This window comes from Streptomyces sp. NBC_01261 (genome assembly GCF_036226385.1).
Classification (GTDB): domain Bacteria; phylum Actinomycetota; class Actinomycetes; order Streptomycetales; family Streptomycetaceae; genus Streptomyces.
The window spans coordinates 633,249-688,888 of the sequence record NZ_CP108463.1; the positions used below are offsets into that span (position 1 = coordinate 633,249).

General features: G+C 71.0%; 56 protein-coding genes (2 of these 56 cut by a window edge). 18 read left to right on the forward strand and 38 right to left on the reverse strand.

Annotated elements, in window-relative coordinates:
* The 6 genes from OG226_RS02660 to OG226_RS02685 form a co-directional block, all read right to left on the reverse strand.
* Window positions 1-546, reverse strand: partial view of an SAM-dependent methyltransferase gene (locus tag OG226_RS02660; protein WP_329347675.1) — the 5' portion only. The gene continues 270 nt to the left of window position 1, outside the view; 546 of the gene's 816 nt are visible here — the first part of the coding sequence; it begins with the start codon at window positions 544-546; its stop codon lies off the left edge, out of view.
* Window positions 547-710: 164 nt separating this feature from the next.
* Window positions 711-899 (reverse strand): hypothetical protein, encoded by a 189-nt coding sequence (locus OG226_RS02665; RefSeq protein WP_329347676.1) that lies wholly within the window; start codon window positions 897-899, stop codon window positions 711-713.
* A gap of 108 nt (window positions 900-1,007) precedes the next feature.
* A complete protein-coding gene (locus OG226_RS02670) occupies window positions 1,008-2,387 on the reverse strand; it encodes an acyl-CoA reductase (protein WP_329347677.1) in 1,380 nt (459 codons plus the stop codon).
* Entirely contained in the window at window positions 2,384-3,727 is a 1,344-nt protein-coding gene (locus OG226_RS02675) for a hypothetical protein (RefSeq protein ID WP_329347678.1), read from the reverse strand. Before OG226_RS02675 ends, OG226_RS02670 begins: the two co-directional genes overlap by 4 nt.
* Before the next feature lie 18 nt (window positions 3,728-3,745).
* Window positions 3,746-4,450, reverse strand: coding sequence for an ABC transporter ATP-binding protein (locus OG226_RS02680; protein WP_329347679.1), 705 nt, complete (start codon window positions 4,448-4,450; stop codon window positions 3,746-3,748).
* Window positions 4,451-4,525: 75 nt separating this feature from the next.
* Window positions 4,526-5,761, reverse strand: coding sequence for an ABC transporter substrate-binding protein (locus OG226_RS02685; RefSeq protein ID WP_329347680.1), 1,236 nt, complete (start codon window positions 5,759-5,761; stop codon window positions 4,526-4,528).
* 142 nt (window positions 5,762-5,903) lie between these two features.
* Here OG226_RS02685 and OG226_RS02690 point away from each other — a divergent pair, with 142 nt between their 5' ends.
* Window positions 5,904-8,600, forward strand: coding sequence for a branched-chain amino acid ABC transporter permease/ATP-binding protein (locus OG226_RS02690; RefSeq protein ID WP_329347681.1), 2,697 nt, complete (start codon window positions 5,904-5,906; stop codon window positions 8,598-8,600).
* Window positions 8,601-8,607: 7 nt separating this feature from the next.
* Here the strand turns inward: OG226_RS02690 and OG226_RS02695 are convergent, their stop codons facing one another.
* The 5 genes from OG226_RS02695 to fabG are packed head-to-tail and all read right to left on the reverse strand — an operon-like array spanning window position 8,608 to window position 14,079.
* The gene (locus OG226_RS02695; protein WP_329347682.1) at window positions 8,608-9,402 is read right to left on the reverse strand and encodes an SDR family NAD(P)-dependent oxidoreductase; all 795 of its coding nucleotides are present in this window, start codon (window positions 9,400-9,402) and stop codon (window positions 8,608-8,610) included.
* 16 nt (window positions 9,403-9,418) lie between these two features.
* A complete protein-coding gene (locus tag OG226_RS02700) occupies window positions 9,419-10,627 on the reverse strand; it encodes an acetyl-CoA acetyltransferase (RefSeq protein WP_329347683.1) in 1,209 nt (402 codons plus the stop codon).
* Entirely contained in the window at window positions 10,624-12,063 is a 1,440-nt protein-coding gene (locus OG226_RS02705) for an OB-fold domain-containing protein (RefSeq protein ID WP_329347684.1), read from the reverse strand. The genes OG226_RS02700 and OG226_RS02705 overlap by 4 nt, the downstream gene beginning before the upstream one ends.
* On the reverse strand, window positions 12,063-13,310 hold the full coding sequence (locus OG226_RS02710; RefSeq protein WP_329347685.1) for an acetyl-CoA C-acetyltransferase: 1,248 nt from the start codon (window positions 13,308-13,310) through the stop codon (window positions 12,063-12,065). The genes OG226_RS02705 and OG226_RS02710 overlap by 1 nt, the downstream gene beginning before the upstream one ends.
* 22 nt (window positions 13,311-13,332) lie before the next feature.
* Entirely contained in the window at window positions 13,333-14,079 is a 747-nt protein-coding gene (gene fabG, locus OG226_RS02715) for a 3-oxoacyl-ACP reductase FabG (protein ID WP_329347686.1), read from the reverse strand.
* Window positions 14,080-14,192: 113 nt separating this feature from the next.
* Here fabG and OG226_RS02720 point away from each other — a divergent pair, with 113 nt between their 5' ends.
* A complete protein-coding gene (locus OG226_RS02720) occupies window positions 14,193-15,419 on the forward strand; it encodes an acyl-CoA dehydrogenase family protein (RefSeq protein ID WP_329347687.1) in 1,227 nt (408 codons plus the stop codon).
* Window positions 15,420-15,737: 318 nt separating this feature from the next.
* Here the strand turns inward: OG226_RS02720 and OG226_RS02725 are convergent, their stop codons facing one another.
* Window positions 15,738-16,313 (reverse strand): DUF2889 domain-containing protein, encoded by a 576-nt coding sequence (locus tag OG226_RS02725; RefSeq protein ID WP_329347688.1) that lies wholly within the window; start codon window positions 16,311-16,313, stop codon window positions 15,738-15,740.
* On the reverse strand, window positions 16,310-17,137 hold the full coding sequence (locus tag OG226_RS02730) for an enoyl-CoA hydratase-related protein (RefSeq protein WP_329347689.1): 828 nt from the start codon (window positions 17,135-17,137) through the stop codon (window positions 16,310-16,312). Before OG226_RS02730 ends, OG226_RS02725 begins: the two co-directional genes overlap by 4 nt.
* A gap of 170 nt (window positions 17,138-17,307) precedes the next feature.
* Between OG226_RS02730 and OG226_RS02735 the strand changes: the two genes are divergently transcribed.
* Complete coding sequence (locus tag OG226_RS02735) at window positions 17,308-18,108, forward strand: FadR/GntR family transcriptional regulator (protein ID WP_329347690.1); 801 nt, start codon at window positions 17,308-17,310, stop codon at window positions 18,106-18,108.
* A 113-nt stretch (window positions 18,109-18,221) separates the two neighbouring features.
* Complete coding sequence (locus tag OG226_RS02740; protein ID WP_329347691.1) at window positions 18,222-19,403, forward strand: amidohydrolase family protein; 1,182 nt, start codon at window positions 18,222-18,224, stop codon at window positions 19,401-19,403.
* Window positions 19,404-19,437: 34 nt separating this feature from the next.
* Here the strand turns inward: OG226_RS02740 and OG226_RS02745 are convergent, their stop codons facing one another.
* The 6 genes from OG226_RS02745 to OG226_RS02770 are packed head-to-tail and all read right to left on the reverse strand — an operon-like array spanning window position 19,438 to window position 24,260.
* Window positions 19,438-20,565 (reverse strand): serine hydrolase domain-containing protein, encoded by a 1,128-nt coding sequence (locus OG226_RS02745; RefSeq protein WP_329347693.1) that lies wholly within the window; start codon window positions 20,563-20,565, stop codon window positions 19,438-19,440.
* On the reverse strand, window positions 20,558-22,009 hold the full coding sequence (locus OG226_RS02750) for a class I adenylate-forming enzyme family protein (protein WP_329347695.1): 1,452 nt from the start codon (window positions 22,007-22,009) through the stop codon (window positions 20,558-20,560). The genes OG226_RS02745 and OG226_RS02750 overlap by 8 nt, the downstream gene beginning before the upstream one ends.
* Before the next feature lie 4 nt (window positions 22,010-22,013).
* Entirely contained in the window at window positions 22,014-22,436 is a 423-nt protein-coding gene (locus tag OG226_RS02755; protein ID WP_329347696.1) for a MaoC/PaaZ C-terminal domain-containing protein, read from the reverse strand.
* Window positions 22,433-22,885, reverse strand: a complete 453-nt coding sequence (locus OG226_RS02760) for an FAS1-like dehydratase domain-containing protein (protein ID WP_329347697.1) — start codon at window positions 22,883-22,885, stop codon at window positions 22,433-22,435. The genes OG226_RS02755 and OG226_RS02760 overlap by 4 nt, the downstream gene beginning before the upstream one ends.
* Before the next feature lie 15 nt (window positions 22,886-22,900).
* Window positions 22,901-23,746, reverse strand: coding sequence for an enoyl-CoA hydratase-related protein (locus OG226_RS02765; protein WP_329347698.1), 846 nt, complete (start codon window positions 23,744-23,746; stop codon window positions 22,901-22,903).
* A 4-nt stretch (window positions 23,747-23,750) separates the two neighbouring features.
* Window positions 23,751-24,260: a PaaI family thioesterase gene (locus OG226_RS02770; protein ID WP_329347700.1), complete on the reverse strand. Its 510-nt coding sequence runs from the start codon at window positions 24,258-24,260 to the stop codon at window positions 23,751-23,753.
* A gap of 146 nt (window positions 24,261-24,406) precedes the next feature.
* Here OG226_RS02770 and OG226_RS02775 point away from each other — a divergent pair, with 146 nt between their 5' ends.
* Window positions 24,407-25,603: a CaiB/BaiF CoA transferase family protein gene (locus OG226_RS02775; RefSeq protein ID WP_329347701.1), complete on the forward strand. Its 1,197-nt coding sequence runs from the start codon at window positions 24,407-24,409 to the stop codon at window positions 25,601-25,603.
* Between the two features lie 157 nt (window positions 25,604-25,760).
* Window positions 25,761-26,078, forward strand: coding sequence for a zinc-binding dehydrogenase (locus OG226_RS02780; RefSeq protein ID WP_329353305.1), 318 nt, complete (start codon window positions 25,761-25,763; stop codon window positions 26,076-26,078).
* Window positions 26,079-26,155: 77 nt separating this feature from the next.
* Here OG226_RS02780 and OG226_RS02785 read toward each other — a convergent pair whose 3' ends face one another.
* From OG226_RS02785 to OG226_RS02800, 4 genes are read right to left on the reverse strand one after another with little or no spacing between them, the layout of a single operon-like run.
* Window positions 26,156-26,911 carry an SDR family NAD(P)-dependent oxidoreductase gene (locus OG226_RS02785; protein ID WP_329347702.1) on the reverse strand — a complete coding sequence of 252 codons (756 nt, stop codon included), beginning with the start codon at window positions 26,909-26,911 and terminating at the stop codon, window positions 26,156-26,158.
* Window positions 26,911-27,423, reverse strand: coding sequence for a nuclear transport factor 2 family protein (locus OG226_RS02790; RefSeq protein ID WP_329347704.1), 513 nt, complete (start codon window positions 27,421-27,423; stop codon window positions 26,911-26,913). The genes OG226_RS02785 and OG226_RS02790 overlap by 1 nt, the downstream gene beginning before the upstream one ends.
* Window positions 27,420-28,598: an acyl-CoA dehydrogenase family protein gene (locus OG226_RS02795; protein ID WP_329347707.1), complete on the reverse strand. Its 1,179-nt coding sequence runs from the start codon at window positions 28,596-28,598 to the stop codon at window positions 27,420-27,422. The genes OG226_RS02790 and OG226_RS02795 overlap by 4 nt, the downstream gene beginning before the upstream one ends.
* 18 nt (window positions 28,599-28,616) lie before the next feature.
* Window positions 28,617-29,738: an acyl-CoA dehydrogenase family protein gene (locus tag OG226_RS02800; RefSeq protein WP_329347708.1), complete on the reverse strand. Its 1,122-nt coding sequence runs from the start codon at window positions 29,736-29,738 to the stop codon at window positions 28,617-28,619.
* A gap of 107 nt (window positions 29,739-29,845) precedes the next feature.
* Here OG226_RS02800 and OG226_RS02805 point away from each other — a divergent pair, with 107 nt between their 5' ends.
* Entirely contained in the window at window positions 29,846-30,667 is an 822-nt protein-coding gene (locus OG226_RS02805) for an enoyl-CoA hydratase/isomerase family protein (RefSeq protein WP_329347709.1), read from the forward strand.
* A gap of 25 nt (window positions 30,668-30,692) precedes the next feature.
* The gene (locus tag OG226_RS02810) at window positions 30,693-31,190 is read left to right on the forward strand and encodes a MaoC family dehydratase (protein ID WP_329347711.1); all 498 of its coding nucleotides are present in this window, start codon (window positions 30,693-30,695) and stop codon (window positions 31,188-31,190) included.
* On the opposite strand, the gene OG226_RS02815 is transcribed toward OG226_RS02810, so the two are convergent.
* From OG226_RS02815 to OG226_RS02825, 3 genes are all read right to left on the reverse strand, one after another.
* The gene (locus OG226_RS02815; protein ID WP_329347712.1) at window positions 31,169-32,578 is read right to left on the reverse strand and encodes a family 1 glycosylhydrolase; all 1,410 of its coding nucleotides are present in this window, start codon (window positions 32,576-32,578) and stop codon (window positions 31,169-31,171) included. The genes OG226_RS02810 and OG226_RS02815 overlap by 22 nt on opposite strands.
* A 110-nt stretch (window positions 32,579-32,688) precedes the next feature.
* Window positions 32,689-33,126, reverse strand: a complete 438-nt coding sequence (locus OG226_RS02820; RefSeq protein WP_329353307.1) for a GMC oxidoreductase — start codon at window positions 33,124-33,126, stop codon at window positions 32,689-32,691.
* Window positions 33,127-33,231: 105 nt separating this feature from the next.
* Window positions 33,232-34,098, reverse strand: coding sequence for a crotonase/enoyl-CoA hydratase family protein (locus tag OG226_RS02825; protein ID WP_329347714.1), 867 nt, complete (start codon window positions 34,096-34,098; stop codon window positions 33,232-33,234).
* A gap of 98 nt (window positions 34,099-34,196) precedes the next feature.
* Here OG226_RS02825 and OG226_RS02830 point away from each other — a divergent pair, with 98 nt between their 5' ends.
* From OG226_RS02830 to OG226_RS02840, 3 genes are read left to right on the forward strand one after another with little or no spacing between them, the layout of a single operon-like run.
* On the forward strand, window positions 34,197-34,997 hold the full coding sequence (locus tag OG226_RS02830) for an enoyl-CoA hydratase/isomerase family protein (RefSeq protein WP_329347716.1): 801 nt from the start codon (window positions 34,197-34,199) through the stop codon (window positions 34,995-34,997).
* Window positions 34,998-35,002: 5 nt separating this feature from the next.
* Window positions 35,003-36,145 (forward strand): acyl-CoA dehydrogenase family protein, encoded by a 1,143-nt coding sequence (locus OG226_RS02835; protein ID WP_329347717.1) that lies wholly within the window; start codon window positions 35,003-35,005, stop codon window positions 36,143-36,145.
* Complete coding sequence (locus OG226_RS02840) at window positions 36,142-37,164, forward strand: LLM class F420-dependent oxidoreductase (RefSeq protein WP_329347718.1); 1,023 nt, start codon at window positions 36,142-36,144, stop codon at window positions 37,162-37,164. Before OG226_RS02835 ends, OG226_RS02840 begins: the two co-directional genes overlap by 4 nt.
* A 7-nt stretch (window positions 37,165-37,171) precedes the next feature.
* Here OG226_RS02840 and OG226_RS02845 read toward each other — a convergent pair whose 3' ends face one another.
* The 5 genes from OG226_RS02845 to OG226_RS02865 all read right to left on the reverse strand — a co-directional run bounded on the left by OG226_RS02845 (window position 37,172) and on the right by OG226_RS02865 (window position 42,320).
* Window positions 37,172-37,930, reverse strand: coding sequence for a FadR/GntR family transcriptional regulator (locus OG226_RS02845; RefSeq protein ID WP_329347720.1), 759 nt, complete (start codon window positions 37,928-37,930; stop codon window positions 37,172-37,174).
* A 5-nt stretch (window positions 37,931-37,935) separates the two neighbouring features.
* Window positions 37,936-38,337 carry a Zn-ribbon domain-containing OB-fold protein gene (locus OG226_RS02850; protein ID WP_329347721.1) on the reverse strand — a complete coding sequence of 134 codons (402 nt, stop codon included), beginning with the start codon at window positions 38,335-38,337 and terminating at the stop codon, window positions 37,936-37,938.
* Entirely contained in the window at window positions 38,334-39,485 is a 1,152-nt protein-coding gene (locus OG226_RS02855) for a thiolase family protein (protein ID WP_329347722.1), read from the reverse strand. Before OG226_RS02855 ends, OG226_RS02850 begins: the two co-directional genes overlap by 4 nt.
* A 4-nt stretch (window positions 39,486-39,489) precedes the next feature.
* Window positions 39,490-41,064: an AMP-binding protein gene (locus OG226_RS02860; RefSeq protein WP_329347723.1), complete on the reverse strand. Its 1,575-nt coding sequence runs from the start codon at window positions 41,062-41,064 to the stop codon at window positions 39,490-39,492.
* Window positions 41,065-41,177: 113 nt separating this feature from the next.
* Window positions 41,178-42,320, reverse strand: a complete 1,143-nt coding sequence (locus OG226_RS02865; protein ID WP_329347724.1) for an acyl-CoA dehydrogenase family protein — start codon at window positions 42,318-42,320, stop codon at window positions 41,178-41,180.
* Between the two features lie 85 nt (window positions 42,321-42,405).
* Between OG226_RS02865 and OG226_RS02870 the strand changes: the two genes are divergently transcribed.
* The 6 genes from OG226_RS02870 to OG226_RS02895 are packed head-to-tail and all read left to right on the forward strand — an operon-like array spanning window position 42,406 to window position 47,772.
* Window positions 42,406-43,161, forward strand: a complete 756-nt coding sequence (locus OG226_RS02870; protein ID WP_329347725.1) for an SDR family NAD(P)-dependent oxidoreductase — start codon at window positions 42,406-42,408, stop codon at window positions 43,159-43,161.
* A 1-nt stretch (window position 43,162) separates the two neighbouring features.
* Complete coding sequence (locus tag OG226_RS02875) at window positions 43,163-43,942, forward strand: enoyl-CoA hydratase/isomerase family protein (RefSeq protein WP_329347726.1); 780 nt, start codon at window positions 43,163-43,165, stop codon at window positions 43,940-43,942.
* A gap of 41 nt (window positions 43,943-43,983) precedes the next feature.
* Entirely contained in the window at window positions 43,984-45,150 is a 1,167-nt protein-coding gene (locus OG226_RS02880) for a CaiB/BaiF CoA transferase family protein (RefSeq protein ID WP_329347727.1), read from the forward strand.
* A gap of 3 nt (window positions 45,151-45,153) precedes the next feature.
* Window positions 45,154-46,065, forward strand: a complete 912-nt coding sequence (locus tag OG226_RS02885) for an SDR family NAD(P)-dependent oxidoreductase (protein ID WP_329347728.1) — start codon at window positions 45,154-45,156, stop codon at window positions 46,063-46,065.
* Window positions 46,062-46,586: a DoxX family protein gene (locus OG226_RS02890; protein ID WP_329347729.1), complete on the forward strand. Its 525-nt coding sequence runs from the start codon at window positions 46,062-46,064 to the stop codon at window positions 46,584-46,586. The genes OG226_RS02885 and OG226_RS02890 overlap by 4 nt, the downstream gene beginning before the upstream one ends.
* A gap of 28 nt (window positions 46,587-46,614) precedes the next feature.
* Window positions 46,615-47,772, forward strand: a complete 1,158-nt coding sequence (locus tag OG226_RS02895) for an acyl-CoA dehydrogenase family protein (RefSeq protein ID WP_329347730.1) — start codon at window positions 46,615-46,617, stop codon at window positions 47,770-47,772.
* A 67-nt stretch (window positions 47,773-47,839) separates the two neighbouring features.
* Here the strand turns inward: OG226_RS02895 and OG226_RS02900 are convergent, their stop codons facing one another.
* Genes OG226_RS02900 through OG226_RS02930 form a run of 7 tightly spaced genes read right to left on the reverse strand, consistent with a single transcriptional unit; the run spans window position 47,840 to window position 54,746 of the window.
* Entirely contained in the window at window positions 47,840-48,955 is a 1,116-nt protein-coding gene (locus OG226_RS02900) for an acyl-CoA dehydrogenase family protein (RefSeq protein WP_329347731.1), read from the reverse strand.
* Entirely contained in the window at window positions 48,952-50,172 is a 1,221-nt protein-coding gene (locus OG226_RS02905) for an acyl-CoA dehydrogenase family protein (protein ID WP_329347732.1), read from the reverse strand. The genes OG226_RS02900 and OG226_RS02905 overlap by 4 nt, the downstream gene beginning before the upstream one ends.
* A 13-nt stretch (window positions 50,173-50,185) precedes the next feature.
* On the reverse strand, window positions 50,186-51,334 hold the full coding sequence (locus OG226_RS02910) for a thiolase family protein (protein ID WP_329347733.1): 1,149 nt from the start codon (window positions 51,332-51,334) through the stop codon (window positions 50,186-50,188).
* Window positions 51,331-51,774, reverse strand: a complete 444-nt coding sequence (locus OG226_RS02915) for a Zn-ribbon domain-containing OB-fold protein (RefSeq protein ID WP_329347734.1) — start codon at window positions 51,772-51,774, stop codon at window positions 51,331-51,333. The genes OG226_RS02910 and OG226_RS02915 overlap by 4 nt, the downstream gene beginning before the upstream one ends.
* Before the next feature lie 4 nt (window positions 51,775-51,778).
* Complete coding sequence (locus OG226_RS02920) at window positions 51,779-52,690, reverse strand: SDR family oxidoreductase (protein WP_329347735.1); 912 nt, start codon at window positions 52,688-52,690, stop codon at window positions 51,779-51,781.
* Window positions 52,691-52,692: 2 nt separating this feature from the next.
* Complete coding sequence (locus OG226_RS02925; RefSeq protein ID WP_329347736.1) at window positions 52,693-53,424, reverse strand: hypothetical protein; 732 nt, start codon at window positions 53,422-53,424, stop codon at window positions 52,693-52,695.
* On the reverse strand, window positions 53,424-54,746 hold the full coding sequence (locus tag OG226_RS02930) for a phenylacetate--CoA ligase family protein (protein WP_329347737.1): 1,323 nt from the start codon (window positions 54,744-54,746) through the stop codon (window positions 53,424-53,426). The genes OG226_RS02925 and OG226_RS02930 overlap by 1 nt, the downstream gene beginning before the upstream one ends.
* Before the next feature lie 163 nt (window positions 54,747-54,909).
* On the opposite strand from OG226_RS02930, the gene OG226_RS02935 reads away from it, so the two are divergent.
* Window positions 54,910-55,640: the 5' portion of an electron transfer flavoprotein subunit beta/FixA family protein gene (locus OG226_RS02935; protein ID WP_329347738.1), read on the forward strand. Its footprint extends 31 nt past the window's final position; the window shows 731 of its 762 coding nt (coding positions 1-731); the start codon lies at window positions 54,910-54,912; its stop codon lies beyond the right edge, outside the window.

The window sequence follows — 55,640 nt, forward strand, 5'->3', positions numbered from 1 at the left end:
CCGGGTGACGATGGAACGGGCCTGATCGTGGTCGGCGACGTGACCCAGGATGTTGCTGAGGATGAGCGCGGTAGGACGACCGAAGTCCAGCGTCCTGGCGGCGACTTCGAGAATGCGGTCCGGGTCCGTCACGTCGGCGTCGATGTAGGCGGTCGCACCTTCCGCGGTGGAGTACAGCAGGGTGCGGGCGTGCGCGAGCACCATCGGATCGTTGTCGACGTAGACGATCCGCGCCTCGGGAGCGAGCCCCTGGGCGACTTGGTGGGTGTTCTGCGCGGTGGGAAGGCCGGTACCGACGTCCAGGAACTGCCGGATGCCCGCCTCGGAAACGAGATACGCGATGGTGCGACGCAGAAAGCCACGACTGGAGCGAGCGATGGTGACGATCCCGGGAAACACCTCGGTGTACGCGTCACCGGCCACCTCGTCGACGGGGTAGTTGTCCTTGCCGCCGAGCCAGTAGTTCCAGATACGGGCGGAGTGCGGCACCGACGTGTCGATCTTCTGCTGCTCCGCCGGCTCGGGCGCCGGCACGGCATCGCTCATGAGTCGTGTACGTCCTTCAACCGGGGCGAGGATCATCCGCGCCACATCCTACGATCCAACTCCCTTCTCCAGCCCACTAGTTCACGTCTTCTGGTCCATCTCTTCCGACTGGTGTGCCGGCCACGGGACGGGCCGAGTCCGGCTGTACGCCGGACCGTGCGGTCCTAACTCGCTGTGGACATCGTCGAGTTCCGGGGAGCGAGGCCGGTCCAGACGACGTCGGCGGTGCAGCCGGTGAGGCGGCTCGTGGCCGGCACGCCGGTGGTGACCGCGGTGACCGCCAACACCGTGAGCAGCGTGACCAGTTGCCGCGGCCGGACCGTCCGCCGTTCGACCCACGGTCCTTCGCACACGGCACTCGCGTCGATCGGACACGGGGTGGGAGTCGCACCTGTCGCTCGACGTTGTCCCTGTTCGTGTCCGCCAAGCTCCGTTGGGGCGACCTCACTTCACCCGCCGCGTCACTCGTCGTTCACCCAGCGCATGAGCCGTTGCAGCGGATAGAAACCGTCGTGGGACAGACCCGGTGGCATCCCGCCCGCCTTGCCGAGGGACACGACGCGCTGCACGCCGGCGCAGGCGAGGGCATCGCGCAGTTCCGCTTTGCGGGTGTCCGGATATACGCCGACCGTCTGCGTGGCGACTCCGGCGTACGCGACCGCTTCCCTCAACTCGGCCACCGGGACGACGTCGACGATCTTTCCGTCGGGGTGGAAGTCGACCGGTTCGGGCGAGCGGATGACCAGGCCCCGGCCGTCGTAGCCGCCCCACACCCGGTAGTCGGGTGTCATGGACCGCAGGACGTCGATCTCCTCGCGGAGTTCCGCGGTGACCCGGGGGCCGTCGGCCGAGCTGAACTCCCTTGCCACACCCAGGCGTTCGCGCAGCAGGGCGGCGTAGCGGTCGGCGTCCTCCCAGGTGCCCTCGACGAACTGGAAGCGGCTGGCCACGCAGGCCTGTTGGTTGAAGAAGGTGGCGTCGGTGGCGCCCGCGTCGGCGGCTCGGGCAAGGGCCTCGGGTGATTCGAACGCCTCGCGGCCGATGAGCGAGATGGAGGTCTTGGGGTCGAAGGAGACGAGTTCGAAGCCCGGGCCGACGTAGCGCAGCGCGCCGCGGATCGTGGACTCGCCGCCCCAGGCGACCAACTTGTCGAAGAACTGCGGGCGGAACAGTACGCTCTCCACCGCCTCGTCGCCGCCGCGCCAGTACACCGCGGAGAACGAGCGGACCACGGGGTGGCCGGGGGCCACCGCAGCCATCGTGCGCAGGATCGCGGTCGCGGTGAACAGGTCGTTCGAGGGCAGTTTCAGCAGGTTGACGCCCTTGGTGAGGGCGCCGCGGACGACGGACATCGCGGCGACGCCGGGGGCGTTGCCGGCGATGATGTGCACCAGGCGCGGCGGGAACGCGCGGGTGGCCGCGGTCCGGTTCTCGGGCAGGCGAACCTCGCGCCAGCCGTCGAGCACGTCCGCTCCGCCGAGTTCGTGGTCGATCTGGGCGTACAGGCCCGGCCGTTGGAAGCTGCGCCACAGGAGGGCGTAGGCGCGTTCGAGGATCTCGGCGGGCAGCGGGCTGACCGGGATCATACGGTCGAGGGCCTCCGCGAGCAGACCCTCCCGGTCCGTCTTGAGGGCCTCGCCGGTTTCCACGAGCAGGTCGACGATCTCCGCGACGGGCACGTGGAAGGCGGGGCCGGGTTCGGTGCGCGGCCAGACCAGGCGGTCCAGGTCGAGGACCGGTGCGGTGAAGGCCGATCCGGCGCGGCCGTACGCGACGGGCGAGCCGTGGTCGACCTCGCCGCGTACGACGTGCACGACCTCGGTGTCGGTCGTGGTGCTCATCCGTGGATCATCCCCCGCACATAGGAGTCGAGTGTCGCGGCGCAGGTGATCTTGTCCTCGCCGCCGAGGTCGCCGTAGCGCCTGATGTCCGGCAGGACGGTCGGGCCCGGCCTGCCGCAGTCGCAGGGCGAGAAGTCGACGAAGACCCGGTCTCCGCTGATCAGCCCGCCCCACCGGCCCTCCAGCGAGACGTCCAGGAAGGCGAACCGCCCCTCCACCAAGCCCTGTTCGGTGTTCAGCAGCTTCTCGCCCGGCTCGTCCAGGACCAGTGGGATCACCCATGGCGGCACGTGGTAGTTGCCCTGCTCGCAGGCGAGGCAGGAGCCCTGGAGTTCCGTCATGCCGTAGCTGCGCACGCGCCGTACGCCGTCGTAGAAGGCGGCGAACTGCTGCTGGTAGTCATCGGGCAGGACTCCGTTCTTGTTGCCGCCGCCGCTCAGGACGAGCGTGTCCGGGTGGAGGCTCCCGTCGGGTACGCCCTGGGCCCGCAGTGCCTGGATCAGGGTGAACTGCTGGTTGTTCATCCCGGCGATCAGCAGCGGCTCGGTCCGGTGCGCGGCGATGTCGTCGACGATCTGTGCGACGGCCGCGCCGAGTTCCTCCTCACGGGCCCCGGACGCGGTCTCGAAGGAGCTGATCTCCTGCGGGGTCGCGGTGCCCTCCGCCATCCGGCGGCGCAGCAGGGCGCTGCTCATCAACTCCGAGACCCGCATGGGGTCTTCGGTGAGCAGCCGGGTCTCGCCGGGCCGGACGAAGACCTCCGCGTGCCAGCGGTAGCCGTCGATGGAGCGCATCGGACCGCTCGCCGGTGCGAGGAGGTAGCCGCGGCGGGTCTGTTCGGGCGGCAGTGGGGCCGGCCAGCAGGTGAGGTTCTCCAGGATGTCGTGCAGGAAACTCAGGTCGCTCGTGGCGCAGTTGAGGAAGGAGACCTTCCCGGAGGTGCCGCTGGTGATGTAGGGGCGGTGGCCGGCGGCGGTGACGCGGTCGGTCCACTCGTCGATGTCGGTCACGCCCTCGACGTCGACGTCTCCCGGCTCGACCACCGACACCGTCGTGTACCAGCGCAGGAGCCGGTCCCACCGGCCGCCGGTGATGAGGGAGAGCGGGTACGACTTGTAGCTGGTGTGGGAGAACAGCAGGGGCACGAGGTCGTCGGGACTCTCGATCCCGTGCACGCCGCTCTCTTCCGCCCGGGTGCGCAGCAGCGGGATGCGCTCGCGGTGCTCGGCGAAGGCCTCGCGCGCCGCGTCGAGCTGCAACTCCCGGAGTTCCCGGGCGGGTTGGTCGAATGTGTCACCGGACCGGACGAGGGCCCGGATCTGCTCACGTGCGCTGGGCACGGCAACCACCTCCATCAGTCATGAGGACGGGTTCTTGGCGAGATAGGAGGACTCGATGGCGTCGAGGTCCCCGCGCAGTTCCTTGGGGGTGCCGGCCATGACGACCCGGCCTCGGCGCAGGACGTAGACGCGGTCGGCGATGTCGAGCACCTTGCGCACGTGCTGTTCGACCAGCAGTGCGCCCAGGCCCCGGTCGGCCGCCTCGCGGACGGCGCGCAGGAGACGGTCGACGACCAACGGGGCAAGCCCCAGGGAGAGTTCGTCGGCCAGGAGGAGCCGGGGAGTGCGGCACAGGGCACGCGCCAGCGACAGCATCTGTTGCTCGCCGCCGGACAGCATGCCCGCGCCGGTCCTCAGGCGTTTCTCCAGTTCGGGGAAGAGCGCCACGGCCCGGTCGGGCGGCACGCGCCCGACCCGCAGGTTGTCGGTGGTGTCGAGGCGGGAGAAGACCGCCCTCTCACCGACGTAGGCGAGGCCCTCGCGGGCGCGGCGGTGCAGGGGCGCGTGGCCGGGGGTGCCCAGCCAGCGGATCTCACCGCTCATCGGGGTCAGGTCGCCGGACAGCGCCCTGAGGGTGGTGGTCTTGCCCGCGCCGTTGGGGCCGAGCAGGGCGACGACCTCGCCCGGCCGGACCTCCAGGTCGAGGTCGTTCACGACGGGTCGGCTGCCGTATCCGGCGGACAGGGCACGGGTTGCTATCAGGGGCACATCTGTGTCGTGCACGAGGTCTCTCCTCAACCGGAGTCGGCCGGGAACCGAAGCAGGCCGGAAACGGCTGCCGGCCGGACCGAAGCGGGCTCAGCCGTGCGAGGCGGCCGTCAGCACCTTGCGGACGTCGACGAAGGTCGACCCGGCCTTGGCCCACTCGATCTTCCCGTCGCGGATGATCAGTTCGGTGGCGGTCGTGTTGTGGATGCGGTCCAGACCCTTGATCGGCAGGGCCGTCGACGCCTTCCAGTTCAGGGGCGGGGTCAGGCCTCCGGTGTCGATGCCTGAGGTGGTGTTCAGCTCCTGCACCAGCGCCTCGGCCGAGATCGTCGGGAGCTTCTTGGCGGCCTCGGTGAAGACCTTGAAGGCCACCCAGGTCGTCGCGTTGGCGCCGTTGGTGGTGTCGATGTCCTTGCCCTTGGCCGCCGTCACGAAGTCCTTCCAGACGGCGTCGGAGGTCGGCGGGTAGTAGCCGGTGATCGCGGCGCCCTCCAGCGGGCTGCCGCTGCCGCCGGTGCTCGCGGCCAGTTGCGGGGTGAGGTTGCCGACGACGCTGGCGAGCTTGGTCTTGTCGCCGGACTGGACGTACGACTTCACGAACAGGTCCGAGGCGGTGCCCAGGATGACGCTCACGCAGTCGCTGCCCTTGGTCGCGGCGACCTGCGGGGCGAGGTCGGTTGCGGTGAGCGGCACCTTGAGGTCCTTGGGTGCCGCACCGCCGGCGGAGGTCACGCCGAGGGTGAGGAACTGCGAGACCACGGCCGCGGCGGCCACGTCGTACCGTACGCCGGTGATCTTCTTGCAGCCCTGCTCCACCAGCTGGCGGCCGTGGGCGGCGAAGACCACCGGGGTGCCGCCGTTGACCGGGAAGGACAGCGGGTTGGAGAACTCCGCCGCGGAGACGCCGGTCCCGCCGATGTACGGGATGCCGGCCTTCTGAAGGATGGGCATGTAGCGGTCGCCGGCGAGGCTGTAGGAGCCGACGACCGCGGTGACCTTGTCGGCGACGGCCTGCTGGGCGCACTTCTCGGCCTCGTCGGGGTCGCCCTTCTCGTTGCAGAACTCGACCTTGAGGGGTCCGCCCTTGATCCCGCCGTTGGCGTTGATCCACTTCTCGTAGGCCGTGGCGGTGAGGTGAATACCCGGCTGGGCGCTGCCCTGGGTGTTCTCCGGCGCCCAGACCATCACCTTGACCGGGGTGCCCTTGAGCGAGGAGGTCTCGGCCGAACTGCTTGCCGCCTCTCCCCCGCATCCTGCGGCGAGCAGGGCTCCGGTCACCGCGAGAGCGCTCGCTGCGGCTGTTCTGCGTCGGCGTGAGTCGTTCATGGTCCCTCCGGGGCTCGCGCCCAAAGTGGGCGACGTCGAGATGCCGAACAGCATGGGGCGCATTTTAGGGTTAGTGAAGTACTCTCGGCACAATTATTTAAATGAATGCACTGTCTCGTCCCGTGTCTGGGAGGTTCCTCGGATGGACGACGTCCTGCGTTTCGCCCTGCTCGGCCTGGGGCTCGGCGCCCTCTACGCGCTCACCGCGCACGGCATCGTGCTGGTCTACCGGGGCTCCGGTGTCCTGAACTTCGCGCACGGCGCGATCGGGATGGCCGGTGCCTACGTCCAGTGGGAGCTCGCCGTCAACCACGGCGTGCCGTACTGGCCCGCCACCGCGTGCGGCGTGCTCACCTCCGCCGTCCTGGGCGTGCTCACCCACCTGTTGGTGATCCGCCCGCTGCGCAGGGCGTCCACCCTGGCCCGGCTGGTCGGCACCCTCGCGGTGTTCATCGTCCTCAGCGCGATCGCCGTCAAACGTTACGGCGACAGCCTGCAGTTGGTCCCTGGCAAGCTGCCCACCCGGCTGCTGACGATCGCCGGGGCGACGGTCTCCGAGGACCGCGTGTGGCTGCTCGGCATCGCGCTCGCCGTGACCGCGGTCCTCCATCTCCTCTACAAGCGCACCCTGTTCGGGCTGGGCACCACAGCGGTCGCGGAGAACGAGAGCATCGCCGCCTCGCTCGGCTGGTCCCCGGACCTGATCGCCGCCGGCAACTGGGCACTGGGCTCCGCGCTCGCGGGGCTCACGGCCATCCTGATCGTGCCGGTGATCGGTCTGTCGGTGACCGGGCTGACCACGCTGCTGCTGAGCGCGCTGGCCGCCGCCCTGGTCGGCAGGTTCTCGTCGTTCCCGATCACCCTGGCGGGCGGGCTGGTCATCGGTGTCGCGCAGTCCGAACTGACGCGTTTCGGCTCGGGCGTCACCGGACTCGCCTCCTCGGTGCCGTTCCTCTTCATCGCCCTGGTGCTGGTCGCGCGCGGCCGGGCGCTGCCGCTGCGCGGCACGTTCCTCGACCGGCTCCCGGCACTGGGCACCGGCAGGGTCCGCCCCGTCCCCCTCGCACTGGCCGTCGTGATCGGGCTGGTCCTGGTGAGCCTGTCGACACCACTGTGGGCCGACGCGATCACCAGCACCCTGGTGCTCTCCCTGATCATCCTGTCGATCATCGTGGTCACCGGGTACGCGGGACAGGTGTCGCTCGCGGCCTACGCCCTCGCCGGGACCGGCGCCTTCATCGCCGGGCACGCGGCGGCGGACTGGGGCTGGCCCTTCGAACTCGCCCTGCTGGCAGGCGTGTTGGGGACCGTACCGATCGGCCTGCTGTTCGCGCTGCCGGCCGTGCGTACGCGCGGGGTCAATCTCGCGATCATCACGCTCGGGCTCGGCACCACCCTGGAGGCGATGGTCTTCCAGAACACCGACCTGTCGACGACGCCCGGGAGCGACGGCATCGCGGTCGGCGGCCAGACGCTCTTCGGCATCAGCATCTCCGGCGTCGACCATCCGCAGCGCTACGCCGCCGTCGTGCTGGTCCTGTTCGTCGCCGCCACGCTCGTGGTCGCCAACGTCCGGCGCGGCAGGACCGGCCGCCGTCTCATCGCCGTACGGGCCAACGAGCGGGCCGCCGCTGCCCTGGGCATCGACGTCCGCGCGGCCAAGCTCTACGCCTTCGGTCTGTCCTCGGCCATCGCCGCGCTCGCCGGAGTGCTGACCGGCTTCCGCTCGACCTCCGTCGTCTTCTCCGACTTCGCGAGCTTCGACTCCGTCACCGCGCTCGGGCTCGCCGTCATCGGCGGTGTCGGCTTCCTCGTCGGCCCGCTGTTCGGCGCCACGTTCGCCGCGGGCACGGTCGGCGCCCGGTTCGGGGACCTGGTGGTGCCGGGGCTGAGCGAGTGGATGCCGTTGATCGGCGGGATCATCCTGGTGCTGACCCTGGTCGGCAACCAGGACGGCATCGGGAGGGAACTCGGCAGGCAGACAAGGGGACTTGAGCGAAAACTGCGACGGCAGCGCGCTGCCGTCACGCCCGGGAAGGAGACGGCTCCCCTGCCGGATGTCCCGCGCGCCGCACCCCTCCCTCTGCACGTACGCGACCTCACGGTCCGTTACGGCGGTGTCGTCGCCGTCGACGGGCTCTCGCTGGACGTCGAACCGGGCCGGGTGGTGGGTCTCATCGGCCCCAACGGTGCCGGCAAGACCTCCGCCATCGACGCCGTCACCGGCTTCACCCGGGCCGCGTCCGGCAGCGTCCGCCTCGGCGAGCGGGACGTGACCCGGGTGCCGGTGCACCGGCGGGCCGGGGCCGGGCTGAGCCGGTCCTTCCAGTCGCTGGAGCTGTTCGAGGACATGACGGTGCTGGACAACCTCTACGCCGCCTGCGAGCGGCCCGGGCGGTGGACCTGGCTCACCGACCTGGTCCGCCCCAGCAGCCGCCCGCTGCCCGCCCAAGTACTGGTCGCGGTAGGGGAGTTCGGGCTCCAGGACAGTCTGGACCGGCCGGTGGGAGACCTGTCGTACGGCGAGCGGCGGTTGCTGGCGATCGCGCGGGCGGTGGCGACCTCGCCGTCGGTGCTGCTGCTGGACGAACCGGCGGCGGGGCTGTCCGACGACGAGACACGGGAGTTGGCCCGGCTGGTGCGGCGGCTCGCCGAGGAGTGGGGCATGGGGGTGCTGCTCGTCGAGCACGACGTCGACATGGTGATGAGCGTGTGCGACCAGGTCGTCGTCCTGGACTTCGGCCGCCGGATCTGCGCGGGCACCCCGGACGAGGTGCGCCGCGATCCGGCGGTCCGGGCGGCCTACTTGGGCGATCTGGAGCCGGAGACGTCGTCCTGACGGTGGTTCAGGCGTCCCGCAGGTCCGCCACGTAGGGCTGGTGCGAGAGCAGCCCGCCGTCCACCCGCAGGGTGTGCCCGGTGATGAAGGCGGACTCGTCGGAGGCGAGGAAGACGACCGCCGACGCGACGTCCTCGGGTCGGCCGAGGCGTGGGGTGAGGTGATGGCGGAGCATCTTCTCCCGGATCGCCCCATGCGCCGAACCGGCGCTCGCCGGGGTGACGACGAACCCCGGGGCGATGGCGTTGCAGCGCACGCCCTGCTTGCCGTACTGGGTGGCGACGTACTGCGTGAGGTTGATGAGGGCGGCCTTCGAGGCGCCGTACGCGGGGTTGCGCAGGTCGCCCGCGAGACCGGCGCCGGACGAGGTGTTGATGATCGAGCCGGCGCCGCGGGCGATCATGTGCGGGACCGCGGCCTGGATCGCGACCATGGTGCCGCGCAGGTTGATCCGCATCGTGTCGTCCCAGACCGCCGGGTCGGCCTCCAGGACGGCGAGGTCCTTCCGGGCGGCCAGGTGGGTCGCCGCCGCGTTGTTGTGCAGGATGTCGAGGCCGCCGTAGGTGTCGACCGCCGTGGCCACCATGGCCCGTACGGAGTCGATGTCGCCCAGGTCGACCGGAACCGCCGTGGCGGATCCGCCGGCGGCCCGGATCTCCTCCGTGACCGCCTTGGCTCCGTCGAGGTTCAGATCGGCCACGACCGTGTGGGCGCCCTCGGCCGCCACGCGGCGGGCGGCGGCGGCGCCGATGCCGGACGCGGCCCCGGTCACGATCGCGATCTTGTCGTCGAGTCGTCCCATGACTCAACCACCTTTCTCAGTCGGTGAGTTCGCTGCCGACGACGGAGACGAAGGAGACGCATTCGCCGGGGCCGCCGCCGAGGTTGTGGGTGAGGGCGAGCGAGCGCCCTTCGGCGAGGGTGCGGACCGTCCGCTCGGGCGGTGCCTCGCCGCGCAGTTGGAGCCAGGCCTCGAACATCATGCGCAGCCCGGAGGCGCCGATGGGGTGACCGAAGGCCTTCAGGCCGCCGTCCGGGTTGACCGGCAGTGAACCGTCGAGGTCGAAGGCGCCGCTGGTGACGTCCTTCCATGCCTGTCCGCGCTCGGAGAAGCCCAGGTCCTCCATCAGCACCAACTCCGTCGGTGTGAAGCAGTCGTGGACCTCGGCGAGCGCGAGTTCGGCGCGCGGGTCGGTGATGCCCGCCTGCCGGTAGGCCTCCTGGGCGGAGACGACGACCTCGGGGAAGGTGGTGAAGTCGTAGTCGGGGTCGAGGAGTCCGTCGGCCGGTCCCGCGACGAAGGACAGGGCCTTCACGAAGATAGGCTTGTCGGTGTACCGGTAGGCATCCTCGGCCCGTACGACGATCGCCGCCGCCGAACCGTCGGAGACCCCCGAGCAGTCGAACACGCCGAGCATGCCCGCGACGATCGGCGCCGACCGGATGCGCTCCAGCGGCACCTCCTTGCGGAACTGGGCGCGCGGGTTGCGGGCGCCGTTCATGTGGTTCTTCCAGGCGATGCGGGTGATGACGTCCTTCAACTCCTCTTCCGCCAGGCCGTACTTGGCGGCGTAGGCGGGGGCGAGGAGGGAGAAGTTCGCCGGAGCGGTGATCTCGCCACGGCTGTCGTCGCCCGCGCCCGGCATCGTGGTGCCCGAGAGCCCGGACATGCCGGAGTCCTTGAGCTTCTCCACGCCGACCGCCATCGCCACGTCGTAGGCGCCCGAGGCGACCGCGTAACAGGCGTTGCGCAGCGCCTCGGAGCCGGTCGCGCACATGTTCTCCAGGCGGGTGACCGGCTTGTACGGCAGGTGCAGGGGGCGGCTGAGGGTCAGTCCGGAGACTCCGGAGGCCTGGGTGCCGAGCCAGAACGCGTCGATGTCGTCGAGCGTGATGCCGGCCGAGGTGACCGCCTCGCCCACGGCGTCGACCAGCAGGTCGTCCGCCGAGCGGTTCCAGTGTTCACCGAAGGGCGTGCACCCCATGCCGACGATCGCGACCCGGTCCCGGATTCCGTGCGAGCTCATGCGCCTGTCCCCTCGGTCTCGCCGGTGCGTACCGGCCGAGCCTTCCAGAAGTAGTTGTGGACGCCGGCGGCGGTGACCGTGCGCCGGAAGGTCATCTCGACCCGGGCGCCGATGACGGCGTCGGCCTCGGTGGCGTCGGTGAGCTGGCAGCGGAAGCGGCCGCCGCCGCCGTAGTCGACGACCACCACGAGCATCGGCGGACTCGGAGTGTGAGCCAGCCGGTCCACGGTGAACGTGGCGACCGTGCCCCGCACTTGCTCCATCGGCTCGTCGGTCATGGCGTCGACGCTCCGGCAGGACACGCACACCCGGTCCGGCGGCAGATGCCGGGTCCCGCACTTCTCGCAACGGGAGGCGACGAAGCCGTACTTCCAGCGGGTGCGGCGGTGCGCGGGCGGGGCGTAGGGCGGTTCGGGATCCGGGCGGCGAGGTGGTTCGCGGTCGAGGAGGCCGCGCCAGGAGAGGTAGGTGGCGTACGGCATGGGGGCGCCGCCCGCGGCGATCTGCGCGGCGACCGGGCGGGCGGCGCGGTGTGCGGGGAGGGCGTCGGTGGTGCGCAGGAGCAGGACTCCGGCGCCGTCGCCGAGGACGACGAGCGCGATGATCCGGCCGGGTTCGGCCCGGTCGAGTACGTCCGCGAGGAGCAGGCCGGGCTGGGCGGTACCGGCGTTGCCGATCTCCGCGGTGAGGTCGGCGGTCGCCGCCTCGGGGCGTACGCCTGAGGTGCGACGCACCGTGGCGCACGCGCGCGCGTGCAGGCCGGAGACGATGAAGTGGTCGACGGCGCCGCGGTCCAGGCCCGCCTGGTCGAGGGCGGCGCTGAGCGCCTTGTCCGCGAGGGAGGCGTAGATCTCCTCGGCGAAGCGCTCCTCCCAGACGCGGGAGGCGGGCGCGCCGGGCAGCCGCCAGCGGTCGAGGATCTCGTCGCTGACCGTGTCGTGGGCGAGCAGTTCCGCGATCACGGGGGCTCCGTTGCGGTGCCCGCCGAAGGCGAAGGCCGCCGCGCCGTCGCCGCCCGCGCTCTCGTCGCCGCCGCCGGGCAGTCCGGTGCGCAGGTCGGAGAGGACCGCGAGGGTCGGGACCGGGGAGCGGGCGGCGGTGACCAGCGCGCCGAGGCCGGAGCGGACGGAGCCCGCCATGTCGGCGGCGAGGACGTGCGCGTCCAGGCCGAGCGCGGCGTGGACGGCGGTCGCGTTGGTCTTGTCGAGGTAGGCGGGCGCGGCGGTGGCGAGGAACAACTGGCCGATGCGGGTGCGCAGTCCGTCCCGGGACAGGGCGCCCCGGGCCGCCTCGACGGCCATCGAGGTGGTGTCCTCGTCGTAGCCCGCGACCGCGCGCGTGCCCCGGGACGGGGGCGTCCCGAGGGTGGCGGCGATGTCGGCCCGGGCGAGGCGGTGGTACGGCACGTAGGCGCCGTATGCGATCAGTCCGGCCATCAGCGTCCTCCATTGGCGTCGATTGCGGGCGTCCGTTCGAAGACGGCGGCCAGGCCCTGGCCGCCGCCGAGGCACATGGTCTCCAGGCCGAACCGGCCCTGGCGGCGGTCGAGTTCGCGGAGCAGGGTGGCGAGGATGCGGCCGCCGGTGGCGCCGACGGGGTGGCCCAGCGAGATGCCGGAGCCGTTGACGTTGAACCGCTCGAAGTCGGCCTCGGTCAGGGCCCATTCGCGGGTGCAGGCGAGCACCTGGGCGGCGAAGGCCTCGTTGAGTTCGATCAGGTCGATGTCGGAGAGTTTCAGCCCGGCGCGCTCAAGTGCCTTGGCCGTAGCGGGTACCGGGCCGATGCCCATCGTCTCCGGGGGCACGCCCACGACGGCCCAGGAGACCAGGCGGGCCAGGGGGCGCAGGCCGAGTTCGGCGGCGCGCTCGGGGTGGGTGACGATACAGAGGGCGGCGCCGTCGTTCTGTCCGCTGGCGTTCCCGGCGGTCACGGTCGACTCCTGGTCCTGCCCTCCCAGTACGGGGCGCAGGCTTGCGAGTTTCGCCAACGTCGAGTCGGGGCGGGGGTGTTCGTCGGTGTCGACGACCGTCTCACCCTTCCTGGTCCGTACGGTGACGGCCACGATCTCGTCGGCGAACCGGCCCTCGCGCTGGGCTGCGACCGCCTTCTCGTGGGAGCGCAGGGCGAGTCGGTCCTGCTCCTCGCGGGGGATCGCGTACTCCCGTCGGAGGTTCTCGGCGGTCTCCAGCATCCCGCCGGGAACGGGGTGGTTGACGCCCCCGGAGGTCACCCGGCCGCGGGCCAGCCGGTCGTGCAGGGTGGTGCCCGCGCCGTGTACGCCGAAGCGGACGCCGGTGGTGTAGAACTCGGCCTGGCTCATCGACTCGACGCCGCCGGCCAGCACGAGGTCGCTCGCGCCGGTCTGCACCTGCATCGCCGCCGTGATGATCGCCTGCAGCCCGGAACCGCAACGGCGGTCGATCTGCAGCCCCGGCACCTCCACCGGCAGACCGGCGTCCAGTGCGGCCACCCGGCCGATGGCCGGGGCCTCGCCGTTGGGGTAGCACTGCCCCAGCAGTACGTCGTCGACGGCGGCGGGCGGGATACCGGTGCGGTCCAGTACGGCGCGTACGACGGCGGCGGCCAGCTCGGTCGCCGGCACGTCGCGGAAGACGCCTCCGTAGCCACCGACGGGGGTACGCACGGGTTCGCAGATCACCGCGTCACGCAGGAGGGCGGGCATCGGCCATGCCTTTCATGAGGGGTCACATGTACCGGCCGCCGGTCACCTCGACCACGGCTCCGGTGACGTAGCTCGCCATGTCGGAGGCGAGGAAGAGGACGACCTGGGCGACCTCGGCGGGTTCGCCCGCGCGACCGAGGGGGATCTCGGCGAGCTTCGCGTCCCAGGCGGCAGGCGGCATCGCCTCGGTCATGGCGGTGCGGATCAGGCCGGGCTGTACGGCGTTGACGCGGATGCCGGCCTTGGCGAGTTCCTTGGCGGATGCCTTGGTCAGACCGATGAGTCCGGCCTTGGCGGCGCTGTAGTTCGTCTGGCCGAAGTTGCCGACCTTGCCGGCGATGGAGGAGATGTTGACGATGCTGCCGCCGTGTCCGTGGGCGCGCATCGCCTCGGCGGCGTACCGCGTGCCGTTCCAGGCGCCGGTCAGGTGGACATCGACGACCGCGCGGAAGTCGGACGCGGCCATCTTGCGCAGGGTCGCGTCGCGGGTGATCCCGGCGTTGTTGACCATGACACCGACCGGGCCGAAGGTGTCGGCGCAGTGGGCGACCAGGGCGGCGACCTCGTCCTCGTAGGTGACGTCGCAGCGCAGCGAGCCGGCGGCCACCCCGTTCTTGACCAGGCGCTCGGCGGCTTGCGCCGCGGCGTCCTCGTTGATGTCGCCGAGGACGACGGACGCGCCCGCGGCGCCGAGTACGCCGGCGATCTCGAAGCCGATGCCCTGCGCGCCGCCGGTGATCACCGCGTTGCGGCCGTCCAGCAGTCCCATGTCAGCCCGCTCCCGACTCGACGCTATTCCACTTAAATAGATAACCTATTATGCTGAAACAATCAATACAGCGATCGGCTGGGCGAGCGGGGCCGGGCGAGGAGAGCACACGGGTGGACATCAGCTATCCCGCGGAGACCGAGACGTTCCGCACCGAGGTCAAGGAGTTCCTCGCCGAGGAGCTGCCGCCGGACTGGAAGGGCATCGGCGCCCTGGACGAGGAGGCGGCCTGGTCCTTCGCCCGCGACTGGCGGCGCCTGCTCGCCGAGCACCGCTACCTCTCCCTCACCTGGCCCGAGCAGTACGGCGGCCGGGGCCTGTCCAAGCTCCACCAGGTGGTCCTGATGGAGGAACTGGCCCTGGCCGGCGTGCCGTTCGGGCTGCCGCAGGACACCTTCGGCGTCAAGATGCTGGCGAACACACTGCTGCGCTGGGGCACGGACGAGCAGCGCGGCCACTTCCTGCCGCGCATCCTCAGCGGTGAGGACACCTGGTGCCAGGGCTACTCGGAGCCCGACGCGGGCTCCGACCTGGCCTCGCTCACGACGCGCGCCGTCCGCGAGGGTCAGGAGTGGGTGATCGACGGCCAGAAGGTGTGGACGTCCGGCGCCCATCACAGCGACTGGATCTTCGTCCTGGCCCGCACGAACCGCGACGCCTCCAAGCACCGCGGCATCTCCTTCCTCCTCGTCCCGCTGGACCAACCCGGCGTCGAGGTAAGGCCGTTTCGCATGATGAGCGGCCAACTCCACTTCAACGAGGTCTTCTTCAACGGCGCCCGCACCCGCGCCGACCTCGTCGTGGGCGGCGTCGACAACGGCTGGACGGTCGCCCAGAGCCTGTTGGGCGTCGAGCGCGGGGAGGAGGCGGCCACCAACCCGATCCTGTTCCGGGCCGAGGTGGAACGCCTGGTGCAGCTGGCCCGCCTGTACGGCAGGGACCAGGACCCGGTCATCCGGCAGCGGATCGCCTGGTGCTGGTCCAAGGTCGAGATCATGCGCTACCTCGGCTACCGCATCCTCACCGGCTGGCTCAAGGGCGCGGAGCCGGGCCCCGAGTCGTCGATCGCCAAGCTGTACTGGAGCGAGTACCACACGAAGGTCACCGACCTGGCGATGGACATCATGGGCCTGCACGGCCAAGTGCCGGTCGGCCGGCCGCCGTTGCGCACCTACCGCACCGACGACCCCGGCGCCGCGAACTCCTCGGCGTCCTGGTCGACGACGTATCTGATCGCCCGCTCCGGGACGATCTACGCGGGCACCTCGCAGGTGCAGCGGAACATCCTCGCGGAGAAGGTGCTGGGGCTGCCGCGCGAGCCGCGGGCGACGGCCGGTTAGGGCCGGTTCGGCGGCGGACCAGGTAGCGGCGGACCAGGGCTGCCGCCGTGTCGGCCGGCCCGATGTGGGCCTCGTCGAGAGATCGATGACGACGCCGCCGTGGAACAGGTTGCCGTCGAGGTCCCTGACTCCGCCGTTCCGGTCGGGCATCCGCTGGTCGGCGGCGGCGTCCTCGCGCCGACCCGGCCGAACCGAACGTGACATGGATCGGCGCCGTCCGAGGGAGACGAATCCGGCTGGGCAGACTCCACCTCCGCACAGCCGGCCTCGGCCAACCCCGGCCCCGCTTTCGGGTAGCCGCCCCTCAGCCCCGCCGACTCACTCGCTCGTCTCGAACGTCCCCAGTCCGGGAACCGGACGCGGGCCGGTCCCCGGACGCCAGCCCGCGTCCAGCTTGCGCAGGCCCACGCCATCCGGGGCCCAGATGTGGCAGCTGTTCAGCACCCCGGCAGTGGCACGTGGTCCGTTCGCGGGCTCGCCCGCGTCACGGCGTCGCGCGTTGGCCGACATCGCCGCCTGCACCACGGCGGGACCGAGCACCCGCGCCAGCTCGTAGAGGTGGGAGCAGCCGAGGACACCGCGGAACCGCTCCTGGATCGCCCGGTTGTATCCGGCGGCGACGCCGAGGCCGACCAGGCTGTCGAAGGCCGGGGTGATGAACGGGCATTCCGCGTGCGGAAACGTCAGCATGTCCGCGTCGGCGGCCACGACGGTCATGTCCGCGAGGCGGACCCGCACCGCCAGCACCATCCGGTGGATGTCTGCCGCCTCCGGCTCGGCCCACGGCCGCTCGTCACGCAGCTCCGCCTCGACCGAGATCTCCTCGCCGCCCGGCTCCTCGTATGCGGTGACGGTGACGGTCCGGCGATGCAGCGGGAGTTCGGCGCGGCTCACGACGAGGCCTCCGCCGGCTCCGACGCGGTCTCCCCCAACCCGGCGAACCCCGGCGGCCGGCGCTCGATGAAACTGCGCACGCCCTGGCGGTAGTCCGGCGCGCGCTTCGCCGTGGCCAGCAGCGCGGCAGCGGTCTCACGGCTCTCGGTGAAGCTTCTCGACTGGTCGTCGACGAGCTGCCGTTTGATGAGGGACATCGCGTACGGGCTGGCCGAGCGGGCCAGCTCCGTCGCGTACGCGAGGGCCGCCGGGAGCAGTTCCTCCGGCTCGACCAGACGGTTGACCAGACCCATCGCGTGCGCTTCTGTTCCGGTGACGCGGCGTGAGGACAACAGCAGGTCGCTCGCGTTCCCGTACCCGACGATCCGGGGCAGGAGCCACGAGACGCCGTCCTCGGCCACCAGACCGCGCGCGCTGAACGCGGCGGCGAACTTGGCGCCCGGCACGGCGAATCGCACGTCACACATCAGCGCCTGATTGAAGCCGATGCCGGCGCAGGCGCCGTTGACTGCGGCCACCAGGGGCTTGGGGAACGACATGGGCCGGGTGCGCGGCGGCAGCCGGTCGGTCGGCCACGGACGCGCGCCGGAGGACGCGTCGTCCAGGACGCTCATGTCCATGCCGGGACAGAAGCTGCGTCCCGCGCCGGTGAGGACGACGGCCCGTACGGCCGGATCCGTCTCGGCACGGTCGAACAACTCGTTGTAGAGCAGCTCCATCTCCAGCGTCCAGGCGTTGTGCCGCTCGGGCCGGTTCAGGGTGAGCAGCATGACTCCGTCGCCGGTCGGCTCGCTGAGGATCACCGGGGCCGCATGCTCGTTCATCGAGGTCACTCCCAGAGCCCGCGTTGGCTTTATAGCTAGATGAATCATCTATATACCCAACTGCGCCCCGGACGCCAGATCGGGCCCCGCAAGGAGAAGATCACTCAACCCTTGACCTGGTACCCTCGATGCACTAAGACGATTCATTTTGCTATATGGAGGAGCCCGCCGTGGCCGAGGCAGCCCGCGCAGAAACGCCGATCGTGCCCGTCCCCACGCGTGCCCGCGTCGGACGTCAGGTGCGTGTCCCGAAGACCGCCGAGCTGGTCGCCGCGGAGCTGCGTCGCCAGATCGTACGGGGCGAGCTGAAGCCCGGCGACGCCCTGCCGCCGGAGTCGGGGCTGATGGAGCAGTTCGGCATCTCGCGGCCGACCCTGCGCGAGGCGTTCCGCGTCCTGGAGTCGGAGTCGCTGATCACGGTACGGCGCGGTGCGCATGGCGGCGCCCGGGTGAGCGCGCCGGACTCCGATGTCGCGGCCCGCTTCGCCGGTCTGATCCTCGAATACCGCGGCGCCACCCTGGGCGACGTCTATCGCGCCGCGGCCGTCATCGAGCCGCCGTGCGTGCGCCAACTGGCCGCCAAGCACACGGTGGACGACATCAAGCGACTGCGCGACGCGGTGGCCGCCGAGAAGACCGTCCTGGACGACCCGCTGGGCCTGGTCGAGGCCCAGGACACCTTCCACGCCCTGCTGGTCGAACTGACCGGCAACCAGACGCTGATCCTCCTGTGCGGCATGCTGCGCAACATCATCGACCGGGCCAACGCCTCGTACACCGCGGCCGCCACCGACGCCGCCACCCAGAAGGCACAGGCCCTCAAGGGGCACCGCGCCCATGTGCGGCTGGTCGGCCTGATCGAGTCCGGCAAGGCGGACGAGGCCGAGAAGCTGTGGCAGCGCCACATCAGCGGCGCCGACGACGTGGTGAACGGGGCCGGCCCCAAGACGGTGCTCGAACTCATCGACTGACCGGGCGGACCGAGGATCACCGAGCCGTTCCCATCTCACCCCTTGCGTCTCCGAAACAGTTAGATAATTATAGGAGGCGTACTGAATAGATCTGGGGTCCGGAGGCGACGGCCATGGCCGAACAGCGCAAGCGCATCTTCGACTGCGACCAGCACATGTACGAGGAACGGGACTCCTTCACCCGCTACCTCCCGAAGGAGTTCCTCGGCCAGGCAGTGGCCCCGGTGACGCTCCCGGACGGCCGTGAGGTCATCCTCGCCGGGGACCGGATCGTGGTCTGCCTGGAACCGGAGTTCGGGCAGGTCTACCGCCCCGGCTCGCTCAAGGAGATGCTCAAGGCCATGGCCTCGGGCAACCCCGACGAGACGTACCAGTTCGAGCCGATGCACGAGTCCTACCAGAACCGCGAGGCCCGGCTGCGCGTCATGGACGAGCAGGGCCTGGACCAGACGATCATCTACCCGGGTGGCTGGGCACTGGTCGCCGAGGAGTACGTGCAGGGCGTCGAACCCCTCTACGCCAACTACCACTCGTTCAACCGCTACATGAACGAGGTGTGGGGCTTCAACCACCAGGACCGCATCTACGCCCCGGCCCTGCTGTCGCTGCGCGACCTGGACAGCGCGGTCAAGGAGCTGGAGTACGTCCTGGAGCAGGGCGCCCGGTTCATCATGCTGCCGACCGGGCCGCAGTACGGCCGCTCACCGGGCGACCCGTACTTCGACCCGTTCTGGAAACTGGTCAACGAGGCCAAGGCCAGCGTCTGTTACCACATCAGCGAGTTCTACTACAACTCGAACGTCGCCCCCGCCTGGGGCCACGACGCGAGCCCGATCCACTTCCGGATGTCCGCGTGGCAGTGGATGAACACCTACGGCCAGCGCCCGATCGAGGAGACGCTGTCCGCGCTGATATTCGACAACCTCTTCGGACGCTTCCCCGACATCAACGTCCTGGTCTCCGAGTTCGGCGCCGAGTGGGTGCCCCACTTCGTCCGCCACATGGACAAGAGCCGCGGCATGGGCCGCAACGGCCCCTGGATCGGCGGCCAGTTGGCGGAGCGCCCCAGTCAGGTGTTCCGCAAGCACATCCGTGTGGTGCCCTATCCGGAGGACGACATCCCGAGCCTGGTCAAGCGGCTCGGCTACCACGAGTCGATCGTGATGGGCTCGGACTTCCCGCACGCGGAGGGCATCGCCAACCCTGCCGACTACCGCAAACTCCTCGCGGAACTCGACGAGTCGGTCCAGGACGACATCATGTACAACAACGCTCAGCAGCTGATCAGCCGCTGAGCGTCGAAATGCCCCCGCCTGGCGGCGGACCCGGTCATCGGACCAGGTCCGCCGCCAGGTTCGCGATGTTCGTGAGCAGTGCCGTGCCCCGCCGGGAGTGGTCGTAGCCGGCGAGCGGGTAGCCGTTGCTCAGACAGGCGAAGGACAGACCCGACTCCGGGTCCATGAAGCCGAGTTGGTAGGCGGCTCCCGTGCTGCCGAAGAGCAAGGGCGAGCCGGTGGACGGGAGTTGGCTGCCGGCGTCCGGCCCTGCCACCGTCACGAACAGGCCCATGCTGGTACGTCGGCTGCCGCCGCCCCCGTAGATCTGCTCCCCGTGCGGGAGTTGGGTCAGCCGGATCCGGGTACCGTCCGCCACCGCCTCCGGCTTCCACAGGCCTGAGTGCTCCAACGCCTGGAAGTAGAGGGCGACATCGGCGGCGGTGGCGACCAGGGCGTGGCTGGGTTCGCCGGCCGCCAGGACGCGGGGGTCGGAGAGGTACCACGGTCCCCAGGGGTCGGGTTCCTGGGTGTCGTCGGTGCGGTCGGTGGCGATCATCGGGGCGACGGTGCCGGGCTGTTGACCGATGGGGACACCGAGTTCGATCGAGGTGAGGCCCAGCGGCCGGGTGATCCGCTCGTGGAGATAGTCGGCGAAGGGCAGCCCCGTGCGGCGCTCGACGATCTCGGCGATCAGCCAGGCGGCGGCGGTGAGATGGAACTGGAAGCGGGTGCCCGGCGGGGTGTCGAGCCGCCAGCGGCCGAAGGCGGCGAGCCGTTGGTCGCGGTCCAGCATCTTCGGGTAGCCGAGGGGCGCGAAGGGGAAGCCGGCGGTGTGTGTGAGCACCTGCTCGACGGTCACCGTCTCCTTCCCGTTCGGCGCGAACTCCGGGATGATCGAGGCGACTTGCTCGTCCAGGTTCAGGAGTCCCTCGCCGAGCAGCTTCCACACGACGCCCGCGACGATCGACCGCCCGACGGACTGCAGGACGTATCGAGTGCTCGGGCCCGCCGCGTCCCCCCACGTTTCGAAAGCCACCAGACGACCGCCCCGCGCGACGGCGACCTGCGCGGACGGCAACGGCCCGTGCTCGACCTCCAGGCGGATCCGGCGCAGCAGGACGTCCAGCCGGTGCGGGTCCACGCCCATGCTCTCCGGGCCGACGACGCAGTGGTCAGTCATGTGCTCCTCCTTGGCCGGGCTCGCGCAGCAGGCGCCGTACGACCTTGCCGTTGGCGTTGCGCGGCAGGTCGTCCACGAGCCACCAGCGGACCGGGACCTTGAATCCGGACAGTCGGGCGCGGGCGTGCGCCCTGAGCGTGGCCGGTTCGGGTGGGACGTCGGGGTCGGCGGGCACGACGAAGGCGACGACGGTCTGGCCTAGCCGTTCGTCGGGTGCGCCCGTGACCGCGACGTCCGCGACGCCGGGGTGCGCGGCCAGGACGGTCTCGACCTCCAGCGGATGGACGTTCTCGCCACCCCGGATGATCATGTCGCTGCCCCGGCCGTACAGGTAGAGGTAGCCGTCCTCGGCCACGCGGCCCAGGTCACCGCTGTGCAGCCAGCCTTCGGCGTCGATCCGGAAGAAGTGGTCGGCGCGGGCGTGGATCTCGCCGATGCCGTCCGGTCCGCTGTCGCGGACCCGCAGCTCGACGCCGGGCGCGGGTCGTCCCACAGACCGGAGAAGTTCGGTTCGCCCGGCGACCGCCTCCCGGTGGTCCTCGGGGGTGAGCACGCTGATGGGCGAGCCCTCGGTCTGCCCGAACATGTTGAGCATGCGGACGCCGGGCATCGCCTCGTACGTCCTGCGCAGGGTGTCGGGGCGGACGGGTGCGCCGCCGTACTGGAGGACCCGCAGCGTCTCGTGGTGCGCCTGACCGGCCGCCAGCAGGGTCTCCAGCATCGCCGGGACCATGCTCGTGTGGGTGGCGCCGAGTTCGCGCAGCAGGGCCCAGCCCTCGACAGTGAAGCGGGGCAGCCCGGTGATCAGCGCGCCCGCCGCGAGGGCGACGGCGATGTTGCCGAGCCCGGCGATGTGGTGGAAGGGGGCGCTGCCCCCGTAGAAACTGTCCGGATCGAGCGCGCAGAGGCGGCCGTTGACGCGGGCGCGGGCGGCCAGGCGGCGTTGGGTCATGCGGACGGGTTTGGGGAGGCCTGTCGTGCCGGAGGTGTGCAGGACGGCGGCGAGGTCGGCCGGCTCGGCGGTCAACGGCCTTGCGCTCGGGCGGAGTTCGGGGACGACGACGGCGCGGCGGCCGGACAGCCGGGCGACCTGCTCGCCGAGTTCGGCGAACTCGGGTTGCGCGATGAGGAGTTCGGCCCCTGATGCCTCGACCACGGCCGCGGTCTCGTACGGGGTCATACGGACACCGAGCGGGGCGAGCGGGTGGGCGGACCCGGCGCCGCCGATCACCAGTGCGAGGGCGTCGGCGGAGGTGGCGGCGAGGGCGGGCACCGGGGCACCGGGGGTGAGGCCGAGGGTGTCCAGCCAGTCGGCGGCACCGGCCGCCCGGTCGAGGAGTTCGTGTCCAGTCCAGGTCAGGTCCCCGAACCGGACGGCGGGGCGGGAGTGGTCGTAGGCGGCGCCGACCGTCGCCGTCCAGGTCAACTCCCGTTCGTCGCGCACCGGTTCAGGGCTCCAGGCGGGCCGTCGCGGTGCCGGTGACCACCTCGGCGCCGTCCTGGGTGACGGTGCGCAGCGAGAAGTGGGCGACCGGACCGGCCGGCGTGTCCTCGACCGACTCGACGGTCGCCGTGGCGGTGAGGGTGTCACCGGGCCACACCTGGGCCCTGAAGCGCACCCCGAAGGTCAGCAGCGACTCGACGCCGACCCAGTCGGTCAGGACCCGTCCCGTCATGCCCATCGTGAGCATGCCGTGGGCGAAGACACCGGGGTAGCCCGCGACCTCGGTGGCGAACCGCTCGTCGGTGTGCAGCGGGTTGAAGTCGCCGGACGCGCCCGCGTACTGGACGATCCGGGTGCGCCTGAGGTCGTCGACCAGCACGCTCTCGCGGGTCTCACCGGCCTTCACGTCGTCCGCGCTCAGGGTCATCGGGCGTCCTTCCGGGTCGCGGGGCCCTCGGGCACGACCGCCACGGTGCGGGCACTGACGACGGGTTCACCCTCGGCGTCCCGGTACTCGGTGACGCGCTCGCTGAACAGCAGCCGGCCGGTGCGGCCCTGCTTCTCCCAGCTGCGTCCGGCGACGGTGGTGGCGTACAGGGTCTCCCCCGCGCGCACCGGCCGGTGGTACTCGAAGTGCTGCTCGGCGTGCAGCCCGCCACCGCCCTCGGGCATCACGCCGGGCGCGGCGCCGGACCCGAACCACTCCTCACCCGGCTTTGGCCGCAGCCGGTATTCGGGGTCGTGGTGGGCGCTCGCCATGGTGAAGGTGGGCGGCGCGAGCGCGCTCTCTCCGACGTAGTCCGGATTCTCGTCGCCGATGGCCCGGGCGAACATCAGGATGTGCCCGGCCTCGACGGGGAACGGCTGCCCTGTCATCTTCCTTCTCCTCGGTCAGTACGGCAGGAACGCGTCACGGGTGGCCTCGTCGGGGTCGAAGTCCGGGGGCAGTCCCTCGAACTTGGGCTCCCGCTTCTCCACGAAGCTGGCGACCCCCTCACGGAAGTCCGGCGAGCCCGCGAAGAACTCCATGGCGGAGTACGAGCGGGCGAGCGCTTCGGTGAAGGGCCGGTCGAGGTCGCCGTAGACCTGATGGCGTACGACGGCCATGGCACGCGGTGAGCAGTTGCGGGCGATGTCGCGGGCGTAGGCGCGGGCGGCGTCGAGCAGGTCCTCGGGCTCCACGACCCGGCTGACGAGTCCGAGTCGCCTCGCCTCGTCGGCGTCGAAGACCCGGCCGGACAGGAGGAGGTCGAGGGCGTTCTCCAGGCCGATGACGCGGGGCAGCACGTAGGGGAGGTTGTACTCGCCGGCGAGGCCCCGGCGGGTGAAGGCGGTGGTGAAGCGTGCCCCGCGGGCGGCGAAGCGTACGTCGCAGATCAGGGCCTGGACCAGGCCGATGCCGGCACAGGCGCCGTTGACGGCCGCGATGAGCGGCTTGGGCATGTTCCGCCTGCTGTACATGGGCACACGGGCCTGGAGGTTGAGGGACTGACCCGGCTGCGCGTTCTGTTCCAGCCGCTGGACGTCCATGCCGGGGCAGAAGGCCCGGCCGGCGCCGGTGACGATCACGACGCGGACGGCGGGGTCGTGGGCGGCCTCGTCCAGGTGGGCGAAGAAGCGCCGTTCCATCGGGAGGCTCCAGGCGTTCTTGCGCTCGGGCCGGTTGAGGGTGACGGTGGCGACGCCGTCCTCGTCGACCTCGTACAGCACCAGGTCCCGGTCGGGTTCGTCCGGCATCGCGTCACTCCTCGGTCAGCGGTTCGACGGCGTCGATGGGTTGGATGGGTTCGCCGATGCCCGGCCGTTCCCCGGAGATGGTCACCACGACCTGCCCCCGGGCGCAGACGACCCCGTCGGTCATCACGTCGACGTCGGCGAAGTGCAGCCTGCGACCCCGGCGGACACAGCGCGCGTAGGCGACGGCCTCCCGGCCGCGGGCGGGCGCGAGGTACTGCACCGACATCGAGACGGTGCTGAGCCGACTCCCCTTCTGGAAGTCGTGCCCGGCGATCACGGCTCCCGCGCCCGCGGTGTCGATCAGCGCGGAGAGCACTCCGCCGTGGAACACGCCTTCGTGGGCGGTGAGTTGCTCGGCGTAGGGAAGGACGACCTCGACGCCGCCGGGGTCCCAGCGGACCATGCGCAGACGACAGAGGCGGTTGAACGCGACGCCGCGCTCCCAGCGGACCCGGAACCACTCGCGGCGTTCGCGCTGTTCCTGGTCGGTGAGGGGTCTCGCCGCGACGGTCATCCGCACGCCCTCCGGTCTCGGCCGATCAGCCGATCCATATAGTTACATGAATTGGATAGTTGAAGCAATCACACGAGGTGCAGTTCGAGCGTCAGATGTATTATTTATATAACTCATTCGATGTCCGTGAACAGAGGGAGACCTCGATGCCGTCGACCGCCCTGGCCGGGATCCGCGTCCTCGACCTGTCCCGCATCCTCGCGGCCCCGCTGGCCACCCAGATGCTGGCCGACCTCGGCGCGGAGGTCATCAAGGTCGAGCGGCCCGGCACCGGCGACGACTCACGGACGTACGGTCCGCCGTTCGCCCCCGGCACGGACACCGCGGCCTTCTACCTCTCCTGCAACCGCAACAAGCGGTCCGTGACGGTCAATCACGCCACCACCGAGGGCCAGGAGTTGATCCGCTCGCTCGCCGCCCGCTCGGACGTCCTGGTCGAGAACTTCCGCGCGGGGACGCTGGCGAAGTACGGCCTCGACCACGAGAGCCTGCTGGCACTCAACCCACGCCTCGTCTACCTGTCGGTCACCGGCTTCGGCCAGACCGGCCCGTACGCCGGGCGCCCCGGCTACGACGGGATCTTCCAGGCCATGTCCGGGATGATGAGCGTCTCCGGCCACCCTGACGAGCCGATGAAGGTCGGGGTCAGCATGGTCGACATCCTCACCGGCCTGTACGCCTCGACGGCCGTCCTGGCGGCGCTGCGGCACCGGGACGCCACGGGAGAGGGCCAGTTCATCGACCTCTCCCTGCTGGACTGCGGGCTGGCCTCGCTGTCGCACTTCGCGATGAACTACCTGATCTCCGGGGAGGTTCCGCGCCGACGCGGCAACGGCGGCTACGGCGGAATCCCCTCCCAGGCCTTCCACTGCGCGGACAAACCGCTCTTCCTCGTCGCCGGGAACGACAAGCAGTTCACCGCGTTCTGCACGGCCGCCGAGCGCACCGACCTGCTCCAGGATCCGCGGTTCGCCACGACCTCCGCCCGCATCACGCATCGGGAGGAGATCCTGCCGGTCCTCGCAGCGATCATGCGGACTCGGAGCCGTGACGAGTGGCTCACCCTCCTCGACGAACACGACGTGCCGGCGGGCCCGTTCAACGAGATGCCCGAGGTCTTCGCCGATCCCCAGATCCGGCACCGGCGGATGCTGGTCGAGGTCGAGGACCCGGTGTCGGGCCCGCTGCCACTGCTCGCCAACCCCATCCGGCTCTCGGTGACCCCGGTCGAGGGCTACTCCCCGGCGCCCGCGCTGGGTGAGCACACGGCCGAAGTCCTGCGCGGGCTGGCCGGGGTGACGGAGGATCAGCTCGACGGACTGCGGGCGCGGGGCATCGTCTAGGCGTGACGTCTCATGAGGTCGGCACCATGGCCCGATCGGTTCCGAAGCCCTTTGCGCAAGCCCGGCCCGGTCGGCTCGGCACACAGGCCGAACCTCTGAGTGGCCCAAGACACTCGACTTCGGCGCGCATGAGTTCGTCGACCTCGAACAGGACGCGCTGGACGCGGTCGGCGGCGTCGACCTGGTCTTCGATGTCATCGGCGGCGACATTCAGAAGCGGTCCGCCGACCTGGTCGAGGCCGGCGGAACGCCGGTGTCCATCGTCGGTCCGGTCGAGGCGCGGCCGGCTGCGGGTCTGGCGGTGGACTTCGTCGTCGAGGCCGGTCGTGCCGAACTGAGCGAGATCGTGCGGCGGGTTCGGGACGGACGACCGCGGACGAACATCGACGACGTCTCGGCCCTCGACGACGCCGTCGCCGCGCTCAATCCGACCGAGCGACGCAGGGGAAAGCCGGTCATCCGCGTTCGTCCGTGAGGCCACGGCGACAACGACCGGTCCTCCCCTCCTCGGGAACCCCGACTTGATTGCGGTTGGCGTGTGTGTCTGGGACGTCACCCGATGAGGGTCCGGCCGCCCTCCAACATCAGTGTCGCGCCGGTCAGATACGCCATGTCGTCGCTCACCAGCGCGGCCACCGCCCGGCCGATGTCCGCCTCCGGGGCGCCGAGCCGGCCGAGCGGGATCTCGCGGGCGAGTTCCTCCGCCTTGCGCGGATGCGCGGCCAGATAGTCCTCCGCCGCGGGACTGAGCGCGGCCGGACAGACGACGTTCACACGGATCCCGTACGGCCCCCACTCCCGCGCGGCGACCCGGCTCAGGCCGCGGATCGCCTCCTTGGCCATGGCGTACGCCGCGAAGGTCGCCTCGCCCTGCACGGCGGCCGAGGAACCGAGGTTGACGACACTGCCGCGGCTCTCCCTCAGATGGGGCAGGGCCGCCTGCATCGCGTGGAAGACGGCCAACGGCCCACTGCGGTAGGTGAGTTCGACATCGTCGTACGACGTCTTCTCCAGCCGTCGCTGCACCGACGACTGAGCGTTGTTCACGAGCACGTCGAGGCCGCCGAACCGCCGTACCGTCTCGGCCACCATCCGGTCGATGTCGTCCCGCTCCCCCACGTCCCCGACCACGGTGTACGCCTGCCCGCCGCGCTCGGCGATCTCCCCGGCGGTGTCCTTCAGTTTGGTCTCGGTACGGCCGGTGATGACCACGGCCGCGCCCTCGGCGGCGAGCGCCAGGGCGATGCCGCGGCCCACGCCCTGGCCGCCGCCGGTGACCAGCGCCGTCCTTCCTGCCAGCCGTGCCATCACGTCTCCTTCCAGAAGGCCGTCCAGGTGGGGAAGGCATCGGGGAGTCCCGGTTCGCCCGCGCCCTCCCAGCCCCTGAATCCGACCGCCTGGGGGCGGTCGGTCACGTCGGCCGCGTACCAGTGCTGTTCACGGCGCCGGGAGAAATACCAGTCGCCGTCCACGCGCACGTAGTCGTCGAAGTAGCAGATCGCCATCACGATCCACCGGTCCCCCACCTCGTGCTCGGCGCGGCAGTAGACCGCGCCGGTGGCGGTGTCGCGGCCGGTGAACTCGACGCGGTGGCCGCAGATCTGGTGCACGGACCGGTGGAAACCGCGCACGAGGGGCTCGATGTGCTGCCGCAGGACCTGTCGTCCGCGCCCGTGGCGTCCCATGTCCACGTCAGGGCGGAAGCAGCCGACCCAGGCGTCGAGGTCGCGGGAGTCCACGGCCAGGGCGTAGCGGATGGGCAGTTGCTGGATGGCCTGGTGGGACTCGACGCGGTCGAGGCGGTCCTCGGTCGAGGTCATGGCCGCGGCTCCCTCGGCAGACCGAGGATCAACTCTCCGATGATGTTGCGCTGGATCTCACTCGAACCGCCGTAGATCGTCTCCGCGAGGGAGAGCAGGAACGAGCGCTGCCGGGTGTCGAGTTCGTAGTCCTCGCCCACGATCTGTCCGGCGGGTCCGGCCAACTCCATGGCCAGGTGGCCGAGTTGCTGGTGGCGAGTCGAGGCGTAGAGCTTCGCCGTGGTGGCCTGCGCGCCTGGTGTGCGGCCCGCGGTCAGTTCGGCGATGGTGCGCAGGTTGGTGGTGCGCATGATGCGTACGGAGATCCAGGCGTCCACGATCCGGCGGCGCAGCATCGGGTCGTCGAGCGCACCCCGCGCGCGGGCCAGCTCGATCAGCGCCTCGGCCTCCCGCTCGAAGCCGAGTTGCTGGGGCAGCAGGGTGGTACCGCGTTCGATGCCGAGCGTGGCCATCGCGGTGCGCCAGCCCTGCCCGACCTCGCCGACGGCCATGTCCGCGCCGGTGCGCGCATCGGAGAGGAAGACCTCGGCGAACTCGTCCTGGCCTGCGAGGTTGCGGATGGGCCGGATCTCCACGCCGGGCTGGTCGGTGGGGAGGAGCAGCAGTGTCAGGCCTTTGTGGCGCCGGGAGTCGGGCTCGGTACGGGTGAGGACGTACAGCCAGTCGGCGTGGATGCCGAACGAGGTCCACACCTTCTGCCCGTTGACCACCCACTGGTCGCCGTCGCGCTCGGCGCGGGTGCGGACGGATGCCAGGTCGGAGCCCGCCCCCGGTTCGCTGAAGCCCTGTCCCCACAGTTCCTCGACGGCGAGGATCGGCGGCAGGAAGCGCTTCTTCTGGGCCTCGTCGCCCCTGGCGAGGAGCAGCGGGCCGAGCAGGTCGAGGGCGTTGACGGTGGCGCGGTAGGGGGCGTTCGCGCGGGCGTACTCGTACTCGAAGACGATCTCCTCGATCAGTCCGAGGCCGCGTCCGCCGTACTCCTTCGGCCAGGCCACGCCCAGCCAGTTCCCGGCCGACAGCTCACGGTCCCAGGCGAGTCGTACGTCCCAGGCGGCGCCGTCGGTGGGTCCGCCCACCCCCCGGTGCGCGGCGAACTCCCCCACGAGGTGGTCCGCGAACCAGTCCCGCAGTTCGTCGCGGAAGGCGCCTACGGCGGGCCCGAAGTCCACTTCCATGTCTGCTTCTCCTGGGTGTCAGATGCCGAGCCGGGCCGCGAGCAGCTCCCGGTGGTACGCGGGTGTGCCGAGCAGTACCTCGGAGCTCTTGGCCCGCTTCAGGTAGAGGTGCGCGGGATGTTCCCAGGTGAAGCCGATACCGCCGTGGACCTGGATGGTGTCGCCAGCGACCTTGGTGAAGGCGTCCGAGCAGAACGCCTGGGCGAGGGCCGCCGCCACGGCGATCTCCGTCTCGTCACCGGCGTCCAGGGCCCACAGTCCGGCGTACGCGGCCGAGCGGGCGGACTCGATCTCGACGAGCATGTCGGCGCACTTGTGCTTGATGCCCTGGAACGAGCCGATGGGACGGCCGTACTGCTCGCGGATCTTGGCGTACGCGACCGACGCGTCCAGGGCGGCGGCGGCCCCGCCGACCTGTTCGGCGGCCAGCAGCACGGACGCTGTCGCCAGGGCGCGTTCGAGGCCGGGCCAGGCCGCGCCCTCGGCGCCCAGCAGGCGGGCCGGGGTGTCGGTGAGGACCACCCTGGCCTGCTTGCGCGTCTGGTCGAGGGTGGGCAGGGGGGTGCGGGTGAGGCCCGGAGCGTCGGCGGCCTCGACCGCGAAGAGGCTGATGCCGGCGGGGGTGCGAGCGGCGACCAGCAGCAGGTCGGCGACGTGCCCGTCGGGGACGTAGGTCTTCACGCCCGTGAGGCGCCAACCGCCCGTTTCCTCACGGGCGGTGAGGCGGATGCCCGGCTCGTCCCAGCGCCCGTTCTCCTCGGTGAGGGCGAGCGTGGCCACCGTCTCGCCGGCGGCGATGCCCGGGAGCAGTTCGGCGCGGGCTGCCTCGTCGTCGCAGCGCAGCAGCGCCTCGGCGGCCAGGGCGACGGTGGCGAAGTACGGGGCGCACAGCAGGGCGCGGCCCGTCTCCTCGAAGACGACACCGAGGTCGACGTAGCCGAAGCCGGAGCCGCCGTACTGCTCCGGTACGGCGAGTCCCTGCAGTCCGATCTCCGTGGCCATCCGCCGCCAGATCCACGGGTCGTGTCCGTGCGGGTCGGCGGCCGGCCGGCGCACGTCGGCCTCGGTGGCGTGCCGGGTGAGGAACGACCGTACGACCGTGCGCAGTTCGTCCTGTTCCTCGCTGAAGGTGAGATCCATGCCGAGCTTCCCGTCCTCGGTGCGCCCGTGGGCCGGACGCTTGCCGCCCGCCTCTCGATACAGTTAGATAATTATAGTATCCGCACTGAATACACCAGGAGTGCGACGTGACCGATCCCTACGCCCCGTTCACGAGCCTGACCTTCGAGCGGCCCGCGCCCGGTGTGCTGCGCATCGTGCTGGACGCGCCGAACCTCAACGCCGTGGATCCGCGCATGCACGGTGAGCTGGCCGACGTCTGGCCGGTCGTCGACCGGGACGAGGAGACCCGCGCGGTGCTGGTCCAGGGGGCCGGCAAGGCCTTCTCGGCCGGCGGGACCTTCGACTCCATCGAGGCCATGACCGAGGACTACGCCGTGCGCGCCCGGGTGATGCGGGAGGCGCGGGACATGGTCTACGGGGTGATCAACTGCTCGAAGCCGGTGGTCTCCGCGATCCACGGCCCGGCGGTCGGTGCGGGGCTGGTCATCGGCATGCTGGCGGACATCTCGATCGCCGGCCGCAGGGCGAAGATCGTCGACGGGCACACCCGGCTCGGGGTGGCCGCCGGCGACCACGCGGCGATCTGCTGGCCGCTGCTGTGCGGGATGGCCAAGGCCAAGTACTACCTGCTGACCTGCGAGGCGCTGACCGGCGAGGAGGCCGAGCGGATCGGCCTGGTGTCGAAGTGCGTGGACGACGAGGACGTGCACGCCGAGGGGCTGCGGGTGGCGACCCTGCTGGCCGCCGGACCCGCGAGCGCCCTCAGTTGGACCAAGCGGTCCCTCAACCACTGGTACCGCACGGCCCAGCCGCTCTTCGAGGCCTCGCTGGGGCTGGAGTTCTTCGGGTTCGGCGGGCACGAGGTCGTCGAGGGACTCGCCGCCCACCGCGAGAAGCGCGCCCCGGACTTCGAGGGCGTGAGCGGCAAGCACCCGATCGACCTGTGACCCACGGACGCACGAGGAGCCCGCGATGACGGCAGAGCCCACCACCGAAATCCCCCCGCTGGTAAGGGGGTTGACCTACGAGGACATGCCGGTCGGGCAGATCTTCCGTACCGCCCGCCGTACGGTCACCGAGACCGACCTGGTCAACTTCGTCACCTGGGGCGGCTTCAACGAGCCGCTCTTCTGGGACGCCTCGCACGCGGCCGACGGCGGCTACAGCGGGCGGCTGGTGCCGGGCGCGCTGACGTACTGCGTCGCCGAGGGACTCGTCCTGCAGACGAACGTGCTGCACGGCACGGGCCTGGCCTTCCTGCACATGGAACTGACCGTGCGAGGACCGGTCTACGTCGGCGACACGCTGTACGCCGTCGTGGAGACCACCGGCTGCCGGCCGTCGGGCAAGCCCGGCCGGGGCGTGGTGACGAGCCGGATCACCGTACGCAACCAGCGGGACGAGGACGTGCTCGTCTACACGCCGGTACGACTGATCCGGGGCCGGGACTACGAGGCTCCGACCCGCTGATCCCGGGGGCCGGGCGGAACCAGGGTCAGCCCGGCCCCCGGGCCCGGTGCCTCGGGGCCCGCGAAGGCTCCGGCCCGCAGCCAGTCCGAGGGCATCGGCGGGCGCGGCGGGGGCTCGTGGTCGGGGACGGCCATCGCATAGAGGCGGGTGTAGCGGAACTTCGCCTCCAGGTTGTCGAGCACCGACCAGTACTCGTAACCGCAGACCTCCACACCGCGTTCGATCACCCGGCCCAGCCAGGACAGCCGGGCGCGCAGCAGGGCCCGACGGCGGGCGTCGTCGCGGTGGCCGGTCTCGTCGACGAGGTCCAGGTCGCCCATGCCGTTGTCGACGACGGACAGCGGCGGCAGCAGTTCGCCGTAGAGGTCGTGGAGGTCCGCGACGGCGTCGGCCAGCCCCTCGGGGAGGAGGGGCCAGCCGTACGCCGTCGTCTCGACGTCGTCGAAGGGGACGATCGCGAAGCCCAGGCCCACCAGGAGGCGGTTGACCTCGTTGAGCCTGCTCTGGCACTTGGCGGCGGGCAGGGCGCGGGCGAGGTTCTCCGGTGCGGTGACGCGAAACGGGGTGTGCCAGGACATGCCGAGCAGGTCCTGCGGGGTGGCGATGACGTCCAGGTCCCCGGGGCGTACGCAGCCGGCGTCCTCGATCGGTGCGACGTCGTCCTCGGTCACCATGTGCTCGGCGAGCAGCAGGGGGTCGAGGAAGAGGCGGTTGGTCCAGCTCAGCAGGCGGTCCAGGGCGAGCCGGTCGAACGGGTCCTCGGTGGCCGCGTAACCGCCGACGAGGGTGACCGTGGTCCCGATCCGGCCGCTCACGCCGGCGGCGCGGAGAGCGCGCGTCGCGAGTCCGTTGGCGAGCAGGATGTGGTGGACCGCGGGCAGGCCCGCGCGGCCGATGCCCCGGCCCGGCGTGTACATCCCGGCCACGTGGTCGGCGAGGGTGGGCCCGGCCAGGTCGGTGGAGGTGATCCAGCGGGTGACGCGGTCGCCGTAGCGGCGGCCCAGCTCGGCGGCGTAGGCGGCGAAGTGCTCGGCGGTGTCGCGCTCCAGCCAGCCCCCGGAGTCCTCCAGCCAGGGCGGCAGCGACCGGTCGAACAGGGTGAGGCAGGGGCGCAGGCCGAGTGCGAGCAGGGAGTCGAGTTCGCGGTCGCAGCGGTCCAGCGCCGCGTGGTCCCAGGTGCCGGGGCCGTCGGGCTGGAGCAGCGGCCATCCGGCGACCATGCGGTGGGTGTCGGGTGTGACGCCGACCAGCTGCCGGATGTCGTCGGTCCACTGCCTGAAGTGCCCCGCGCGTTCCGGCGGGGGCGGCGGTGGGGCCGCGAGGGCGTCCGCGGTGGCGACTCCCCAGTCGACACCGTGGAAAGACTCCTGCAGGAAACCATCGCTCATGGTCACCGTCCCGGGCGGAATAGCTAACGCATTCAACTGAATGCCCGCCGTCCGGACGCTAACACTTCGGGGAAACGACGACAATGTTTCGGACAGATCTCATCGGTCCGTCAAAGCGCCGGGGCGGGGTCGGCCCGTGTCCAGGGCGGGGCCGGAGGGCTTTCGGGCCACGGCCGTGATCGTCGGTTGAGGTTGCGGAAGAGCGTGGCCCGCAGGGCCGAGCGGTCGACGATGCGCAGGCCGGCGATACCGTGCACGCACAGTCGGAGATCTACGAGGTCGTCCCCGGCAAGGCCTGCCGGACACGTCGCGACTTCATGGTGACCCCGGCGGCCGTGGCCCCGGCCAGCGCCGATGATCTCCTGGCCGTCGCGGGCGATGGAGGCGGGGAGAGTTTCGGCCATGATCCGGTCGGCGACCGGGTGGTCCCGAAAGTCCTGGCGCACACGGCGGAAGAGGGCGGCTCCGACGCGGCGGACAGGCTCGGAACCGTGACGGTCCGGCGTGGTCGTGAGAGGTATCTCCGAGACGGCCGAGCCGACGTGCAGGCCGCTCTCGACCGTGGGCGCGGGATAGGGCCGAGCCCCCCGCCGAGACGCCCAACGACCCGTCCACGCACCGGAGTCCGCGGCCTTACCCCGCTCCGGTGCCGCCTACTCCCCCAAGGGCCGGAACTCCTCCTCCCGCCACCAGGGGTAGACATCCGGCAGGTCCTTGCTGACCCGGCCCGGGAACTCGGGCGGCCGTTTGGCGAGGAAGGACTCGACGCCCTCCACGGGGTCCGGACCTCCGCCGATCTGGCTCATGATCCGCGAGTCGAGCCGGTGCGCGGCCATCGGATGCGGCTCGCCGAGCATCCGCCACATCATCTGGCGGGCGAGGGCGACCGAGATCGCCGAGGTGTTCTCGGCGATCTCACGGGCGAGTTCGTACGCCGCCGGCAGCAGTTCCTCCGGCGGGTGGACGGAGCGCACCAGCCCGGCCGAGAGGGCCTCGTCGGGGCCGAAGACGCGGCCGGTCGCCACCCATTCCATGGCCCGTTGCATCCCCACGGCCCGCGGGAGGAACCAGCTCGCCGCGGACTCCGGCACGATGCCGCGGCGCGCGAAGACGAAGCCGAACTTCGCCGAGGTCGAGGCGAGCCGGATGTCCATGGGCAGGGTCATGCTGGCCCCGACGCCCGCCGCCGGGCCGTTGACCGCCGCGATGACCGGCTTGGTGCTGGCGAAGATCCGCAGCGCGACCCGGCCGCCGGTGTCCCGGTGCCAGGCGCCCGCCCCGCGGTGGTCGAAGGACGAGCCGCCGGAGCTGACGTCGGCGCCCGCGCAGAAGCCGCGGCCGGCGCCGGTCACCACGATCACCCGTACGTCGTCGTCGGCGTCGGCCGTGTCGAAGACGTCGAGGAGGTCGCTCATCATCCGCGGGTTGAAGGCGTTCAGTTTCTCGGGCCGGTCGAGCGTGACGGTGAGGATGCGGTCCGCCACCTCGGCCCGCACGGTCTCGTACTCCTGCTCCGGCATGCGCGTCCTCCGTCAGGTTCGTCACTCCACGACCCGGTTCTCATAAAGCTCAATTAGTTATAGCATTCAACTCTACTGACCTACTGAACTGTCCCTGGATGATGGCGGTGGAGATGACGGATCTGGTGGTGACGGCACTCGGGCCGGTCCGGCTGATCGAACTGAACCGGCCGGACCAGCTCAACGCGATGAGCGAGGAGCTGCACTCCGGCCTCGCATCGGTCTGGGACACGGTCGCCGACGACCCCGAGGCAAGGGTGGTCGTACTCACCGGCCGGGGGCGGGCGTTCAGCGCGGGCGGCAACTTCGACATCATGACCCGGGTCCAGCGCGACCCCGTCTTCCGGCAGCGGAACGTCGACGAGGCCCGGCGGATCATCACCGGCCTGGTCCGCTGCCCGCTGCCGGTGATCGCGGCGGTCAACGGGCCTGCCGTGGGCCTCGGTTGCAGCCTGGCCCTGCTGAGCGACCTGGTGCTGATCGCGGACGACGCCTATGTGTCCGACCCGCACGTCCAGGTCGGTCTCGTCGCGGGCGACGGCGGCGCGCTCGTCCTGCCCCTGCTCGTCGGCCTGACCCGCGCGAAGGAACTCCTGTTCCTGGGCGAGCGGGTGAGCGCCGAGGAGGCGGTCCGGCTGGGCATCGCCAACCGTGTCGTACCGAAGGACAAGCTCCTGGACGAGGCCATGGACCTGGCCGGACGGCTGGCCGCCCTGCCTGCGCAGGCACTGCGCGGCACCAAGCGGGCCGTGAACCTGCACCTGGAGCAGGCCATGGCCGCCGTACTGGAGCCGGCGCTGCTCGCCGAACGGGACAGCATGCAGGACCCGGATCACATCGCCGCGGTGCAGAAGATCATCGCCTCGCGCGGGCGCCGCCGAGCGGGTGCGGAGGGCTGAGCACCATGGACTTCGCGTTCAGCGACGAACAGGATCAACTCCGTCGCACGGTAAGGGCGTTCCTCGCGGACACCTCGCCCGAGACCGAGACACGGCGGCTGATGGAGACCCCCGAGGGCTTCGACCGGGCGCTGTGGCGCCGGATGGGGACGGAACTCGGTCTGCAGGGGCTGGCCGTGCCCGAGGAGTACGGCGGTGCCGGGTGCGGTTCTGTCGAAGTGGGCGTGGTGATGGAGGAGTTGGGGCGGGCGCTGATGTGCGCGCCCTTCCTCGCCTCGGCCGTACTGGCGACGACCACGTTGCTGCGCTGCGCCGACGAGGACGCCCGCAAGCGTCTGCTGCCGGGGCTCGCCTCCGGCGAACTGGTCGGGACACTGGCCCTGACCGAGGACTCGGCCCGCTGGGACGCGACGGGGATTCACCTCAACGCCCGTGCGTCAGAGGGAGGTTGGCTGCTCAGCGGACGCAAGATGTTCGTCCTGGACGGCGCCACCGCCGACGTCGTGCTCACCGTCGCCCGTACCGACGACGGCATCGGCGTCTTCTGGGTGGACGGCGACGCGGCCGGACTGACCCGCGCCCCCCTCCCCACCATGGACCCCACCCGCCGGCAGGCCCGGCTCGACTACGACGACGTACCGGCGACCCGGCTGCGTACGCACGGCGACGGCTGGGATCTCGTCTCGCAGGTGCTCGACCGGGCCGCGGTGGCGCTCGCCGCCGAGCAGGTCGGGGTGGCCTCCCGCGCGCTGGACATGGCGGTCGAGTACGCCAAGGTGCGGCACCAGTTCGGGCGGCCCATCGGCTCCTTCCAGGCCGTGAAGCACCTCCTTGCCGATGTCCTCCTTGAGGTGGAATCGGCGCGTGCCGCCGCGCACTTCGCGCTGCTCGCCGCCGAGAGCGAGGACCCGGGGCTGCCCGCGGTGGCGAGTCTGGCCAAGGCGTTCTGCTCGGACGCCTGCGTGCGGGCGACGGAACAGAACATCCAGGTCCACGGCGGCATCGGCTTCACCTGGGAGCACCCGGCCCACCTGTATCTGAAACGGGCCAAGACGTCACAACTCCTGTTCGGGGACCCGGCGTTCCACCGCGAACTGCTCGCGCGGCACATCGGGCTGGACGCGGTCACAGCGGAGGCAACGGCATGAAGGTCGACGGAAAACTGAGCGTGTGGGGTACCGCGGAGGTCGTGGAGGAGGCCCGGCACCACGAGAAGGCGGGCTACGACGGCCTGTGGGCCTCGGAGTCGAAACACGACCCGTTCCTGCCGCTGCTGCTCGCGGCCGAGCACACCGACCGGCTGGAGGTGGGCACGGCGATCGCGGTGGCGTTCGCCCGCTCCCCCATGCAACTCGCCCACACCGCACACGACTTGCAGGCCTTTTCCGGCGGTCGCTTCTCGCTCGGTCTCGGCAGTCAGATCAAGCCGCACATCGAGCGACGCTTCTCGATGCCGTGGAGCCGCCCGGCCGCCCGTATGCGGGAGTACGTGAGCGCGCTGCGCGCGATCTGGGCCGCCTGGAACGAGGACGAGAAACTCGACTTCCGCGGCGACTTCTACACGCACACGCTCATGTCCCCCTTCTTCTCACCCCCGCCCGCTCCCGGCGGCGCCCCGAAGGTCTTCGTGGCCGCGGTCGGGGAGGCGATGACCCGGGTGGCGGGCGAGGTCGCCGACGGGCTCCTGGCACACGGCTTCACCACCGAGCGGTACCTGCGGGAAGTCACCCTCCCGACCGTCGAGTCGGGCCTCGACCGGTCCGGCCGACCGCGTGACGGCTTCTCCGTCTCCCATCTCCTCCTCACCGCGACCGGCCGCACCGAGGAGGAACTCGCCCGCGCGATCGACGGCACCCGCCGCCAGATCGCCTTCTACGGCAGCACGCCCGCGTATCGCGGCGTCCTGGAGCTGCACGGCTGGGGCGCACTCGGCGACGAGTTGAACGCGCTGTCGAAGTCGTCCCGCGAGGACAGGTGGGAGGCGATGGGCGGCCTCGTCGACGACGAGATCCTGCACACCTTCGCGGTCGTCGCGGAGCCGGAGCGGGTGGCGGGCGAGATCAGGCGCCGGTACGGAAGTCTGGTCGACCGGGTGTCCTTCTACACCGCGTACGACATCGACGCCGAGGTGTGGGAGCCGATCGTGCAAGAGCTGCACGGTAGTTGACGGTGCGTCAGCCGAGCAGGTCCAGGACCGTCGTCATGGACCTGCTCTGCAGGAGGTAGTCCTCGGCCTCCTGGAGATGGAGGCGCCACAGTTCCTCGGCGGCCTCGGTGCGGCGCCCGGCGACGAGTTCGACGAGGGCGCCGTGGGCGCGGAAGCCCCGGCGGTTCGCCCGGATGTTCTCGGCGCTGCCGGCGTCGAGATCGACGTGGGACCAGTTCGCCTGGTCGATGATGTGCCGGACCATGCCGTTGAGAACGCTCAGTGTCTCGTTGCCGGCGAGTTCGACGACGAGGGCGTGGAACTCCATGTGGGCGCGGATGAAGGCCGAGGGGTCGTCCATGAGCCCCTCGGCCGCGGCGACGGAGGCCCGCAGCCGCTCCAGGTCCCGGTCCGTGCGGCGCTGGGCCAGCAGACCGGCGCACGGCGCCTCGATGACCGTACGGGCGTCGTAGACGTCCTTGAGGGTCGTACCGCGGTACTCAAGGACGACTCCCGCGTAGCGGGCGGCGACCGTGCCCTCCGGGACCTGGACCCGCGCCCCGCCCCGGGCACCCCGGCGGACGCTGATCAGCGACTCCGACTCCAGTACCCGGAACGCCTCGCGCAGGGTCGGCCGGGAGACGGCGAACTCCGCCATCAGGGCCGTCTCGGCGGGCAGCGCATCCCCCTCGGCCAGTTCCCCGCGCACGATCTTGCGGCGCAGCTGTGCCGCCACCAGTTCGGCCATCTTGGGGACCCGTACCGGCGTGTTCGTCACGGCATCCATCTCCTTCAGTCGCCCGGGACCGGCACGAAGTACGGCAGGGTGATCTCGTCGGTGAGGGGCCGGAAGTCCACGCGCACCCGCATGCCGATGACGACGTCGTCCGGGTCGCCCGCGTCGACGTGGGACAGCAGGGTGCCGCCCTCGTCCAGGTCGATCACGGCCAGCGCGAACGGTGTCTCGAAGCCGGGGCCGGGTGCGCGGTGGACCACGGTCACCGAGTAGACGGTGCCCCGGCCGGCACTGGGTACGTACCGCCAGTCCGCCGACATGCAGCCGGGGCAGGCCGGTTCGGGCACGAGGAAACGCAGCCCGCAGGCCGGACAGTACGGGACGACCAGGTCACCGCGCCGGGCCGCGTCCCAGAACGGCCGGGACAGCGCGGTGGGCACGGGCACGGGGCGGCTCATCGTGTCCTCCCCAGCACGCTCATCTCGTAGTGCTGCGCTCCGGATCCGGCGTTGCCGACGACCGCCAGCTCCGCGCCCTCGATCTGGTGGACGGCGGTGCCGCGCAACTGCCGTACGGCTTCGACGACTTTGAGTGTCATCTGCTGGGTTCCGTTCCACGCGTACGCCAGGCAGCCTCCGTCGGGATTGACGGGGTGCTTGCCGCCGACGGCGATGGCACCGCCGGCGGCCAGCGGGCCTCCCTCGCCCTCGCCGCACAGTCCGAGGATCTCCAACTGGCGGATGATCTCGAAGGAGTTGGGGTCGTAGAGGGAGAAGACATCCACGTCCTGGGGGCCGATGCCCGCCATGGCGTAGGCACGAGTGGCCGCGTCCCGGCCGAGTTGGCCGACTTCCCGGTACAGCGCGGGGTTGGCGTACGCGGCCTGGTGGTACTCCATGCCGCCGCCGAGCACGGCGACGGGCGGGTGGGGCAGGTCCCGGGCCCGTTCGGCGGTGGTCACCACGAGGGCGGCGCCGCCCTCGCCGACGATGCAGCAGTCCAGCAGGTGGAACGGTGTGGCCACCATGCGGGAGGCGAGCACGTCGTCGGCGGTGTACGGGCCACGGCCGAACATCATCGCCTCCGGGTTGGTGGTGCCGTTGTTGCGGATGGTGGCGGCGACCTCCGCGAGCTGGCGGGAGGTCGTCCCGTACTGGTGCATGTGCCGGGCCGCCACCAGCGCGAACTGGGCGACGACGTAGCTGCCCCAGACGTCGGCGAACTCCAGCGGTACCCCGGCGCCGACGGGACCCGCGCCGCGCGAGACCAGCTTGCAGCCGCCGACCACGACGGTGTCGGCGAGCCCGGCCCGCACGGCCGAGGCCGCCTTCAACAGGCCCCGCGAGCCGGCGTTGTCGAGCATCGAGTCGCTGGTCCAGCGCAGGTCCCGGCCGAGCATCCGCGCCCAGGAGCTGCCCTCGCCAGGCACACCGCCCGGGCCGGGCCAGTCGACCTGGGCGCCGTCGACGTCGGCCGGGGTCAGCCCGGCGTCCTCGATCGCGCCGCGCACCGCTTCGAGGGCGAGGCCCATCGCGTCGCGGTGCGGGAGGGACAGCGCCTGCTCGGTGGCGTGCACGCCGACGACGACGGGTTGGCGGTCGGTCACGGCGTCACCGCCCCGCGCCGAGTTGGTCGCCGCCGGGATAGCCGCCCCCGCCGAAGCGCTCGTCGAGCGCGTCGTAGTCCTTGCCGAAGTCCTCGGTGCGCGGCAACGCCTCGACGAACTCCACCGTCTTCGGCTTCTTGTACGAGGCGATCCGCGCCCGGCAGTGCTCGATGATCTCCGCGGCCGTGACCGGCTCGGCGTCCGGGTGGAGGACGACGATCGCTTTGACGTCCTGCGCCCAGCGCTCGTTCGGGACGCCGATCACGGCGGCCTCCTTCACCGCAGGGTGCGACTCGACGCAGTTCTCCACCTCGGCCGGGAAGATGTTCTCGGCCGCCGACTTGAGCATGCGGGTCGTGGTGCCGAGGAAGCTGATCGTGCCGTCGGATTCGCGCCGCCCGAGGTCGGTGGTGTGCCACCAGCCGAAGCGGAACCGCTCCTCGTTGATCTCGGGCCGGTTCCAGTAGCCGAGGTGCACGAGGTCGCCGCGGACACAGATCTCGCCCGCCTCGCCGACCGCCTGCTCCCTGCCTGTGCTGTCGAGGATGCGTACGGCGGTGAAGGGGCCCGGCCGTCCCGCGTTGCCGGTGCCGGAGCCGCCGTAGGCGCCGGTCACGGCGAAGCCGGTCACCTCGGTCTGGCCGTAGCCGCGGCCCTCGCCGCCGCCGTTGCGGGTGAAGCGGCTGATGTCGGTGGGGACCGTTCCCTGCCACAGGGGGGCGGCGACGCTGGCCCGCAGGTGCGAGAGGTCGTGGCCCGCTTCGCTGTTGAGGGCGACGAGTTGGGCGATCGTCGGCGGCATCAGGTACGCGTGCGTGCACTGCTCCCGGGCCAGCAGCGGGAGCAGTTCCTCGGCGACGACCCGGCGGACGACGACGTTCTTGCCGCCGTGCACGAAGGCCGGGACGCCCCAGAACTGGTAGTTGCCGATGTGGAACATCGGTCCGGCGCCGAGGAAGGCGGTCTCGGTGCCGATGTCGCCCATCCAGGCGGAACTCGCGCCCATGGCCAGGAGGTTGCGGTGCGAGAGCATCGAGCCGGACTGGCGTCCGGAGATCGCCGCGGTGTAGATGACCAGGAGCGCGGAGTCCGGGTCGACGTCGACGGCCGGGTCCTCGGCCGAACCCGCGGCCAGGAAGGACTCGTAGGAACCGGGTCCCTCGGTGTCGTGCCGCAGCCACAACGCCCGGTGGTCGCTGCCCAGTTCGGCCCGCGCCTTGCCGACCGTGTCGCCGATCTCCTCGTCCTGCCAGACCACGACCTTGGGGTCGAAGTCCTCGACGGCGAAGGCCATTTCGGGGGCGGCCCAGCGCCAGTAGCCGGGACAGACCATGGCGCCGGTCTTCGCGGCGGCGCCGAGCAGCTCCCAGATGCGGAAGGAGTTCTGCCCGAGCCAGAGGACGCGGTCGCCGGGGCCGACCCCCGCGACCGTGAGGGCCTGGGCGAGGCGGTTGGTGCGCTCGTCCAACTGCTGCCAGGTCAGGCGGACTTCGCCGTCGACGAGGGCGATGCTGTCGGGGAAGGACCTTCGGTGCTCACGGATGATGTCGCCGAACGTCAGGCGGCGGGCGGAATGCATGCTCTTGACTCCAAGGGCTTTCGGAAGGAGGCGGAAGTCGGAAGCGGCCGTGCACTCATCCAGATTAAATAGCTAACCTATTTATCCAAGGTAGTCAATGAGTACACCCGATGTCAGAGCCCCAGCGAGCGCCCGATGATCTCCAGCATGATCTCCGAGGTCCCGCCGAACACCCGCTGCACCCGGCTGTCGCGCCAGATCCGGGCGATCTCGTACTCGTTGACGTAGCCGTAGCCGCCGAACAACTGCATGCAGCGGTCGATGACCTGCCAGCATGTCTCCGAGGTCCAGTACTTGGCCGCCGCGGCCTCCTCGGGCGTCAACTCGCCCTGGAACAGACCCATGATGCAGCCGTCGACGTAGACGCGGGCGGCGCCCAGCTTGGCCTTGATGTCGGCGAGGGCGAACCGGTTCGCCTGGAACTCGCCGATCGGCTGCCCGAACGCGGTGCGGGTCTTGGCGTAGTCCAGCGCCAGTTCGTACGCCCGCTCGGCGGCCGCCAGCGAGGAGACGGCGATGGCGAGGCGCTCGGTGGGGAGGTTGCCCATCATGTGGTAGAAACCGCGGTTCTCCTGCCCGATGAGGTTCTCGGCGGGGACGCGGACCTCATGGAAGAAGAGTTCGGCGGTGTCCTGCGCCTTCATCCCGACCTTGTCGAGTTTGCGCCCGCGCTCGAAGCCCTCCGCGTCCCGCTCGACGACGATCAGGCTGATGCCCTTGTGCCCGGCGCCTGGGTCGGTCTTGCAGGCGACGACGACCAGGTCGGCCAGGATGCCGTTGGTGATGAAGGTCTTGGACCCGTCGATCACCCACTCGTCGCCGTCCCGGCGGGCGGTCGTGCGGATGGCCTTGAGGTCGGATCCGGCGGCCGGCTCGGACAGCGCGAGCGCGCAGATCGTCTCGCCGCTGGTCACTCCGGGCAGCCAACGGGCCTTCTGCTCAGGGGTGGTGAGGTGCGTCAGGTAGGGCGGTATGACGTCGTTCTGCAGTCCGAGCCCGATGCCGACCGAGCTGGTGGCCGCCATCTCCTCCGCCATGATCGCGTTGTATCGGAAGTCCCAGATTCCCTGGCCGCCGTACTCCTCCGGGAACTGCCAGCCGATGAGCCCGGCCTTGCCCGCCGCCGCCCACGCGGCGCGGCTCACCTGCCCGTCCCGCTCCCACTGCTCGGCGTACGGGGCGCATTCCCGCAGGTAGTAGGAGCGGGCGGTCTCCCGGAACTGGTCGTGCTCCTCGGTGAAGATCGTTCGGCGCATACTCGACTCCGCTCAGGCTTCTCGCTTATTTAGCTGAAGTAGTTATACGATAGCGCTGTATCGGCAGCCGGGCGAGGGAGGGCGCGTGAGCGTACGGGACAAGGTGGCGCTCGTCACCGGAGCGGGCCGCGGCATCGGCGAGGCGATCGCCGACCGGCTCGCCGCCCAGGGAGCCGCGGTCGCCGTCTGCGACCTGGACGCAAAGGCGGCCGGCAAGGTCGCGGGCCTGCTCGCGGAGCGGTACGGCGTGCGGGCCACGGGCGTCGGCGCGGACATCTCCGACAGCGCGGCCGTACGCACGGCCGTGGACCGCGTGACCGCCGAACTCGGCCCGGTGGACGTTCTGGTGAACAACGCGGCCGTCGACGTCATCGGCCGGTTCGTCGACAGCCCCGAGGAGACCTGGGACCGGATCATCGCCGTCAATCTGCGCGGGACGATCACGATGACCCGGGCCGTCCTCGACCCGATGATCGAGCGGGGCGGCGGCCGGATCATCCACATCGCCTCGGACGCCGGCCGGGTCGGCTCGTCCGGCGAGGTCGTGTACTCCGCGACGAAGGGCGGTGTCATCGCCTTCGGCAAGGCCCTCGCCCGCGAGGTGGCCCGGCACGGCATCACCGTGAACAGCGTCTGCCCGGGGCCCACCGACACCGCGCTGCTCGGGCAGGTCGCCGAGTACAGCCAGAAGATGTACGACGCGACCGTGCGGGCGATCCCGCTGCGCCGCGTCGCCCAGCCCGCCGACATCGCCGGTGTGGTGGCCTTCCTCGCGTCCGACGACGCCGCCTACATGACCGGGCAGACGCTCTCGGTCAGCGGCGGACTCACGATGGTCTGAGGTGGACACCGTGCTGCGTGTCGAACTCCGCGACAGAATCGCCGTGTTGACCCTCGACCGGCCGGGACAGCTCAACGCGATCGGGTCCGAGACCGTCGAACGGCTCGCCAGGGCACTCGACGGTCTGCGCGACAACGACGACGTACGGGCCCTGGTCGTGACCGGGGCGGGCCGGGCCTTCTCGGCCGGGGCCGACATCGGTGAGATCGAGTCGTTCACGACGCCCGGACAGTTCCGTTCCTTCGTGCAACGGCTGACGGACGCGTACGCACTGCTGGAGGACTTCCCCAAGCCCTCGGTCGCGGCCGTCCACGGGTTCGCCTTCGGGGGCGGTCTGGAACTGGCCCTCGCCTGCGACCTGTTGGTGGCCGAACGCGGCGCGCGGCTCGGGCTGCCGGAGATGAAGCTCGGTGTCCTCCCCGGCGCGGGCGGCACCCAGCGGCTGCCGCGCCTGATCCCGCCCGCGATCGCCAAGCAGATGATCCTCACCGGCGAGCCGATCGACGCCGAGCGGGCGCATGCACTCGGGCTGGTCAACGAACTGGCCGCGCCCGGTGAGGGGGTGAGCACCGCCGAGGCACTGGCCGCGCGGCTGACGGCCGGCGCCCCGCTCGCCCTCGCGGCGGGCAAGCGGCTGATCGACTACGGCCTCGGGATGGACCTGGAGGCGGCGATCTCCTACGAGCGCGAGACCGTCGCGGTGCTGTTCTCCACCGAGGACCGGGCCGAGGGACTGAAGGCCTTCCGGGAGCGCCGACCCGGCGACTTCCAGGGCAAGTAGCGGGCGGACCGACGAGACACCAACAAGCAGGGAGGTGGGCCGTGCGGCCACTGGAGGGCATTTCGGTCGTCGAGCTGGGCATGTGGGTGGCGGCTCCGGCCGCGGCCACCATGCTCGCGGACTGGGGCGCGGACGTGGTGAAGGTGGAGGCGCCGACCGGCGATCCCAACCGCTACACGCTCCGGCACGTCGGCCAGGACATCGACAGCGCGCCCCCGTTCGAGACCGACAACCGCGGCAAGCGCGGGATCGTCCTCGATCTGCGCTCGGAGGACGGAAAAGGCGTACTGGAACGGCTGTTGGAGCGCGCCGACGTGTTCGTCACCAACCTCCGCCCCGGCGCGCTGGAACGCCTGGGCCTGGCCCCGGACGAGCTGCGCGCCCGCCATCCCCGCCTGGTCGTCGGCACGTTGACCGGCTACGGCTGGACGGGCGCGGAGCGCGACCGCGCCGGGTACGACGTCTCCGCCTTCTGGGCGCGGCCCGGCATCGCCGCCATGCTCAACCCGGCCGGCGAGCCACCACCCGGAATCCGGCCGGGACTTGGTGACCGTACGGCCGCGGCGAACCTGGTGGCGGGCGTGCTCGCAACACTGCTGCGCCGCGAACACACCGGCGAGGGCGGCGTCGTGGACGTGTCGCTGCTGCGATCCGGCACCTACGCCAACGGGAACGACCTGGCCCTGCAGAACTTCTTCGGCAGGCGCGGCCGTACCCGGCACCGCACCGAGCACGAGTCCCCGCTCTACAACTCCTACCGGGCCGCCGACGACCGCTGGTTCTGGCTGGTCGGTCTGGAGGGCAACCGGCACTGGCCCGGTGTCGTCAAGGCGCTCGGCCGCGCGGACCTGGAGACGGACGAACGGTTCGCGACCGGCAGGCAACGGCGTGCACACGTACGCGAGTTGATCGCCGTGTTCGACGAGGAGTTCGCGAGTCGGCCGCTGGACGAGTGGGCTCGGCGGTTCGACGCCGAGGGTGTGTGGTGGGCGCCCGTGCAGACCCTGGCCGAGGTGTCGGCCGATCCGCAGGCGGAGGCGGTCGGCGCCTTCGTCGAACAGCCCGGCATGGGTGACGCGCCTCCGCTGCGAACTGTGGCAACACCCGTCAGTTTCTGGGGTGTTGACGACAAGCCGCGCAGCGGTGCGCCGACGCTCGGCGAGCACACCGACGACGTACTCCGCGAACTCGACACAACCGGGAGGTAGCAGGTGGGCATCCTCGACGACAAGGTCGCCGTCGTGACGGGCGGTGGGCGGGGTCTTGGCCGGGCGCACTGTCTGGCGCTGGCCGAGGCCGGCGCGACCGTGGTGGTGAACGACCTCGGCTCCGGCGTGCACGGCGAGAGCACCGGCGACTCCCCCGCCGACGAGGTGGTCGCCGAGATCACCAAGCTGGGCGGGCAGGCGGTCGCCAACCACGCGTCGGTGACGGACTGGGCGGCGACCGAGACCATGGTCGCGGACACGGTCGCGGAGTTCGGACGCCTCGACATCGTCGTGAACAACGCGGGGATCGTGCGCGACCGCATGCTGTTCTCGATGACCGAGGCCGAGTTCGACGCCGTGATCGCGGTCCATCTCAAGGGCACCTTCGCGCTGACCCGGCACGCGTGCGCGTACTGGCGCGAGGCGTCGAAGCGGGGTGAGCGTGTCACCGGCCGCGTCATCAACACGACGTCCGGGACCGGCCTGTTCGGCAACCAGGGGCAGTCCAACTACGGTGCCGCGAAGGCCGGAACAGCCGCTCTCACCGTCCTCACCGCCCTGGAGATGCGCAAGTACGGCGTCACCGCGAACGCCATCTCGCCGATCGCGGCCACGCGGATGACGGACGGCCTGTCCGTCGGCGAATCGCTGCGGGCCGTCGACGGTTTCGATCCGCGCGACCCCGCCAACGCCTCGGGCGTCGTGGTCTACCTGGCCTCCGACAGCGCGGCCTGGCTGACCGGCCAGGTCCTGCGCATCGAGGGCGACCGGCTGAACAGGTTGCAGGGCTGGACCGTCGCCGCCGTCCACCCCAGCCGGTCGGGCGGGGCCCTCACCTACGACGAACTCGTGGACGCCGTACCGCAGTTGTACGGTGTGGCACCCGCGGGACGGGCCACCGGAGTCGGCCAGTGAGGACACGGGGCCATGACGTCGCCGCGCTCGTCCTGCGGGCGACGCTCGGCCCGATGCTCTTCGCGCACGGCTGGAACAAGGTCGCCGGTCCGGGCGGACTCAAGGGCACGACCGGCTGGTTCGAGGCGCTCGGACTGCGGCCCGCCGAGATGCACGCCCGGATGGCCGCCGGGACGGAGATGGCGGCCGGCGTGGGGATCACGCTCGGCGCGGCCAGCCCCCTCCCGGCGGCGGCAGCCGTCGGCCTGATGACCGTGGCGGCCCGAACCGACCACCGGGGCAAGGGCTTCTTCGTCTTCAAGGGCGGCTGGGAGTACGTCGGTGTCGTGGGCGGCGCGGCCGTCGCACTGGCCGCGCTGGGCCCCGGCAGGTACTCGCTGGACGGAGTCCTGCGCCACCAACGCACGGGCGCGGGGCCCGCGTTGCTGGCCCTGGGGGTCGGCACGGCGAGCGCCGCCGCGCTGCTGGCCGCGTGCTATCGGCCGGAGCGGAAGCCGGACGAGACAGAAACAGCTGACTGAGATCGCTTAGGGCAACAAGGGAGTCGACATGGACGCGGCTGACTTCAGCGCGGTGCTGTCCGAGGTCCGGCGCTTCGTGCGCGAACGCGTCGTGCCGCTGGAGGCGGAGATCGACGAGAAGGACGAGATGCCCACGGAGATCCGCGAGGCGGCCAAGAAGATGGGCCTGTTCGGCTTCGCACTGCCCGAGGAGTACGGCGGGCTGGGGCTGTCGATGTACGAGGAGGCCCAGTTGATGTTCGAGCTGGGGTACACCACCCCGTCCCTGCGCTCGATGTTCGGGACCAACAACGGCATCGCCGGGCACGTCCTGATGGTCGGGGGCACGGAGGAGCAGAAGGCGGAGTGGTTGCCGAGGATCGCCTCGGGTGCGGTGCTGGCGTCGTTCGCGCTCACCGAGGCGGAGGCGGGTTCCGATCCCTCGACCCTGACCACGAGGGCGCACCTGGACGGCGACGACTGGGTGATCAATGGCGCCAAGCGCTACATCACCAACGCCCCGCTCGCCGACGTCTTCATGGTCTTCGCCCGCACGGACCCCGACGCCCCGCGCACCCGCGGCATCTCCACCTTCCTGGTCCCGGCCGGCACCCCGGGCCTCACCGTGGCTCCCAAGGACCACAAGATGGGCCAGTTCGGCGCGTGGACGGCGGACGTGTACTTCGACGACGTACGCGTACCGGCGTCCGCCCTCGTCGGCGGCGAGTCCGGTCTGAACCGGGGCTTCGGCACGGCGATGGGCTGCATCGCGCACGGCCGGGTGCACATCTCGTCCCTGTGCGTGGGCATGGCCGAGCGGCTCGTGGACGAGTCCGTGGAGTACGCCCGCACGCGCCGTCAGTCCGGGAAGCTCATCGGCTCCTTCCAGCTCGTGCAGGGCCTGATCGCCGACTCCATGACCGACTACTACGCCGGGCGTGCCACGGTCCTGGAGGCGGCCCGCGCGTTCGACGCGGGAACGGACACCAAGATCGGCCCGTCCTGCACGAAGTACTTCGCCAGCGAGATGGTCTGGCGGGTCGCGGACCGCGCGGTCCAGGTCCACGGCGGCGCGGGCTACATGCGCGGGGTCGCCGTCGAGCGCTTCTACCGCGACGCCCGGCTGTTCCGCATCTACGAGGGGACGAGCCAGATCCAGCAGGTCATCATCGCGAAGGCGCTGCTGGGCGAGGCGGCCCGGGGCTGACCGGCACCGAAGACGAGGAGGGCCCCGGGGTCACCGCCCCGGGGCCCTCCTCGTCTTCGTGGTCCCCTCAGATCCCGAGCCGGTCCAACAGCCGCTCGTAATACACGGCCGGGCCGCCGAACAACAGCTGCGAGGACTTCGCCCGCCGGAAGTACAGGTGCGCCGGGTGCTCCCAGGTGAAGCCGATGCCGCCGTGGACCTGGATGTTCTCCATGGCCGCGAACAGGTACGCCCGTGAGCAGCAGGCGTGTGCCACCGCCGCGGCGACCGGAAACTCCGCGGAGCCCTCGTCGGCCAGTCGCGTCGCCTCCCGCGAGGCGGCCTCGGCCAGTTCCACCTGGACGAGCATGTCCGCGCACTTGTGCTTGACCGCCTGGAAGGATCCGATCGGCCGGCCGAACTGGTGCCGGGTGCGGGCGTGTTCGGCGCTCGCCTCCAGACACCTGCGGGCGCCGCCCGACTGCTCGGCGGCGAGGGCGACCGACGCGATGTCCAGCACCTTGGCCATGGTCCGCCCGGCCGCCCCGTCCGCGCCGACGAGCGTCGCGGGCACCGTGTCGAACGTCAGCCGGGCCATGGCCCGGGTGGCGTCCAGGGTCTCCATCGATACGGCCGACAGTCCCGAGGCGTCCCGGTCCACCGCGAAGAGCGAGGGACCTGCGACGGTGCGGGCGACGACAAGAAGCAGATCGGCGGTCGTACCGTCGATGACGAAGGACTTGCGGCCGGTCAGTTTCCAGGCGCCGTCCCCGTCCGGCACGGCGCGTGCGGAGATCAGGGCGGGGTCCCAGGATCCGCTGTCCTCGGCGACCGCGAGGGCGGCCGTCGTCCGGCCGGCCGCGATGCCGGGGAGGTGGCGTGCGCCGGCCTCCCGGTCGCCGGAGGCGAGCAGGGCCTGGGTCGCGAGCACGACCGTCGCGAAGAAGGGGGCGCAGAGCAGGGCGCGGCCCATCTCCTCCAGTACGACGCCGAGTTCGACGAGGCCGAAGCCGTCACCGCCGTACTCCTCCGGGATCACCAGGCCCGGCAGCCGCAGTTGCTCGGAGGCCTGCGCCCACACCGTCGGGTCGAAGCGCTGCTCGCTCTCCATGAGCTTGCGCACGGCTTCCTCGGGCGACTTGGCCTCCAGGAACTCCCGTACAGCTGCGCGCAGTTCACGCAGGCCGGTCTCGTCGGCGGTCATGACCGCACCTCCTTGGGCAGTCCGAGGACGCGTTCCGCGAGGATGTTCTTCATGATCTCCTCGGTGCCGCCGAGAATGCGCAACGCCGGGGTGGCGAGGAGGAGTTCGGACCAGGCGTAGGTGCCCCACTGTCCGGTGTCGGCGATGATCCGGGGGCCGAGCACGTCGGACACGAAGTGTGCGGCGCGGGTGAGGTTCTGGCCGTACATCAGCTTCGAGACGGACCTCTCGGGGCCCGGTGTGCCGCCGGCGCGCAGGGTGCGCAGGGCGCGGGTGTTGAGGTGCCGGGTGGCCAGCGCGTCCACGAGGAGTTCCGCGAGCCGGGCACGCAGGGCGCGGTCGTCCCAGGTCCAGGTGGCGCGCATCAGGGCCGAGAGGTGGTCCGGGGACAGCGCGGCGGCCACCGGGCCGACACCCTCGCTGCCGACGGTCGCGCGCTCGTTCATCAGGGTGGTCAGGGCGACCGTCCAGCCGCCGTCGACCTCGCCGAGCCGGTGGCCGTCGGGGATGCGGACGTCGGTGAGGAAGACCTCGTTGAAGTCGGCACCGCCGGTCATCTGTCGCAGCGGCCTGACCTCGACGCCGGGGGCGTCCATGGGTACCAGGAAGGCCGTGATCCCCCGGTGCTTGGGCGCGTCCGGGTTCGTGCGGGTGAGGGCGAGGCCGATCTGGCTGTGCTGGGCGACCGAGGTCCACACCTTCTGGCCGTTCAGCACCCAGTCGTCGCCCTCCCGTACCGCCCGGGTGGCGACGCTCGCCAGGTCGGAGCCCGCGCCGGGTTCGCTGAACAGTTGGCAGGCGATGGCGTCCCCGCGGTACATCGCGGTCAACCACCTTTCTTTGACGGTCAGTTGGGCGTGGGCGAGGATCGTCGGTCCGATCATGCCGAGGCCGATCACACTGAGCACCCCGGTCTCGGCAACGTCGTACTCGGACTCGACGGCGTCGTAGAGCAGGTCGTGGACAGGGGTCAGGCCCCGGCCGCCGTACTCCACCGGGCCGGTGATCCAGCCGAAGCCGTTCTCGTGGCGGACGCGCTGCCACTCGCGCGCCCGCCGCACGTGCTCGCGTTCCGCCTCGGGCGGGAGGCTGCTGAAGTAGGCCATCGAGTCGTCGCCCTCGCCCCAGACGGGGGCGGTGCGGTCGGGGGCCTTGGCCGCGTGGGCGTCGAGGAAGGCGCGTGCCTCGGCCGCGAAGTCCCGCATGTCGTCTGCCATGTCCGCTCTGCCCTCAGGTGCTCAGGATCGTGACCGCCGACACGCCCGGCGCGCCGTACAGGTGGGTGTAGCCGACGTGTGGGGTACCGGGGATCTGCCGGTCTCCCGCCGTGCCGCGCAGCTGGTGGACGATCTCGTGGATCTGGCGCAGTCCGGACGCGCCGATCGGTTCGCCGTTGCCGAGGAGTCCGCCGTCGGTGTTGACCGGGAGTCTGCCGCCGATCTCGGTGGCGCCCTCGGCGATGAGGCGTTCCTGCTCGCCGTCCTTGCAGAGGCCGTTCTCGGCCATGTGGATGACCTCCGATCCGGCGTCGGTGTCCTGGAGTTGGGCGACGTCGACGTCCTCGGGGCCGATGCCCGCCCGCTCGTAGGCCTCCCGCGAGGCGTCCACGGTCGGGCTCGCGACGACCTCCCCCACCGGGAAGGACGGGCTCTGCACCTCGAAGGCGCCGAGCTGGCGGCTGCGCAGGGCGGTGGACCGGATCCGTACCGGCTTCCCGGTGTACTTGTGTGCCTGGTCGGCCCGGCACAGCACGAGGGCCGCCGCTCCTTCGTCCGGGCCGCAGTACATGTACTGGCGGAGGGGGTGGTTGAGCACGGGCGAGGCCAGAATCTCCGCCACGGACAGGGGGGTTCGGCGCCAGGCCTTCTCGTTCCGGGCCGCGTTGCCGAAGTTCTTGGACGCGACGCGCGCGAGCGTCTCGTGGGAGATGCCGTGGTCGTGCATGTAGCGGTTGATCTTCATGCCGAAGAAGTGCGTGGTGAGGAAGAGGCCGGTCTGCCCGTACCAGGAGGGGAGGCCGGCCACGGACGGGTCGGCGGCGAACGCCCCGCGCGGGTGCTTGTCCAGGCCGATCGCGATGGTCAGGTCGTGCTCGCCGGTCTCGATCGCCCGGGCGGCCAGCGCCACCGAAGTACCGGCCGTGGCACAGCCGTTGAACACCCCGCGCAGGGGTACGCCGGTCAGGCCGAGCCGGGCGACGATCGCGTCCGGGTTGGCGACCTCGTAGCTGCCGATGTAACCGCCCTGGATCCGCGGCCAGTCGACGCCGGCGTCGGCGAGCGCGAGCCGTACCGCGTCCGCGCCCATGTCCAGTGCGGGCTTTCCGGGGAACCGGCCGAAGGGGTGGAGCCCCACGCCGATGATGACGGCCTCGGTCACGGTGTCTCCTCCTCGGCCGGGGCGAACGCGAACGTCATGACCTCGGTGCCGTCGTCCTGCACGCGGTACGGCACGAGCGTCAGCCGCATGTCCTGCCCGATCCGCAGCTTGTCCGGGTCGGGTTCGGTGAGGCGGGCCTCGACCAGCAGTTCGCCGGGGAGTTCGATGTAGCCGACCGCGTAGGGCTCGAAGGCCTCGGGGCCGTCGTACGGCGGGGACGGCGGGCGGAAGTCCTGGGTGGTGTAGGTCCAGAGCGTCCCGCGGTCCGCCAGGAGCCGTTCCTTGGAGTCCGTGCTCGCGCACCGGACGCAGTCCGCGGCGGCGGGGAAGCTCACCAGTCCGCAGCCCGCGCACTCGGACCCGATGAGGCGGAGAGGTGTGCTCTCGTCGGGCGGCCAGGTGAACAGGCCCTCGGTAACGGGTATTTGAGTGGTCGTCATGTCCTCACACCCCGTTCCGGTTGCCCAGGGCGTCGGCGTTCGGAGCCGCCTTGGCCACCAAGTTGGGTACTACCGAGGTCAGTTCCTCCGGAGTCCAGCGCGACTCCGCACTCGCGCCGGGTCCGTTGGCCCAGCCTTCGAGGACCGTGATGCGGTTGCCGACGACGCCGAAGACCCGGCCGGTGACCTCGCGGGAGGCGGCCGAGCCGAGCCACACGACGAGCGGGGAGATGGCTTCGGGGGTGAGGTCCTCGGCCTCGGCGGCCTGTCTCATCATCGCGATGTCCTCGGTGAGCCGGGTGAGCGCGGTGGGCGCGATGGCGTTCACCGTCACGCCGTAGCGGGCGAGTTCGGCCGCGGCGATGACGGTGAGGCTCGCGATGCCGGCCTTGGCGGAGCCGTAGTTCGACTGGCCGGGGTTGCCGAAGATGCCGGACGGGGAGGTCGTGTTGATCACCCGGGCGTCGTTGTCGTGACCGGACTTGGCGCGCTCGCGCCAGTACGCGGCGGCGTGGTGCAGGGTGGCGAAGCTGCCCTTGAGGTGGACGGCGATCACGCTGTCCCAGTCCCGCTCGGTCATCGACACGATCATCCGGTCCCGCAGGATGCCGGCGTTGTTGACCAGCACGTCCAGGCCGCCGTAGGCGTCGACGGCCTGTCGGACGAGCCGGCCGGCGCCGTCCCAGGCGGAGATGTCGTCCGTGTTGGCCACCGCCTCGCCGCCGGCCGCCACGATCTCGTCGACCACGGTCTGGGCGGGCCCGGCCGAGGCGCCTCCGCCGTCGCGCGCGCCGCCCAGGTCGTTGACGACGACCTTCGCGCCGTGCGCGGCGAACGCCAGGGCGTGTGCCCGGCCGATCCCGTTGCCGGCTCCGGTGACGACCACGACCCGGCCGTCGACCACTCCTTCGGACATCCTCAACTCCTTGATGACGGTGACTGGTTGGCCTCGGCGAACAGGACCCGCGGGTCCTCGCTGCCGCAGGCGCAGCGGCCGGTGATCACGTGGCCGGGTATGCCGAGCGGGGTCTCGGGAAGCTCCGAGGTGCGCGCTTCCCCCGCCGCCACGGACAGCTGTCCGTCCCGCGCGCCGACCCGCCACTCGGCCGCGTTGACGTGCGCACCGCCTCGCTCGGGGCACTCCAGCGCGAGGGCCGGTCCCACGGTCGCGATCAGGGCGGCGGACACGCCGACCCCGCGCAGCACCGGTACGGCGGCGGGCCGGGCCAGCACGACCGACGTCGTCCGGAACATCTCACCGACGTCGGCCGCACCGGCCAGCCCCTCCAGGGTCTCGGCCGACAGGCCGATGACCGCGTGCGGGTCCAGTTCGCGGTGGAAGACCGCGGTCCTGCGGTGGTCCCAGCCCATCGCCTCGGCGATGCCGTAGGTCACCTTCAGTGTGCGCAGGGCACCGATCACCGCGTGGCCCCAGAAGCCCTCGAAGCCGGAGGTGGTCAGCAACGCCCGCTGTCCGGCGGCCAGTCCGTGGTCCCGGAAGCGGGCGGTCACCCAGTCGGTGTCGCGGGCGAGTTCCGCCCAGGTCAGTTCCACGTCCCGGATGCCCTCGGAGGCGGGGAAGCGGACGAGGTAGGCGAGTTCGGGCCGGTCGAGGGTGCGGGCCCGGGCGAGGGTGTCGGCGCGGGCCATCAACTCTTCACCACCCGGGGGAACTTGGCGACGCTGGTCATGGTCTTCAACAGGTCCTCCTCGGTGCGCATGTCGAGCACCGGCTTGACGCCGGTCCGCTCCCGCACGGCCTCCCCCAGTCGTCCGGCCAGGGCGTCGACGTCGCCGGTGAGACGGGGGTCGTAGCCGACGCGCAGGCGCAGTTCGTCGACCTCGCGCCCGGCACGGACGATCTGGAAGACGCCTGCCACGGTCTCGGGCTGGTCCTCGACCGCCTGCCAGATGTCCCGCAGGACCACGGAACGCCCCTGGACCAGGGTCTCGTCGCCGCGCCGGCCGGCCACCCACATCCGGGCGTGGGTGCGTCCGCAGCCGCAGCGGTCGCGGGAGAGTCGGACGAGGTCCTCGCTGCGGTAGCGGATCAGCGGTGCGGCCCGGTTGTCGAGGTCGGTGGCGACGAGTTCGCCGAGGTCGCCCTCCGCCGCGTCGCGCCAGCCGTGTTCGTCGACCTCGACGCACTCCGCGAAGACGGTGTCCTCCCAGAGGTGGAAGCCGTCGTGTTCGCGGCATTCCCAGGCGGTGCCGGTGTCGGCGGCGCTGGTGTACTCGTAGACGTCGATGCCCCAGTCCTCGCGGATCCGCTCGCGCATCTTCCGGCTGAGGGGCTGCCCGGCGCAGGAGGCGCCCTTGAGGGAGGAGAACGCCTCCTTGAGATCCGTCGTGTCGGCCAGGTGCTCCAGCTCCACCATCTGCGGATACATCATCTGGAGGTAGGCCGGCCGGTAGGTGCGCAGGGCCTCGACGACCTCGGGCATGTTCCCCATCCAGGTGTCCACCTCGATGACCACCGCGCCCAGCGCCTGGAAGCCTGCGTCCATGAGGTTGCGGAAGGTGCCGGGCGGGCTCAGTACCCGGTCCCCGGGCCTGAGTCCGAGTTCCCACAGGTCACGCACCTGTGCGGTGACCAGGGGCGGCGCGCCCTCCCAGATCTCGGCGAAGAACTCCGGGTCGCCGGTGGTGCCCGAACTGGAGGAGACCGAGGTCAGCTCCTCGGTCGGGACGCAGAGCAGACCGCCGAAGGGGTCGCCGGTGCGGGCCCGGTGTGCGCGCACCATGTCCTTGGTGATGAACGGGATACGGGCCCGGAAGTCGTCCAGGGTCCGGACGTGGCGCGGGTGCACCCCGTGCTCGTCCCAGAGCGCCCGGTAGAAGGCCGAGTTGGCGTAGGCGTACTCGACGAGTTCCACCACCCGCTCTTCCTGGCGTGCCCGCAGCTGGTCCCGGGCCATGGTCTCCACCTGTGGCTCGAAGTACCTGTCAGCAGTGTCCCTGTCCCCGGCCATGGCGCCTCCTCGCGGCTCAGCTGCCCAGATCTTCCAACTATCAGCGCAATCAGTCAACTAATTCGACTGAATCTCGGCGAACTCTCGCGCTGGCTCGATTCATATAGTTAACTATTAGCACTCATTAGAGCCTCGGGAGGGCGATGTGAAGATCGTTGTCTGCGTGAAGCACGTGCCCGACGCCACGGCGGACCGCACCTTCACCGAGGACGGCACCACCGACCGGGCGTCGGTCGACTCGCTGCTGTCCGAACTCGACGAGTACGCGGTCGAACAGGCCCTGCGGATCGCGGAGTCGGGCCCCGACGTCGAGATCTGCTATCTCACCCTCGGCCCGGACGACGCGAAGGACGCCCTGCGCAAGGCGCTCGCCATGGGCGGCGACTCGGCGGTGCACGTGGCCGACGAGGACATCGAGGGCAGTGACGTGTTCGCCACCTCGCTCGTGCTGGCCGGGGCGATCCAACGGCACGGCTTCGATCTCGTGCTGTGCGGGATGGCCTCGACGGACGGCGGCGCGGGCGTCGTACCGGCGCTGCTCGCGGAACGGCTCGGCGTGCCGGCCGTCACCCACATCGAGGAACTGACCGTCGAGGACGGCACGGTGACCGGCCGGCGCGAGGGCGACACCGCGACCGTGCGGGTGCAGGGCGGCCTGCCGGCCGTGGTGTCGGTCACCGACCGCTCCGGCGACGCCCGTTACCCCTCCTTCAAGGGGATCATGGCCGCGAAGAAGAAGCCCCTGGAGACCCTCGGCCTCGCCGACCTCGGGATCGACGCCGGGCAGGTCGGCCGTACGGCCGCGCGGTCGGCGGTGGACACCGCGACCAGGCGTCCACCGCGCACCAAGGGAGAACTCGTCTCCGACGACGGGACGGGCGGCGTCGGGCTGGC

Bases quoted from the DNA above. Each gene is read 5' to 3' on its own strand.
- OG226_RS02905 (WP_329347732.1), bottom strand. From the start codon at position 50,172: ATGGCAGACGACATGCGGGACTTCGCGGCCGAGGCACGCGCCTTCCTC.
- OG226_RS02705 (WP_329347684.1), bottom strand. From the start codon at position 12,063: ATGGCCGGACTGATCGCATACGGCGCCTACGTGCCGTACCACCGCCTC.
- OG226_RS02865 (WP_329347724.1), bottom strand. From the start codon at position 42,320: ATGCGCCGAACGATCTTCACCGAGGAGCACGACCAGTTCCGGGAGACC.
- OG226_RS02925 (WP_329347736.1), bottom strand. From the start codon at position 53,424: ATGGCCCGCGCCGACACCCTCGCCCGGGCCCGCACCCTCGACCGGCCC.
- OG226_RS02930 (WP_329347737.1), bottom strand. From the start codon at position 54,746: ATGGCCGGGGACAGGGACACTGCTGACAGGTACTTCGAGCCACAGGTG.
- OG226_RS02755 (WP_329347696.1), bottom strand. From the start codon at position 22,436: ATGACCCTGAGCGCGGACGACGTGAAGGCCGGTGAGACCCGCGAGAGC.
- OG226_RS02685 (WP_329347680.1), bottom strand. From the start codon at position 5,761: ATGAACGACTCACGCCGACGCAGAACAGCCGCAGCGAGCGCTCTCGCG.
- OG226_RS02845 (WP_329347720.1), bottom strand. From the start codon at position 37,930: ATGGATGCCGTGACGAACACGCCGGTACGGGTCCCCAAGATGGCCGAA.
- OG226_RS02815 (WP_329347712.1), bottom strand. From the start codon at position 32,578: ATGAGCGATGGTTTCCTGCAGGAGTCTTTCCACGGTGTCGACTGGGGA.
- OG226_RS02730 (WP_329347689.1), bottom strand. From the start codon at position 17,137: ATGAACGAGCATGCGGCCCCGGTGATCCTCAGCGAGCCGACCGGCGAC.
- OG226_RS02690 (WP_329347681.1), top strand. From the start codon at position 5,904: ATGGACGACGTCCTGCGTTTCGCCCTGCTCGGCCTGGGGCTCGGCGCC.
- OG226_RS02900 (WP_329347731.1), bottom strand. From the start codon at position 48,955: ATGACCGCCGACGAGACCGGCCTGCGTGAACTGCGCGCAGCTGTACGG.
- OG226_RS02825 (WP_329347714.1), bottom strand. From the start codon at position 34,098: ATGCCGGAGCAGGAGTACGAGACCGTGCGGGCCGAGGTGGCGGACCGC.
- OG226_RS02740 (WP_329347691.1), top strand. From the start codon at position 18,222: ATGGCCGAACAGCGCAAGCGCATCTTCGACTGCGACCAGCACATGTAC.
- OG226_RS02830 (WP_329347716.1), top strand. From the start codon at position 34,197: ATGATGGCGGTGGAGATGACGGATCTGGTGGTGACGGCACTCGGGCCG.
- OG226_RS02810 (WP_329347711.1), top strand. From the start codon at position 30,693: ATGACGGCAGAGCCCACCACCGAAATCCCCCCGCTGGTAAGGGGGTTG.
- OG226_RS02670 (WP_329347677.1), bottom strand. From the start codon at position 2,387: ATGAGCACCACGACCGACACCGAGGTCGTGCACGTCGTACGCGGCGAG.
- OG226_RS02840 (WP_329347718.1), top strand. From the start codon at position 36,142: ATGAAGGTCGACGGAAAACTGAGCGTGTGGGGTACCGCGGAGGTCGTG.
- OG226_RS02860 (WP_329347723.1), bottom strand. From the start codon at position 41,064: ATGCATTCCGCCCGCCGCCTGACGTTCGGCGACATCATCCGTGAGCAC.
- OG226_RS02770 (WP_329347700.1), bottom strand. From the start codon at position 24,260: ATGACCGTCGCGGCGAGACCCCTCACCGACCAGGAACAGCGCGAACGC.
- OG226_RS02895 (WP_329347730.1), top strand. From the start codon at position 46,615: ATGGACGCGGCTGACTTCAGCGCGGTGCTGTCCGAGGTCCGGCGCTTC.
- OG226_RS02700 (WP_329347683.1), bottom strand. From the start codon at position 10,627: ATGAGCTCGCACGGAATCCGGGACCGGGTCGCGATCGTCGGCATGGGG.
- OG226_RS02765 (WP_329347698.1), bottom strand. From the start codon at position 23,746: ATGCCGGACGAACCCGACCGGGACCTGGTGCTGTACGAGGTCGACGAG.
- OG226_RS02920 (WP_329347735.1), bottom strand. From the start codon at position 52,690: ATGTCCGAAGGAGTGGTCGACGGCCGGGTCGTGGTCGTCACCGGAGCC.
- OG226_RS02775 (WP_329347701.1), top strand. From the start codon at position 24,407: ATGCCGTCGACCGCCCTGGCCGGGATCCGCGTCCTCGACCTGTCCCGC.
- OG226_RS02695 (WP_329347682.1), bottom strand. From the start codon at position 9,402: ATGGGACGACTCGACGACAAGATCGCGATCGTGACCGGGGCCGCGTCC.
- OG226_RS02790 (WP_329347704.1), bottom strand. From the start codon at position 27,423: ATGACCTCGACCGAGGACCGCCTCGACCGCGTCGAGTCCCACCAGGCC.
- OG226_RS02745 (WP_329347693.1), bottom strand. From the start codon at position 20,565: ATGACTGACCACTGCGTCGTCGGCCCGGAGAGCATGGGCGTGGACCCG.
- fabG (WP_329347686.1), bottom strand. From the start codon at position 14,079: ATGGGACTGCTGGACGGCCGCAACGCGGTGATCACCGGCGGCGCGCAG.
- OG226_RS02760 (WP_329347697.1), bottom strand. From the start codon at position 22,885: ATGACAGGGCAGCCGTTCCCCGTCGAGGCCGGGCACATCCTGATGTTC.
- OG226_RS02795 (WP_329347707.1), bottom strand. From the start codon at position 28,598: ATGGAAGTGGACTTCGGGCCCGCCGTAGGCGCCTTCCGCGACGAACTG.
- OG226_RS02785 (WP_329347702.1), bottom strand. From the start codon at position 26,911: ATGGCACGGCTGGCAGGAAGGACGGCGCTGGTCACCGGCGGCGGCCAG.
- OG226_RS02915 (WP_329347734.1), bottom strand. From the start codon at position 51,774: ATGACGACCACTCAAATACCCGTTACCGAGGGCCTGTTCACCTGGCCG.
- OG226_RS02800 (WP_329347708.1), bottom strand. From the start codon at position 29,738: ATGGATCTCACCTTCAGCGAGGAACAGGACGAACTGCGCACGGTCGTA.
- OG226_RS02850 (WP_329347721.1), bottom strand. From the start codon at position 38,337: ATGAGCCGCCCCGTGCCCGTGCCCACCGCGCTGTCCCGGCCGTTCTGG.
- OG226_RS02710 (WP_329347685.1), bottom strand. From the start codon at position 13,310: ATGCCCGCCCTCCTGCGTGACGCGGTGATCTGCGAACCCGTGCGTACC.
- OG226_RS02835 (WP_329347717.1), top strand. From the start codon at position 35,003: ATGGACTTCGCGTTCAGCGACGAACAGGATCAACTCCGTCGCACGGTA.